Source organism: Ensifer sp. M14 (genome assembly GCF_003355565.1).
In the GTDB taxonomy this organism is placed as follows: Bacteria; Pseudomonadota; Alphaproteobacteria; order Rhizobiales; family Rhizobiaceae; genus Ensifer.
Window position 1 is genome coordinate 1 of record NZ_QJNR01000018.1, and the last position, 43,540, is coordinate 43,540.

Below are 43,540 nucleotides of genomic sequence, written 5' to 3' on the forward strand. Positions count from 1 at the left end.
GAGCGCTAAGCGCTAACTGAAACGGATTCCTTCCCAGTCGATACATTATGCGATCTCTTGAGCCCAAAACGAGAACATCTGTCCGGTCGTCGAAACGGCCGCTGGGCTCAACAACAAAGCTACTGCGGTCGAATGTTCTTTGATCGCGATGACGCGATGGCACAAGCCTCGCACCCGCCCTTCCCCCGAGCTGATCCATCTCGACGCAGCAGCTCAGATGTGGTCTAAACAGACAGGTGCAACGCAACGTTGCACACTGGGGGCGGACATCATGAATACCGATCACTGCATGAAGGTGTACCTGTCGCGGAGAGCCGCTATTACAGTAGCAGCGCTGGCGATCCTCTTGGCGGTTGCACCGAGAGCGAATGCCGATGAAGCGGCCCCGCGGTCGCCTGGGCAAAGTCTCGGTATCGTTTCGGTGCCGAACCTCCGCGACGTCGGCGGATACGCCACGGGTGACGGTCGCGTTGTGCGGATGGGATTGTTGTACCGCTCCGACCAATTGAATCCGATCAGCCCCGATGATCTGAAGAAGATCGTGGCGCTCGGCCTAAATACCGATTTCGACCTCCGTACGGCCGACGAGCGCAGTGCTCGCCCCGACAAATTGCCGGCAGGGATCACCAATGTCTGGCTCAATGTTCTCGCTGATGCAGACCAATCGAGCTTGGCACGGTTGGAAAAGCTTCTGCTCGACCCAAAGCAGGCAAATGCCGCCCTCGGTGGCGGAAAAGCGGAGGCGATGTTTGAACAGGCTTATAGAGACTTCGTCTCGTTGCCGAGCGCGAAGACGGCCTATCGCCGGCTCTTCCTTTCCCTTGGTGAGAGCGACAACCCGTCGCTCTTCCATTGCACCACGGGCAAGGATCGAACGGGTTGGGCAGCTGCTGCTCTTTTGTCGCTGCTCGGCGTTCCGCGGGACAAAGTGATGGAGGATTTCCTCCGCAGTAACGACTACATCCTCCCTGCCTACAAGAAGACCATCGACGCATTCGTGGCTGCGGGCGGCGATGAAGAGATCATGACCGCACTTCTTGGCGTAAAATCGGACTACCTTCAGGCGTCTTTCGACGAAGTTCAGTCGAAATATGGCTCGATCGATCTCTATTTTTCCGAAGGACTCGGCATCGACGCCAAAGGACAGACAGCGCTCCGGAATTTCTACCTCGCGAAGCAGTGACTGGCACAAGCATCTGCACGTCGGTTTCTAACGCGGCACGACGTAGCGTCGTCGCTTTCCTGCACGGAGGCTTCGGTGCGCCAAGAGCCTCCGCGTTTTTCCTGATCTAGATAAGCAATGAGACTTTTCCGCTCACGGCTTCATAGCGGGTCCCACGACCTTCATTTTCCCTCCCGTGATTGCCCCCGGCAGTGATGGGAGGAGTGTCGTTCGGCATTGGCGTCGATTGCGGCGTCGAGATTGGGACCAGCGTGCGTTTACTGCCGGCCAGATTGGGTGGCGCATAGGGCACCGATCTGGCCAGGCACCCTTTCATGAGCAGGCCATCGAGGTTGTAAGGCGCTTGGCTCGCCGTGGCGGGAATCATCTGGGTTGCGAACGGTGCATATTGATCTGAGACGTGGCTGTAAGCCTTCGGGCCTGGGGTGTTGCTCTACATCGCGTTGACTAGGTACATGGCCGTAAGCATCCGGCTGTACCTGGGACAACTCCACCTTTGGCGAAGGCACCCTGCTCGAACGCATTCATAATCGAAGTTGGAACGAGTGAGGCAAACGCAATTCGCGGCATTTTGGAACCTCGTTAAAATGGGTTCGCGGCGCGGCGGTCCTCCTCTCTAGCGAGAGGTTGGAGTACCAAATACGGCTCGAAAAGCACATGCGGGACTGGTTACCCCAGTTTCGCCGTCGCAAGACCTTGATCCAAGAGCCAGCTTCTTAAGATCGCAACCTCTGGTCGCGCAAGATTAGCGTCGGGTGTCATGATGACATAGGGCTGCCTAATCGGCAGCGATATCCCGAAGGCATCGACCAGCCGCCCGGTGCATAGTTCGGTCTCGACCAGGAAATCTGGAACCAGAGCGAAGCCGGCGCCCGACAGACAGGCATCGATCGCAAGGTGCACCAGATTGAACGACAATGTTGACCGCAGTTCGAGATGCCCAAACCCAGTTGCAGCAAACCATGCTTCCCACCCTTCATCGTGCCAGCCCGGTTCGGCATAATCCACCTTGATCAGGGGCCGGGACAACAAGTCAGCAGGTGTCGACGCAGGCGGGAGGGTGGCCGCCAAGTCGGGCGAACCGACGACAATCAGGCTGCCATTGATCAGCGTATCCTGTCGGACGCCCGGAATCGTTCCACGGCCATGATAGATTGCAAGATCCGGATCCGGTTCCCTAGCGCTCCACCGGTGCGGCAGAGCCATGACAGCCACGGAGATGTCGGGATGGGCCTTGCGAAACTTGCCAATGCGGGGTGCAAGCCACTTCGTTGCGAGTGAAAACTGGCAACGAACGGTGACGGTGCTGAGCCCGCCGGGCACTCGTGCCGCAGCGCCGACGGCGGTGAGTTGATCGAAGATCGCACCGAGGCGCGTTGCAAAGACCCGGCCGGTCTCCGTCAATCCCACGCCATTGGCGCGCCGTTCAAACAGCGGTCCACCGACCCACTCTTCGAGCTGTTTCATGTGATGACTGACTGCACCCGGGGTCACGCTCAGCTCACCAGCCGCCCTGGCGAAGCTCAGATGGCGCGCCGCAGCTTCGAAAGCGCGCAGTGCGGGCAGCGGTGGTAAATGACGGGCCATGTCGAGACTCAATCCAGCTAAGGGTAACCGAGAGAACTTTTGGTTTGCTTGCATATTCGTCCGCGTGACATCGTGCTGTCAACGCAATGAATGAGCAGGATTATGTCTAGGGATCAATCTATAGCCACCGCCGTCGCCTATCTGGCCAACGGGCGCTTTCTGGCCGATTTGACACGCCGCGTCGCAATCGCGACCGAAAGCCAGAATCCCGCACGGCGCCCGGAATGCGTGCGTTATTTAAACGAGTTCAGGCTGGATCTCACAAGCCTCGGCTTTACTGGCGACATTCTGGACAACCCGGATCCCATGGGCGGCCCGCTGCTGATCGCGCGGCGCGACGAAGCAGGACATCTGCCGACACTGCTCGTCTACGGACATGCAGACGTGGTGGCTGGCATGGAAGGCGCATGGTCGAATGGCCGTGATCCCTGGCGCGTGAGTGTCGAGGGCGACCGCCTCTACGGTCGCGGTACCGCCGACAACAAGGGCCAGCACACAATCGTGATGCTGGCTCTGGAAGCGGTTCTGGCGACGCGCGGATCCCTCGGCTTTAACGTCGTGGTGCTTATCGAAACCTCTGAGGAGACCGGTTCGGCCGGACTTCACCAGATTTGTTCGGAACATCGTTCGAAGCTCAAGGCCGATTGGCTGATCTCATCGGACGGACCTCGCCTGGCCCGCGACCGCGCGACACTTGATGGTGGCACCCGTGGAACTGTTGATTTCGATCTGATCTGCGATCTCAGGGCTGGCGCACATCATTCCGGCAATTGGGGCGGCCTGATTGCCAACCCGGCCGTGATCCTCGCCAACGCCATCTCCAGCCTGGTGTCGGCGACCGGTCAAATCAATGTTCGAGGAATTCTTCCGACTGAAGTTCCTCCAGGCGTCATGGCCGCACTCGGTCGAATAGAGCTTCAAGCCGAGAGCGGCGGCCCGGAGCTTGACGGCTGGTGGGGCGAGCCGGGATTGACGCCATCGCAACGCGTCTTCGGCTGGACGGCGCTCGAAGTCTTGGCGATGACGGCAGGCACGCCGGCTCTACCGATCAATGCCATTCCGCCCCGCGCATCTGCACGACTGCAGATCCGTTACACCGTCGATACCGATCCGGCGGGCTTCATGCAGACAATTCGCGCCTACCTCGACGAAAACGGCTTTGGCAATGTCGCCGTCGTCCCAAAGGCAACGGAACTGGAATGGGGCGCCACACGCCTCGATCCCGAGCATCCCTTGATGCGCTGGGCGGCCGCGTCCGTTCGAAGGACGACGGCGGTGGAACCGACAATTTTGCCGAATGCCGGAGGCTCTCTACCGAACGATTGCTTCGCAGATCTGTTAGGAATTCCAACGGTCTGGGTGCCGCACTCCTATTCGGGATGCTGTCAGCATGCGCCGGACGAACATCTGCTGACGCCACTTGTCGCAGAGGGTCTTGCAATCATGGCAGGCCTGTTCTGGGACCTCGGCACGGACGACCGACCCGAACGCTTTTGAACCTACCAACACAAATACAATGAGGGGGACAATCATGAAAGCAAAATGGACGGAACTGGTCGCAGCATTGACGCTTGCAGCATTATGCGCGACGCCAGTCTTGGCTGAGGACTTACCTGAAGTGCGCATCGGAACGGATGGCGGCTATCTTCCCTGGACCTCGATGACGCCTGCGGGAGAACTGACCGGTTTCGATATTGAACTGGCAAGGCTCGTGTGTCAGCGAATGCAGCGCAGCTGCCGCTTCACCGCCCAACCCTGGGAAGGACAGATTCCCGCTCTTGAGCAGGGCAAATATGACATCCTCGTCGGTGGGATATCGATCACCCCAGAGCGGCAGAAACGCCTTGCCTTCACGCAGAGCTACGGCAACCTACCGATCAATTTTGCGGCCGCCAAGAATTCCGGCCTGAACGGGAAAAGCTCCTGGACAGAGCTCAAGAATGCGCTGGTAGGCAAGACGGTCGGCGTCCAATCCGGCACGCAAAGTCAAAAGTTCATGGACAATGAACTGAAGGGCGAAGTTAACGTCCGCCTCTACGACAATCAGGACAGCCTCAATCTCGACCTATTGGCTGGAAGGATTGACGCCGCACTTGCGGGGCGTTCCCCGTGGATAGCTCTCACGGGTTCGTCACAAGGCGAAACGATCGAGATCCTGTCACCCAATCTTGATTTCGAGCAGTTCGACTATCTCGGCGTCGGTGTCGGCGGACTGATGCGCAAGGATACCACGGAGCTTCGCAAAGCATGGGACGTGGCCCTTTGCCAACTGAAGAAAGACGGCGAAGTCACACGGATTTCGCAGCAATGGTTTGGTTTCGATATCTCGACCAAGGCCGACCCGAAAATCTGCGGGGAATGATTTTTGATGGCTGCTGACCCGTCCATTCTTCAAATGCTGGCCTGGGGCGATCAGGGCTGGTCCAGGCCGCTCCTTTTCGGGCTCGGCGTCACCGTAACCTGCGCGAGCCTCGGCTACGTTCTCGGTGTCGCCCTTGGGTTTGCGATTGCACTGGCGAAGCTCGGAAGCAATCGCTGGATCGCGGGCGCAGCCAACCTCTATACGACGGTGATGCGAGGAGTGCCGCCCTTGCTCGTCATTTTCCTTCTCTTTTTCGGAACCAACGGGGCGCTGATGTGGGTCGCGCGCGGTTTCGGTTACACCGGCTACATCGAGATAGACGCGTTTTCGGTCGGCGTGATGGCCGTCACCCTCGTCTCGGCATCCTATAGCTCCGAAGTGTTCCGCGGCGCGCACGGCACAATTCCAGCCGGGCAGTTCGAGGCTTTCGCCGCGCTCGGCCTCCGTCCGTTTCTGGGACTCTATTTGGTCATCATGCCGCAAATGTTCCGGCAGGCCCTGCCGGGCCTGGGCAATGTCTGGATCATGGCCATCAAGGAAACGACACTGCTTTCCGTGATCTCTGTGGCCGAGCTTATGCGGGTCGTCGGCCTCGCCGGGCGCACGACCGGACAACCCTTCGTCTTTTACGGCGCCGCGGCTGTCATCTATTTCGTGCTTGTCGCCGTATCCTCGCGGGTGTTCGTCGCCGTCGAGAACAGAATGCGCTGGGGCTGATCATGGATTTCGAAACGACACTACACGTTGCTAGCGAACTGGCTGGCGCAATCTGGGTCACATTGGCACTGGCGGCAGCAACCCTCCCACTTGGTTTCGTCCTGGCGGGTATTGCCACTTGGGCGCGTGCTTCGCGTCATGGGTCTCTTCGGGCTATCGCATCAGCCTATGTTCAAGCGTTCCGCTCCACGCCGCTGCTGGTTCAGATCTTCGTACTTTACTATGGCCTCAGCCAGTTCGCATGGCTGCGCGAAAGTCCAGCATGGATCCTGTTGAGGGAGCCTTTCGCCTGTGCTGTGATCGCCATGAGCCTTTGCTCGGGCGCATATACGGCCGAGGTGATGCGCGGCGGTCTGGCCGCCGTGCCCAAAGGCGCGATCGAGGCAGCCCGCGCGCTGGGACTGTCGTCGATCAAGGTCTTTTTTCTCGTCACCGCTCCGATAGCTGTGAGACGCGCTTTGCCGGCCTACAGCAACGAGATCGTCGTGTCGCTCAAGGCGACGTCGCTCGCCAGCACCATCACGGTGATGGAACTGACCGGTGTAGCAAAGGATCTGATGAGCAAGACCTTCGCCGTCATCCAGGTATTCTGCATGGTAGCCGCCATATATTTGGTCATCAATTCGGCACTGATCCTCGGATTGCGTTTGTTGGAAATCTACCTTGCTCCACCACACGAGCGGCCGCTTAGGCATCAGCGCGGGAGAAATCGAAAGGCTGAAGCAAGATCAGCGGATGCATGAGTTGAAGCCAAGCGAATTCAAAACTTGACGCTTTTGAACGGGATTGAACCGTCGGCCCCCCAATTGAGCCTCTGCGCCCTGGCACGGCACTGCATCTGCCAGGCGCTGGTGACATCACAGTCGTGGCGTGGCATTAGGACTGCTAAGACCCAACGTAAGCGCGTAGACCGTCATTCGCCGCTGCGCGTGGAGCCCACCCGAGACAGAGGGAACAGTTTTGAGTTTAGAAGGTCAGCTCCACGACCAAAAATCGATGCGGTCCGTGACCGGGAAAACCGCTGATTGGAGCGAACTGGCGAAGGACTGCGTGGCATTTGCCAATGCGGCGGGCGGTACACTAAGTATCGGAGTTGAGGATGGCGAGAAATTGCCGCCACCCGAACAACGAATTCCCCCGGACCTCCCCGATCTGCTGCGACGCAAGCTCGCGGAAAGGACCGTCAACGTGACAGTGTTGCCGAATGTCGCAACCGCAGCAAACGGCGGCCAATACATCAAACTCACTGTTCCGCGGTCAACTGCTGTCGCCTCCACTACGGATGGCCGTTACTATCTTCGCGTGGCGGACCAAAGCAAACCGGTAACCGGCGATGACGTATTGCGCTTGGCATCCGAACGCGCGGCGTTGCCATGGGAAACCCAGACATCTCTGGGTGTGCCGAGATCCGACGCCGAGCCCTCGAAGCTCCAGGCCGTCGTAGCGGCGCTACGCGCCTCGGACCGGGTCAAATCCTCGGTGAAGGAGAAAACCCCTGACGAATTGCTGGATCATTACCAAATGGCGCAGGGGCCCCTTCTCACCAATCTCGGCACACTTTGTGTGGGACAACAGTTTCGACGAGCGCAGTTGACAACTGCCCCAGTGGTTCAGTTCATCAAATACGACGAACATGGGCAAAAGGTTAACAAGCTGGTCTGGGATGACCACCTTCTGAATCCCATGGAGGTTATTGAGGCGATTTGGCAGGAGGTACCTGATTTCAAAGAGTCCTACGAACTGCCCGACGGACTCTTTCGACAGAATGTGCCGGCCTTTGACGAAGTGGTGGTGCGCGAACTGTTGGTCAACGCCCTAGTTCACCGGCCCTATACGCAACGAGGCGACATATTCCTGAACTTGCACCCGGATCGACTGGAGGTCGTGAATCCGGGGCTGCTTCCTCTCGGCGTCACCCCACAGAACGTGCTGCATACCACCGTGCGCCGCAACGAGCATTTAGCTCGACTTTTCCACGATCTCAGGCTGATGGAGCGGGAAGGCAGCGGTTACGATAAGATTTATGAGGTGCTGCTGTCTCATGGTCGCCCGGCGCCCGAACTGGTCGAGGGTCACGATCGAGTGCAAGTCACCATACGCCGGCGTATCCTGAAGCCGGAGATTATCGACTTTATCGCTAAAGCAGACGACACCTTTCAACTCACACAACGCGAGCGCATTGCCCTCGGCCTGCTTGCCCAACATGATGCACTGACGGCTCGCGAGCTTGCCGCACAACTTGAGCTTCCTTCGATCGAGGCGCTGCAGCCTTGGATCAAGCGCTTGTTAGAATGGCAATTGGTGCAAAGCGCTGGGCGGACCCAAGCGACGCGCTATTTTGTAGATCCAGCTCTGTTGCGCCGCCATGATTTCATCGGCGGAACGACCCTGAAACGCATCGAACCGCACAGGTTGCTCGCCCTTATCATTGAAGACGTCGGGCGGTATCCGGGGTCAAAGATTGGAGACATTCACAAACGGGTTGGCCTAGAGATCCCGCGGTCCCGGATTCGAAGAAGTGTCGAACAGTTGGTTAGGGACGGCAGCTTGAAACCGAAGGGTGTTCGGAGTGGTACACGCTACAGCCTCCCTTAGTTTGGCGCAAACAGAAGCCTATCCGGCAATCATGAGCCAAAATCTTGCGCCAAATCGACAGAAGAATCACCATAACGATTTGAAAAACCGATGCATTTTGTTTGGCTCGCTCAACCTCTTGAACCAAGAGCTGAGCCAAACGTGGCAAAGCCGCAGCCTTCCGAGTTAACTCCGTTAGCGATCATACCGTCAGAAAAGTTGCGAGAGCTGGACGAGTGAAGTAGCGGCTTGGAACCTTAGAGACGCAAATGTTCCTCATTCCCGACGATACATTATGCGATCTTCTGTAACCCGCTGGGAAACATTCCGTGACTCACCAAGATGGCGGGAGTTCGCCACTCCCAGCCTGATCAATCCAGACGGGCATCGGTGATGGCTGCCTACCGGCGCCGCCCTGGATTTGTCGCGTGATGTCACATTTCCGACAGAGTTTGTCGCGCAGAAAATCGCCCTCTTTACGAGATCAAGTTGATCTTCGAGGACGCTGCGCGGAAATCACCTGTTTCCCGTCACCATCAAATCCCCTTAGCGAGTATTGTTGCAGAGTTTCCACGGGCTCCAGACAGTCGCGGTTCAAGCGGCCGCTCCGCCGTCACTTCGGGAACAAGAACGTTACAGCCGCTCTGAAACCCCATCCTTGCGGCCCGTTTTCAGGTGCCAGTGCCCAGTACCGCGCACCCGCTGTGAAGCTCACGGGCTGCTCACCGAATTTCATCAGTTTTGACACCTGAAAATTGACCGGAACCGACCACTCGTCCTGCATCCAGTCGTATGAGCTTTCAGTGTTCAGCGAAAAAGTCCATGCATCGGGTGTCGTATAGGAAACGAATGGCTGCAGAAACGTCGAACTGACATCCTGCCGGTCGCTTTGGCCGGCGAAAGACCAGATATGGTTGGCCAGTATCCCGTATGTCCAGGGTCCTTCCTGTTTCAAGGCGACAGCCGTGGGGCCAGCTCCCCATTTTCCACTCCCAAGTAGCTCATCGGTCGCTGTTGGAATCAGGAAGACCGGCCCAGCGCCCCAGATGATCCCGCCTGGGCCAGGTTGCTTGGGGGAAACGAAAAGGCTCTGGGTGATATCGCCGAGACCGAACTGGTGCCCGGATTGCCCCGCTATGTCATTTTGCGAGATCACCGGCAAGATTGTGCGCGAGATGATGTTCCAGTCTTCGTTTAGCGAGATTGGGATGACCGGTTGGATGTTGAGGACTTCGCGGTTGCCATTTTCCGGGCCGTAACCGCGATCATAGTTGACCTGAAAGGGCACGCTGATGAGCGAAGCAATCGGATTGCTGAGCTTCTTGGCGAGGTCAGCACCGGACTCTTGAGCAACGGCTGACCCGACGGTGGCCATCAAAGAAACAGTCAAACAAATAATTCTGTAGTGCGGCTTCATATTGTGACCTCAGCCCCTGGATTCGAAGGTTTTCCGTGCTGCTTTGCCTCAAGACGCAGTGGTGCAGCTCGCCTAACGGCGCAGTCAGCGGACCACCATCTGTCCGCTCGTTGTCTATAAACGTCCGCTGACCGTCGCGAACGGCACATGAGCATCCTAAAACCGTACGGCCAGACCGAGGATCGGCCCCTGCTGAACGGTGTCGAACACGAACCCGTCGTCGCTGTAGTCCACACCGAGGGCGCGGTAACCGGCAACCGCCGAAATCGTGTCGCTGAACCGGTAGCCGATCGTCGCCGCGACGTCCCAGTCGAGATCGGCGCCACCTGCACCAATGAAACCCCACCCTGTCAGGTAGATTTCGGGAGTGAGCGAATAGGTGCCACGAAAGCCGGCCAAACCATCCACCCAAGTTGCATCATCGCTTCTTGAACGCCCGTCGAGAATGCCACCGCTGAAGGAGAGCTCGCTCTCGACGGACCACACGCGCAGGCCGCCGACGATTTCGAGCCGGGCAGTGCTGTTCTCGAAAACGGAGTACCCTGCACCGAGCATCCCGGCAAAAGTCTCGGATCTGAGCTCGACGTCTGTGGCAAGGATGCCTCTTGGCGTGCCAGCCTGCCCCGAAATCTTGGTATACATGACATCGCCGAAGATGCTGTAGGGTCCATTACGGGCCTCGCCCATCGCCATGGCGCCGAAATCGAGGTGATCGAAGATGTCGCTGAAACTGGCATCGACGTCTACGGCAGGCAAGCCGAATTGCCCGAGTTCCCCCGACAAACCTGCTGCCCAGAAATAGGGCGCAAAAGAAAAGGTCCAGCCACCCGCCGTGGTCGTCTGCTGAACCTCCGGCGTCATCGGCGAATAGATGTCCGCAGCCATCGCTGCATTACCAACGAGACATGTTCCGATCGCCGCCAGAGCGCGAAGTACGTATAATTTCATGCTATCTCCCATTGGTGGTCGCCGATGCGGCCAAGCTCGATTTGCGCTGCGATTCAGACCTCGATGGAGAGCCCATCTGACCAGTTTGGTTCTCGCGAAGGTCTGTCTGGCTAGTGGCCACAATGCTTGCTCCCAGCCCGATTATTCTTTTCGCAAATGCTGTTGGTCGTGTTCCTTCTACCGGATGGCCCGACGAGCATTTCGACATGGCGAGAGTAGTTCTGCCTTGTATTCTGATCGACGATGGCGGCCGGAGCGGAAACAACCAGGCCGGCGGCGGTTCCAACCGTTTGCGCGGCTCCCGCGGTCGCTGCCACGATGTGATCGCCAAGTCCCAGGCGGTTGTCGGTCAAGGTCTGTCCGCTCGACAGGCGGGTGCCGATCAGTTGGACGATCTCCGGCGACTCTGCAAACTTGGTGTGGTGGAGATTGTCGCCCGCTTTGATCCTGGTGAGATCGATGACCGAGATCTCGTTCGCTGCCAGTTCCTCCTTGTAGGGAGACTGCTCCGGATCAATGGCGCCCAATCGGGAGACATTGCCCCAGACACGCTGAGAAACCGCAAGAGCGCGATCATCGCGGGAAACGAAGAGGGTAAAGCGCGGGCGTTGTTTGCCCATATCGGCAATCTGCGAGCTGAAAACGTTGACGTCGACATCCGGCGCCGCCAACATGACATTCTTGAACTTGCTCGGAAGCCCGTCGTTGCGGATGGCCATCTGGCGCAAGGATTCAAGCGCAAGCCAATTGCCCATCGAATGCGCGAGGATCGAGACCTCCTTCACCTCCGGATCGCGCGCCAGATACTGGAACAGGTTTTCCACGGCATTGCGCGTATAGTTCGTGCTTTCGCGGTCGTAGCCATAGGCCAGAAGGCTGCCGCGAGACGGCCACGTTGCGAGCACCGGCACACTCCGGGCACCTGAATCGTGGACGATCTGCGCGAAGCGGAAGACTGCATCCTCAAAATGATTGTTGAACCCGTGGATGAAGACAAGGACGCTACCATCCGGGCTCTTACGCACCTTGGTGTTCAACCAGCTTTCAGCCGTCGCGCGGTCGATTTCCTCAGCTTTCAGCGTTGCGAAGTCCGTCTTCGGGTTGGGCGGAAGTTTGCGTGGCCAGGCGACTTCGCCCGCCTCACGGGCAGCGTCAGGCGGGATCGACACCGTAATGTCCGCAAAGGTCGGACTAGGCGCGCGCTCGCCGCTAAACATTTCGCCTCGCTTTGTGGCTCGACCCCGCGTCGTCGCGATCAACATCTCAACCTGGCTCGCCGACGAGACGGCTGCGACTGGCACGAGGACGCCTGTCGGCCTGCTCGCACAAGCAGAGAGCAGAGTGACGCTTAGGCCAACGACCAAGGATAAATACGGTCTTGATTTCGCGCCACCGTTGGCGTCCAGGGGTAGGTAGCGCTTCAACTATTCACTCCTGTTCGACAAGAACTGCACTTCAGCTGTTGGAACAACGACAGGGCTTTCAACTGGAGGGCTAAAAGATCTAATCGTGGTTGTTTATACTTCGGGATCGAACAAGGGGGGAAGCGTCTATCTACATTTCGTTCGTTACTCGACTACAGCGTTACAATAGGCCTCAGATCGCCGCTTGCCATTTCATGCCAAAACTACTTCAGAAGCCGCCAATTTCCACCTTGGTGGACAGCCGACCGGGTTCGTCAAATCCAGTCGCCGTGTTGCGCCGCCGGTGGAAATGCCGGCCGGCGGCAACTGTCCTCGGTCATGATGACCACAAGAAGCAGAGGCGCCAACCAGACATCAGCACAGTCGGGGGAGAACTATTCGGCCACAATGATGCCGGGCGGCTGCCACGTCCCTTCGCCGACCGGCAATATAGAAGGCGCTTCCGTCTTCGGCCAGTACAGGCGCATCACGAGATAGATTGTGCCATTCGGCGCAGGCAGCCAATTGGATTCCTTGTCCGCGCCAGGGCTGTCTTTCTGAATATGGAGGGTGAGCGAACCATCCTCGTTCTTCTTCATGCCTGGCAACATCGGTGAGTTGATGAGGTAGCGATTGATCGGATTCTCGATCAGGAGCTGGCTCTTGCCGTCGTACATCGTCACCGACCAGAAAGAGTTCACCGGCGGGAGTTGTCCGGCGGGAAAAGTGATCGTGTAGTTATGCTTGCTGGCGTCGAGTGTTTCACCTTTCGCATCTGTGCGGGTGAAGGGGTACATGGCTTCCACGGCGTCGTTCCCATAGAGCCCTGCCTTGGCCGCGGCGGCACGCTTCAGCCAATCTCCCTTGTAAAAGTTGCGATCGCCAAAGAACGAACCGACGCTCCAGCCGTTGATCACCTTGTTTCCGCTGGCCGCGAACTTCGTGACTTTGTCATCACCACGTTTCATACCAAGGCCGATTTCTAGTTTGTGAGCGATCGGAAGCTCCTTGAAATCGAATGATTTACCCGGGCCCACACCGATACGTGCGAGCTTGGCGCGAATGGCCTTGTCCTCTTGCGTGGGCGGCACGAATTCGAGGGCGGCATCGAGATAGTCGAAGAAGTTGTCTTTGATGCCCTGCGTTGTGGCCGGCAAGAAGTCGATCTTCTGGGCGGCGGGCGGTGTGGGTTGCTTTAAGAAGGCCGAGAGCGGCTGCACGTTGTAGCCGGCCTGCACCTTTTCCACGTTCGGCACATCTTCAACGTTGATCAGCTGGGTTCGAAAGTTGGCGAACACGAACGGCGTGGTTGACGAGAAGACTTGTTTGATGCCGGCAGGCTCCTCGCCTTTCCAGTCAGGTCCAACAACCAGATAGGAACCCGGAACGTTTCCCGTAGCGCGGCTACCGATATAGCCGAAGTTATAGGTGTTACCGTCTATCAACTGCACCGAATAATAGCGCTCTTTCTCCACCGCCGGCACGGTGATCACCATCGGCTCGGCACGCAAATCCAGCCACAAAATGGAGTACGGCGTGTCGCTGTTCGGCGTAATGATTGCCGTGTCCGCCGGGGTGGCGACATGGTGCATGTTGTCGATCTTATTGAATGGCGCCTTGAACTGGCTGGACTTCGGATCCACGGCGAACTCGTGCATGACCGCATAATTCATCACGAGCGGCAGGCCATAGATGAAGCCCTCCTCGGCGATGTCTTTTGCCTCGACAATGCCCGGGTAGCTTTGCGCCATCACGAAGCTTGGCCTCGCAATCACGGCGCTAGCGGCGATCACCGCGGTGGATCGAAGTAGATCTCTCTTCGTCAACATCTGCCGTACACCTTTATTATTCGATGAGCTATCGAAACGACGCGAGCTGTGGGGCAGCTCCGAAACCCTAGACACGATTGTCCGGTTCAGTCTTGTTGGCGAGCGATTAGCAGGAGCTGCTTTAGACTGCAGTCAAGATCGCCTCGAAGTCCGTTCCCGCATTCCGGCAGGTGGTAGTACAGAAATGCCCGTCGGTAGCCGCGCCTGGCCACGCCCGCATAGGAGAGTGGCGTCAACGGCATGCCGATGATATCGATGAACACAGAGACCTCGGAGCCCTTCTCCGGCATTTCGCCACCAACCACCTTGACCGTGTAGGTCAAGTTATTGTCGTTCAGTTCCGGATTCTCCAGGACGACGACAACCTGTTGGAGCTTGTCCCCTTCGAGGATCGACAGGTCGGCATTCGGCGGATCGGAAAGGAAGTTGTCCTTGCCCTTGCTCCAGAACGGCAGGAAAGCGGCCGTGTCCATGTTCCCGGCGATGCAGGCACTGTCGTCGCCGCGACAGTTGTGGCTGCCAGCAGTAGGTTCCGTCTGGTTGTCATAGTCGCACCCCTCCTAAAGGTCGCAAGACGTTCGAGTCTCTACTTGTGCTACCCACACGTTTTACGGCACTAAACAGTATTCGCAATACGAAACCACTCATTTTGCGCCACGGTTGTCTTATTTCTGTGTTGCAGACATGGCTGAGATCCCGGTCATCTCCAACCGCATCCTGTCTGGCATGCCGGCCTTCATACGCCGTGAAATGGGGCAAAAGGCGCTGCTGCAGGCCAATCGTGCTGAGGCGGAGAACTGCTTCATCCCGCACGCGGCGGTAATCGGCTTCGTCGAGGCGGCCGCGCGTACAGCCGGTGGGGCCAACTTCGGAATTCTGATCACGCCGATGATGAACATCGCCAACTATGGCAGCTTCGGACGCTACGTGCTGGGCGCCGACATTTTGGGGCAGGCCATCGAGCGTAGCATCGCTGGCCTTCGTTTTCACAGTACGGTTGATAGGATGTCAGTCGCAGTGGTTGGCGACGAGGTACGGTACAGCTATGTGTTCGCTTTGGCCGGCCACTCTGGATATGCCAGTATTGTCTGTGCCGCCGCGGGTGTCCTGCTCAGCCTCTTCAAGGCTTATCTGCCCCCTGACTGACGACCGCTGACGGCGTCTTGCAGTGAAATCGCCTGAGCTCATGGCCGAGCTGAAATTGCAACACAACGACGCGGCCGCGATCCTGAAAACCAACGTCGAACCCGAGCTCCTCTTCGTGCAGCAGATTCGGCAGGAACGGTGTCGGAGTAAGGCCGATGCCTTCGAGCAGCGAGAGTGCCCCCACTCGAAGGCCTTCTCCATCAGGAGCACCACGAACACCGCAAGGCCGTATACGGTAGTGCGGACCGCGACATGAGTCAGGCCTGATCGACCGCGAAGCCACTTCGCGAGGGGGATGTTTTCGAGGATCGGTACGCCTTGGCGGCGACAAGTGTGCCGACCAGCCCAACGACAATCCGGCGAAACCGATGTTATACCCAATCAGCACAAATGCCTTGAGCAGCGCCAACACGCCGAACCACGCCGCAAAGAACAGGGTTGTCAACTCTACACTCCGGATCTCCTTCTTCAAACTTGCGGCGACACTCATAACCCGCCTGTACCAAACTGCGGCCAACAAAAAGGGGCGGCTCCGCGTATCCCGGTAGGCGGCGGGCCTTTAGGTTCCCCCCTGCGCCGTTGGCTCGCCGTCCCACCAGTGACGTCAAAGTCTCTTGAAGATTTCGTCCTTACAGACCAGACCGCCCATCACGCAGCCGCTCACCTTGATGTCACTGCCTGCGATCTCGGCCTTGCCGGTATACTCCTTGCCGCCGTTGGTGAAGTCGATCAGCTTGCCGGAGTACTTTCCGTTGCCAGTGGACGCGAAAGCGGCGAACTGCTTGCCGTTGAACGCGCCGCTCGTGTAGGTCATGCAGAAGCTAGCTCCGCAAGCTGCCACCTTTGCCGTTGCGCCTGTCTTCGGGGTTCTAAAATCGCCTTCGATCGGGTCGGCATGGGCCGCTCCGGTCGTCAGCAGCATGACGGCGGTCGCCATCATCATCCTGCGAATAACAATCTTCATGACGCCTCTCCTTGTCTCCGGCCAGCAGTGGCCATTGGTTCATTCACTAGGTAACCTCATCCCGCAAGTGCGAACATCGACTGAGTACGACACTCTTCGGAAGAAGCTTGCCGGCTTCACGTGGTCCGGTGGAAGCCATGGGAATCCTCGGCGCGTCATGCGAGCCTAGCGGTCCACAGTGCCTGCGCTTTCTTTGGCGCAAGCGCAGGCTGATCGTTTGTCACTCGGCAGGGTGGCCAGCCGTCCCTGACGACTAGTTCTAGCCGCCGCGCATTAAATTAGTCGTCTCCCGCACGGAGGCTGCGTTACGGCGCCGTGAAGACACCCAGGTTGACAAGCTGGACGCGTCTGTTGCTGGCCGCATCGCCTTTCGAGCCGTCGATTGGGAAATACTCGCCGACACCAACGGCGTAGAGCCGATCAGGGTCGACTGCGAATGTCGTCGAGAGAATCTCCCCTATGGCTGAGGCCCGTTTCTCGCTGAGTTCCAGATTATGTTTGTCGCTGCCTGTTGAACTCGAGTGGCCGACAATCAGGAACTTGTAGGCCCAGAGATTTGGATGATGAAGCGCATCGGCAATCGAGCCGAGCGTCCTGTAGGACTCCGGCTTGATCATGACCGAGTCGTTCTCGAAGTCGATCTCGACAACCATTTGCGGAAGCTTGGCGATCTTGCCCCAGTTCGGAAGTGATGCCATCGCCACTCCGCCACCGTCTATAGCTTCCTGGCGGAGAATGGCGAGGTCGATGAACGGAGCCGCGCGAACGAGCTTGCCAAGCCCTGAGACGATCCGTTGTTCGGAGACCTCCTGAGCGACCGCGAAATCCGGTGCCATCGATGCAGCGAGTGAAAGTGCGAGGAGTAGGGAACGAAACCTGGTCATTTGATTATCTCCAGCCGGCATCGGTGATCGCCTGATTGCACGCGTTACCCACGTGCTTTTCGGCCTTGATGAGGCACGCCAGGCGGTAGCCGTCGCCCTTCACGCTCGAGCAGCGCTGTGCGATATCGTGTTTGCAGACATTCGCGTATGCCGCCTGGGCCTGCTCCCGCTGGCTGATGGAGGTGAGCACAGTCGAGATCGATCCGATGCAGACCGGTGAGATTTTGGCTGCGTTTTTCTGGAGGCAATCGGCAATCCGTCCGTTGCCGAGATTGAGGCCGTGGCAGAACTTTTTGATGTCGGCGCCGCAGTCCTGCGCCAATTTCGTGACGGCGTCGGCGTAGCTCAGTGTTTCTGCGCGCGTCGCACCCGCTAACGCGAACCCGATTAACAGTGTGGCTATTATGGTACTTCTTGTTTTCAAGGCTTCGTCTCCTTCAGTTCTGAGTGGCTCGGTTTTTTTGGACAGGAGCCCGCAGAATCTTGTTCCCGCGATCTGATACCCGGTCTAAGTGCTCACGAAGCCAGCCGTGCCGGCAATGAGAAAGAGGGGGAGGTTTGGATGATGGGTACAAGATCTGAAACGACGGGTGGCGGCTTTTGGGGAAAAGTTATCGACGCTTGCGCGATCCACCGGCCCCTTTTCGGGATAGTGTCCATTGGACCCCATCGAGAAGGTTCCGCCTTCGATGAGGATCATGCCGGCGCGCGCGCCCTGCAACGGTGGTTCCGTGAGTCGATTTCAAAGTCACGCTCGCCCCTTGACCCCCATGACGACAACGCGTTCACAACGCTTGGTTACAGCGTTACAGTAAGCGCAAGTGCGTCGCTTGCCATTTAATGCCAAGGGCACTTGACCGCCCACAAAATTCAGAGTTTCCAGCGGGGGCAGCGGCCTCTATTCAAGTTAACCGAGATGTCGGTTATGCTGGTGCCCAGTCGCTTGATCAGTCTTGCACCGTGGTTACCTGCTCGGATCGAATCTGCCGCAGCATGTTTCGTCCCGCGATAACCATTTCAAACAGGAATGCAACGAGGGATCCAATGAGACAGACTATGGCGCCTCCAAAGAACCAGAAGAGATTTTCATGGCGTATGCCTATGGCCAGAGACCCAGCAAGTAGATTTAGGATTGCGCCTCCCGTGCAAATGCCGGCCACTACTCCAAGCACGGCCGCAACCTCCAGTGCAAGTGCCCTTCGCCGCAGATAGGCGAGCTGCATGCGAAACAACTTGCCCTGCTTACCCTTATCCGCGACCTCGTTCAGCCGGTCCGATACTCGCCCAAGGCGAATGGTGTAGATGCTGACAAAGCCTGCTGTACCAGCCAACAAAAAGACCGGCGCAAGAGAGGTCTGGATGACAGAGGCAAGGTCGCTGACGATAGGCGGTGTGTCCATAGTTCCTCTCAAGAAGCTCGCCCATCTGGTCCCGGCGGAGCAGTGGTGCCTTGAAGCTGCCGCGTGGTGAGAGCGGCAGCAGCTGAACCTTTGTCATCGCCGCTAACCTGGACGACAGGCTGGGCGAAATCGATGCCGTTGTCGCCAAAGGCATGCATTAGCATCGTATATGCCTTCCGGCGGATCGTGGTTTGATCGCCTGGCTTGCAGGTGAAGCCCAGGCCGAGTTCGATGCCGTACTCGCCAATTTGCTCCACGCCCTTGAGCTTGAGCGGCTCGATGAACGACGCGCCGAGTTCCGGATCGGCCTGCAATTGCCCGCCAATAGTCTTGATGAGCTTGCGGACCTTATCAAGATCAGTTTTGAAGGGGACACGGATGCGGAACTTATCAACCGTCCAGTCACGGCTCGAATTCTTGATTGCGCCGAGCGAACCGAAGGGCACCGTGAATATCGGTCCGCGATGGTGCCGCAGCCGTACAGATCGTAAACTGAAAGACTCGACTGTGCCTGTGTAACTTCCCGCCTCAATATATTCCCCGACGCGGAACGCATCGTCCAAGAGATAGAAAATACCGCTGACGACGTCCTTGACGAGCGTCTGTGAGCCGAACCCGATAGCGACGCCGACCACGCCCGCTCCGGCAATGAGCGGGCCGATCTGAACACCCATCTGCGATAGAACCGTTAGCGCGGCCACACTAAGAAGCCCTGCGGCCAGGGCGTTGCGGAATACAGGCAGCAAGGTGCGAAGCCGGCCTTGGCGGGCGATCAGATTCGGTGGGAGTGCTCCTCCATCGCCAACGCGGCCGAGTTGACGGGCAATGTAAGCATTCCCCAACTGCCAAACGAGGTCGATGACCAGCAAAATAACGACGCTGTTGAAGGCGCCGGTTATGATTGTCTTGGCGAGCGCCAGCTGGCCGGTAATGGGCTGGAAATTGTGACGCCAAACGAATGCGATCCAATCCACTGCGACGATGATGATGATCGCTCGCGCGCCTCGAACAAGCAGCACCGTCTTCGGGTCTGTCGCACCACCGTCATTCCAGCGTGAAGCCGCAAACGCGTGGGTCAACTTGTCAGCGATTGACAGGACACGGGGCACAACGACAACCATAATGCCGAGCCAAAATAGCGCCAGGAAACCACCGCACCAGAGCAGCCAGAGCGTTACGGCGCCGGCAATGCCAATTGTCCGAGGCACGCGTCGGCCCAAAAGCTGTGCATCATCGCTGGAACGGTTGCGGCCGATAGTTTCGATCGCGATCAGAAGAAGCAGGCCCGAAAATCCAATGGCAATCAAGGAACAGACGTCCTCGGCAACGGCGAGCCGCTCGCATACGGCCGAGAATGCCATTGCCGCTGTTAACACCGCGACGAACAGTCGGACACGGGGGTATGCCTTAGCCATCGGCACGGAAACGGTCATCGCGAGCCGGTACAGCGCCAGCAGGCTTCGGTAGGCGACCGTCGCGACGAGCGAATAGAGCACGACCACACGCATGAGCGGCGGCCAGGCGACGACAAGAAAGACGACGGCAACCGTCGCCGTGAAAATCAAGAGTGGCGCAAACTCTGTCTGCATCTGCGACAAGAGTTGATTGGGCAAGGTCACGGCTGGCACTGAACGACGAAGGAACCATTCCGTGCCAAAGCCAATGCCCGCGATGATGCCGATCATCAGGATCCCGGGGGCAAATCCACTATCGTGCGCCTCTTGCCGAACCGAGGAGGCTGCGCGGTAGAGTTCGCTGCCTACACGTGGCACGGCAGACAGTAGGACGTTGAGGCGGGTACGGGAGCGGACCTCTAAGTCGTCGATGACCCGCGCCACCTCGGTGGCCCCTTTTCCGGGAACTGCTGCTTGCCTTTGCGCCAACCATGTCTTCACGTCCGCATCTTCGAGAAGACGCAGCAGCTCGGCCACCTTTGACGGTTCTGTCGCGCTCGTTGCCGGCGCCTGCGCGTGCAGCGGAGAAACGGTCGACAGGCAGATGAGCAGGCTCAATAGCAGAAGGCGAATGATGAACATGTAACCCCGACGCGGCCAACGAGCGCCGGCCGCTCTCTCAAGCACGGCAGTAAATTGTCCCAGCTGATGCCGATCCGACAGAACCAGTCGGACCGGCGCTGCAGGCGCGAGCGCCTGTGTCGCGATGATCAGTTCATCGCGGGTATTTTATTGTCACTCGGCCAGTTCGATTTCACCCGGCTTCCAGGTCTTATCGAACCACGGCTCCAGCGGCCCATAGAGGCGCAGGAGGACGTTCCACCCCTTGCCGGGAACGGTCTGCACCCAATTGGCCTCGTGACCTGCCGGTGCTGTCGGGCTGAACCAGACATCCACCGAGGAGTCTGCGTTGACGACAAGGTCTTTCTTGTCGCTGCCTATGCTCGGGAACTGCTTGTCGGTCTGCAGCATGGATCGGGTCTGGTTGTCATAGACGACGAATGACCAGAAGTTCTTGGCAGGGATGTTCGGCGGCAGGTGAACCTTGTAGGTCTTGCTACCGTCGAGAGGTTTTTTCTCGCTGTCAGTTGTTGCCCCAGCGTATTGCGAACCGACGCCGACACGCTTTATCGCCATCGCCGGTGAGATTCCCGTCGCATAGTAGTGAAACAGCACCCGGGCATCCAGATAGCGAACGCCGGGCTGTCGAAGGAATTCGTAGCTACCGCCGACAAAGCCGGTGAACCAGGCGCTGTTCGGATAATAATAGGCCTCCTTCATCCGCGTATCGAAGGTGATTGTGCGCGCCGTTGCGTTGCCGACCGCCACGGCTTCGGTGAGGATCTTCTTCATTCGCTCGTCAGGCGCGAAGGGCTTGCCCTTCTCAATGCCGATGGCGGCAAGTTGCCCCAGCACTTCCGGGTGGTAGGCCTCGTTCGGCTCGTACTGAACGATGTCGTTTACTTCCTCGTAGAAGTGGAAGTTGTTCGCGTGGATGGTGTTGAATTTCTTGCCGGTGCCGTTGATGAACTTCATCGGCGGCGGATTGCCGGCCTCCGACAGAGGATACACCTTGGCGAACTTCTTGGTGTTCTCGACTGCGGTCTTCGTGCTGCCATCTTCGAGAAAGCCCCGCCAGAAAAACAGGTTGCCGTAGGTTGAGCTGCGAAGCACGAAATAGCCGTCTGGGATCTCGCCCTTGTAGCCGGGTGGCAGCAGAAGGTACTTGCCACCCTTGCCCTGGTCCGGACCGGCATTTCCGACGTCTCCGACATATTCGAACCAGTGGGTATCGATCATGCCCAGGATATTAGGTGGTGTTTCGATCACCAGTGGCCCGGCTTTGGTGTCGAGCCACATCAAATTGTAGATGCTCTCGGTATTACCGGTCAGGAACAGCGAGTGCGAGTCCATCAGGTCTTCGAAAATGAGGATGGTCTGGTTGTTGTCCACTCCCTGGCTGGCAAGACCAACCCTCAGCGCTTCGACCGACGCACCCGGCATGGCATTGAGAAAGGCATCGACGCCGCGCATGAAGTCGAGGTTGTCGTAGAGTTTCTCGGAGGTGGCTTTGTCTGGGAAGCCATCGACGAAATTCAACGTTCCAAGCCGGGTTTCAACTTTGTCCGGGGTGATGATGGAATCCGGTATCGGCGTCGTCATCTCCATTTTCGGCGCCGTCTGCCCGTAGGCGACCCCGGCAAGAAGTACCAGTACAGAGGCCCCTCCGAGCAGGGCTTTCATCGAGTAACTCATCATGTGGTTCCTTAATCAGGGGCAAATTCTACAGACGGACGATCGTTCGACTACGGTAGCGCCCAACATCGAGGGCGATGCACGAACAGTGGGAAAATGGTCCGAAGAAAAAAATTGAACTGCGATGCAATATGGGTTCAGTCGATGTAGACGACGACGTAACGCCCATCATAGGGCTGGTAGTAGACCCCGCCGCAGCGCCAGATCACAACGCCATTGACGCTGGTCCTCACACAGCCGGCGGGTAGCGCGGCGACGTAGACCGCGGAGCGGCGGATTACACGGCGGGTGGTGCGGCGCGCAACACCGGCAACGCTGCCCGGGGTCGCGGGCCGCCCAACGACCGCCTGCGCCTCCGACACGAACGAGCCGAACGGCATCGGTACAAGATAGTCGGCGGCGAGCAGGGCGAGGCCGGCGACTGTGGCGCAAAGGATCTTTCCGTACATCTTGCGGATTCTCATTCCCCTACCTCCAGCGAGATGTCGCCGGTGACGTCGGCATGTACGTGTTCGAGTTTCTTGGCGTTTGCTGGCGGTGTGAACTTAAATTGAGCGGCACCGATGCCAGCTGACTTCCAGTTGCTCAACCGCAGCGAGTATTCTGGCGCTCCGGTTACCCATTTAGTCGTGATGACATATTTGAGTGGCAACGGATTGCTGCCCTTGCTGACCCAGATCTGCCAGTCGACAATATCTGTTCTGAAGGCGAGGTGATCGCATTCGACCCCACCAACGAACGCCGATCCGACAAGGGTTCCCTTGGTCACACCATCAGTGAGAACGGCATAGGGGTCGATTGCCAACAGGTCGGCCCCCGGTGCATCGAGTCCGGTGGCGGCGCGAAGTTCGTCTGCTGCCGCTTCAACACTTGGCCCCGGGCTTTGCAGCTGCGCGTAGACGTTTACGCGTTTGCTGTGGAGCGATATCGTGCTGCCGTCGAACACTACCTCCGCGTCGGCGAATGGGCCTTGGCGCGTCAACAGAAAACCCTTGGCGCGATCGAGCGCAATAGTACCCGATGCGCTGTACTGGATCTTCTGCCCCTCCAGGTCGACGATTTCCTGGTCTGCGTCATAGGTGACGCTAAGAGACGGCATCGATTTGAGATTGTCGCTCATCGCAGCGAGAATCTTGGCAGCCTCGGGCTCTATCGCATCCTGGGCCGAAGCGGACCACGCCGCCGCGCAGACGGTGGCCGCTATCATCAATATGTACGGGCGCCGAGCTGCCCCAGGCCATTTCAGTTTGAATTTGCTCATCCGCTCACCTTCATACCTAGCTCCTCCGACGCGGCTCGCAGACGATCGGCCGTTCCGGCCTCGCCGCCTGCACAACTTCTTCGCGAAAGTCTTCCCAATCGACCTCATACTGCTATAGTGCACATGTTCCGTCTTGCCTTTTCATGCCAATTTAGCGTTGTGAGTGTTGAATACCGCACCTTCGATCAGGATCCGGACGTTCTTGGCCATCGCGCCCTATTTGGCGAAGCACGATGTCTCGACGATTGAGTTCTGCAAACGCCTCGGCATTTCACCAAACGTGTTCCAGAATGCCGATGGCTGGCTTCCACGCGCCCAGTGCTTTCGCTTGGGCAACGAGCTGGCGGCTGTCGCGGGGGACCCCTTCGCTGGCGCGCATATCGGCTCCTCCACCGACCTCCGTGAGTTCGGCGGGTGGGGACAGTCCGTTCTGGCAGCAAGGGACGTGGCACACGCCTGCGCGCTCGCGTCCGACAATGTGTCCTCGATCCACCGCGGTTCAGATGTCCGCTTCCTGGTGGAGGGCAAAACCGCTCGCATCGTCTTCCGCTTCACAGACCGCTGCGAATTCGATCCCAGGCAGTTCATCTTCGGCAGTCTCGCCGTTCTGCGAAAAGTGCCGCTTTTGGCGGGCGAAGCGTCCGGCATCAAGGTTCGACTGACCGCGACAAAAACACGAGGGGCCGAGGCACTCGAAGAGTGCTGGGGGCCCAATATCGAATTGGGCTGCGAGCACGACATGATCGAAATCGATCGCGAGTTACTCGATCTGCCGCTCAAAACACAGGAAACTGGACCCTCAAAGGCGACGACCGCCCTGACCTCGACCGTAGAGGTGGCACGGCTGCTGAGCGACAGGCTCTCCGACGAGCATGAGCATAGCTTGAAAGCCATGGCAGCAAGAGTTGGCGTGTCCGTCCGTACCCTGCAGAGGCGCCTGAAACACTGCGGCATTGAGTTCGAGGAACTGCTTGACGAGACTCGTCGAAGCGAGGCGCTTCGACTGATCCGCGAAGGCGGTCACAGCATGACCGAGATCGCCTATCGGGTGGGTTACAGCGATCCCGCGCATTTCACGCGCGCGTTTAGACGCTGGACAGGAATGGCGCCATCTCACTTCCCAAGCGACGATGGTGGATGATCTTTTCCCGGCGAGAAAGTCGTGCGCGGACGCTGGAAAAAGGGTTCTCCCGGGTCGTCGCCGCCTGGAGGAAATTCGGCGTCAACGCGCACGCCTTCTTCATGGCGCCCAGCCAAGAAAGCCGGAAAGTATGGAATTATTTCAGAAGACGCTAATTCCCGTAAGACCACTGCGCGAAAGATGACGAAAGTGTCAGCAAAATATCTAACTCTTCGGTCGGATGGCGCGGTCTCGGTGACTGAGTTGAGCCAGGAAATCACCGCGGCGCTCACAACGCTCCGGGACGACCCCTCGCTTTACTTCGATCTCGGCGAAGCTCACCTGCTCATTCCGCTCGACCAGCTCGTTAACGCGCGTACGCGTGAAAGAGGCATCGTCAATGCAAACCGGCATATGCAGATAGCGTCGAAAGGCAATCAGGGGAAACGGAAACCCCTTACCGTTCGCGCCTTGGGGGACGAACTCTGGGCTCGTGGTGGACGGCAATTCGACTTTGATCAACGCTCGTCGCTCAAATTGGCGGGCGGTACCGTGCACACTGGATGACCAGACGCCTTTGGGATCAACATGTCCCCTCGCCTTTGTCCGCCGTCGAAGGGCACGGTCGTGCCAAGCGGGCGTTCGGTCGGTGAATTCATCGAGCGTCGCGCAGGCCCGGCTGCGATCACTCCCGCCCCCATTCCCGACGATACATTATGCGATCATTTTGGCCCAGAACGTGAACATCACAGCAACAAGCCCTACACGGCGCGTGGGAGCACGAGTCTTAGCGACATTCACGCTTAAGTCTGTGAGCAGCAACATCGCGCCAATCGCGGTCATCAGCGTTGCAGTGCGCGCTGGCTGATTTCGGGTCTGGATCCGGAACGTCGGTACTAGCGTTCCAATAATCACAATCGTCCGCCGTGGGGACAGCCGCGTTTGCTCAAGGCTCCATCAACCGAAAGGTCGCACTCTGTATGACACGCATTACTCAGCGCTCAGGAGTACGATCATCGGATTCGCAATCAACGCCTCCTTGCAGCTACGCCACCTTCCTATTGGAAAGTGCCCCAACCAATTGCGACACGAGCGCATATATCTGAGGATCAATCTCCTTGGAATCGAGGGAGGCAAAGGTGGATGTCCTATCGATGTTCCAATGTTGGAAAGCCTCCTTCACTTCGGTAGGGGACAGTTTCTCGCCGTAGGCGCTGAGGAAGAATTTGCCGAACTGGATCGCGTGGATCCGGTCAGAGGACTTCAGCGACTCACTCATATACGACTTACCGAGGGCATGAGCGTAGCGGGCCAGGGCCGTCAGCACACCGACAATGACGAGATTTAGAAGACCGATGATCAGGACGCCAGTGTACGTAGTAGTGTTCGAAGGCATCGTCAGAGCTGTGTAGCTGGAGGCTCCAGCAAATCCGAGCACAAGAAGCAAGAAAACGATGCCAGCCCCGTGCCAGAGTTGCGCGGCCCGTCGGTTCTTGGCCTCGTGCTCTTGCTGCCGAACCACCGCCTCGTTCACGAAAACCGCAAGATCTTTCTCCACTTCGACCTTGCGGGCCGCGAATATCTCACTGCGTTTCTTATCGCCTTCGATGATTGCAAGGATATCTGCGATGTACGCAGACGGTTCTCGTTCTCCTGCTTTGACCGCCTTGCTGTACTTAAGTTGTGGCGGCACTCTCCCGTCCCCAATAAGAACAGGGATGATCAACATTCTACGCGAGCGACCATAAACTCTTGCGACTTCGATCTCATTTGCAGTCCACTCCGGTATCTCGCCAGAGATCACCAACACAAAAACCTCAGCTGCCTCCAGGCCGTCAGTGATTTGTTGTGTAACGTCATCGTCGGGAAGCATGTCGAGGTCTACAAAGACGTGCTGACCAGCTCGCCTTAGCTCATTAACCAGCTTCTTAACCAGCAGGCCTTGGTCCCCGGTGTGGGAAATGAAGATTTTTGTCAATAAACTGCACCTCTGCGTACTAGGGCGCGACTCTCCTTTGTTCGCGCTTGACATCAACTAACGCTACGCCGCAATCATCGAGCGCAAAACGCCGGTGCGCTGCCATCCACTGTCTTCTTTTATCGGTAACGGCTCGTACTGCGTTTTTGCCTGCTGAGGTGCTACTTGGGCGAAAAGCCAGTTTACGGTGACGAGACAGTGACGGAAGCTCGAACGCCCAGTATTTTTCGGATCCTCAGCCTGGACGGGGGCGGAGCCAAGGGCTTTTATTCGCTTGGCGCCTTGAAGGAAATCGAGGCGTTAGCCGGGTGTAAGCTGAGCGAAAAGTTTGACCTCATATACGGTACATCCACGGGATCGATAATCGCCGCCTTGCTTGCGCTCGGCAATTCGGTCGACGAGATCGAGGTACTCTATCGCAAGCACGTCGTCACAATCATGAAGCAGTGGTTGCCCAGGAAGCGGACAGCAGCACTGGAAGGCCTTGCCGCTGATGTGTTTCAGCAGCTGAAATTCGACGCCTTTAAGACGAATGTTGGTATCGTTGGTACGCGTTGGAATGAAGAGCGGCCGATGATTTTCAAGACGAGCGCGGCGCAGGCTTTTCTTGGAAAATCTACCTTTGAGCCTGGCCATGGCTGCACAATAGCCGACGCAGTGGTCGGTTCCTGCTCCGCGTACCCATTCTTTAAAAAGAAATTTGTTGTAACAGGCCGCGGAGAAAGGGTTGAAGTTCGCGACGGAGGGTTTGTAGCCAACAATCCGGCTCTTTACGCGATTATCGATGCCACGGAAGCGCTTAGCGTACCTCGCGACAACATCCGGCTCGTCACCATCGGGGTCGGTGAGTACCCAGCGCCGAAGCTTCCCGCGTGGAGCATTCGCAAATGGGTCAGCAAGCTCCCAACCGTCGTTTTTCTGCAAAAGACCATGGAGATAAGCTCCCAATCGATGGAGGAGTTGCGAAAGGTGACGTTCCGCGATGTTGCAACGCTGCGGATACATGCCCGCTACACTCAGCCCGAGATGGCGACCGATATGCTCGAAGTGAATATGGAAAGGCTTTCCCTTCTTTGGCAACGTGGCCGAGACAGTGCGCGGGAAAACGAAGTCGAATTGCAGAGGTTCTTGTCTTGAGGAGGGGCGCCGTTAGTGATTTCAGAAAGTCAGCTCGAAACCTGGTCGCAGCTCGGGAAAGCCGCGCAGTTCACCGATACCTACAATTCGATCCGCAACAACCTGTTTCATCCTTCGGCACCCTACCCCGTCGATCGAATCGATGTGCATCTGCAAGGCTCTTATGGCAACGACACGAATGTCTGGGGAGACAGCGATGTCGACGTCGTCTTGTGTCACGCCGGAGCGTTCTATTATGACGTCACGAATATGGGTGCGCAGGACCAGGTTTTTTTGAAAGCCGCTTTCAGCGCAGATGCTGCATATCGATACGAGGATTTTAGAGGAGACGCTCAACGGTACATCTCCGGCCTTTACTGCGACGTCGATCTGAGCGGTAAAGCGATTTACATACCAGGCAATAACGGCCGAAGGAACGCAGACATTTTGGTCTGTCAGCAGTTCCGACGTTACTATTCATTAAAAAATGGCATGCACGATTACCAACCGGGTATAGCGTTTATCAGAAACGGTGCCCGCATCGAAAACTTCCCAAAACAGCATTCCGAGAATTGCACGTTAAAACACCAAGCGACAAACCAGAATTTCAAGCGGATGGTCCGTATATTCAAGAATATGCGGAATTCGATGATCACGAAGGATCTTCTGGGTCACAAGGTGGCGCCGTCCTATTTCATTGAAGGCATGCTCTACAACGTTCCTAACGATAAGTTTGTCGGATCCTACCAAGACATGTGGATCAAGTGCTTCAACTGGATTGTCACGGCCGATTCTTCGGAGCTGACGACGGCTAGTGGCCTCCATTGGCTCGTTAGAGACGGGTCACCGGTGTGCTGGCCGTCCGCCAACTTCCGGGCTTTTACAGCAGCGCTCAAATATCATTGGGAAAGCTCGTAAGTTCTGTCTGCGGTCTCACCTCAGCAGATATCTCCCGAGGTCGTGACCGACGGTAACCGCTCCGTTGTAAGTGTGGAAGGCATCGCCAACTGTTGAGCCTAATCTCATGGAATTCGCCCGCGAAAGGCTTCAAGGCCGGGAGATGTGGCGAGGGCAAGGAGTGCCCGCAGAGCTGGGCCGAAGCATGCGACGATGGCTGGACGGACCTTGCGGTTGCACGTACAAACAGGGTGTCGACTCCCACCCCAGTTCAAGGTCCCTCATGCTAAGTAACCGCGTGCGTATTTTTTCGGAGCTGGTCAGTGTTGACGCCTGGCATCTTCCATTCACCGAAAAGCGCCTTGCGGTCAGCCTCCACGCGGACGTGAGTTTCGCCACGGCCCGCATGGGAGGCGAGGACGACTCGCCCGTACGATTTACCGTCGACCTGAAACGAGCGGAACTGAGGGTGATCATTCCCGAGACCGAACAACTCGTAATCGATCGCGCCTCTATTGCCCGTATGGAAGAAACCACCACAGGAACACAAAAAAGCAAGTCGACGCGAAAAGCGAAGGGTGCCGTCAAGGGCGGTGTCTCACTGTCGGTCGACGCATCAAAACTTATGGGCGGAGTCTCCGGTGGAGCATCGGGAAGCGTGGAGCGGGAGACCGTCGAGGAGGTCAGCCTCAGTCGGAAATTAACCGGGATTATTACCTCTCACTCGATTGATGGCGAGGGTAGCAACCGCTGGAGCTTCGTCCCTGGCACAGAGCGTGTGCTCAGTGGAAAGCCATGGGATGCCGTCAAAAATCCGCTTATGAAGATCAAAGATAGGCGCGAGAGCGCCAATAAGCTCATTACGCCCACGGTGAGACTCGAGCTTTTCTGCCGCCGGGAAGACCTAGATATTAAAAACATCGTTCTCAAAGACAGCGGTATCTTCCGATCGGCCATGTCGAGAGCAGGTTTTCCCAACAGAATGGATGCCGCCGAAGCCTACATCCGAAACAAGCTCGTCGAAGAAGGCCTCCCCTCGCCCAACATGTCCGAGGATTATGCTGTTATCAGCCTTGCTCAGATCCTGGCTTCTGACGAGGGCTGATGATGGCTCATTGGCTTGCCGATATCACCAAGCTCTTTACGGCAAAAAGCCACAACCTCGCAGATCTCGCTCGAGTCGTTGGATATGATCCTGAGACCTTCTACCAAGGCACGCTTCCTGAAGGTGAAATCAGACGACGCGTACTAAATACGCCCCTTGTTGTACGGGAACTGCAGTTTGAGGAATTCTCGGGCAATCTCGGCCTCGCCATCGTCGGCTTAACGTCGGCCGGTAACATGAGACATAGCGCGTCTCTTCCTGCGATTGTGTTCGAAAATGAACTCGACCTGCAGGAGGCCTATTTTCAAGGAAAACTGGATCGGGACTTCGCAGCTGTGCTGCGGTTGTCAGACTATGGGCAGGCGAAGCGAGAAAAAGTATCTTTATTGGTGCCGGTCCTGGAGCTTCTGCAAGCCGAAGGCTTCGGCGTCGCGGTCTTGGTTGATGCCATAGTGACCGAAGTTGCGACAACGGTCCCAACCGCCTTCAATTTCGCTGAAAACGCATCAATGGGTGGCAGAATTGGCACCATAAAGGATGGCGACGAGATTATGTTCGATTGGAGCAGCAGGCGCCTCAATGTCCTCGTCACCCCCATCGAGTTGGAGAAACGGCAGCTCGAACCTGTAGCAGATAGAGCCTCGCCCTACGCTTTTCGGTTTGGCCAATCAACGAGCGAAACGAAATATGCTTCAGTCAAACAGACGATCGTTCGACAGGCGCAATATTTGTCGACGTTAGGTGTTCGATTTCCCGAGATCCGTCGAAATCGAAACAAGATCTCCACCAGCTACATGAACATTTTCCACAACATCTGCTTCATCCTGAATAGAGCTCTGGAATCGGACAGTTTCGCGCCGATTCACGGCGACTTCGATCTGGCCCAAGTGCTCTTTGAAATTCAGGCTCAAGTGTTCGAATTCTCGAAGGCAGGACTTTCGCTTCGAATGTACGATTCTGCGTTACATGGGGCGGAAACTTGCATAAAAATAGCGAAAATACTTGGAGACGCCGACTTTTCTGCGAGCGATGGGCGGGTATTTACAGCAAGGACGCTCCAGCTTTTGGGACTGATACATGCAGGCCGGGAAGACAGCCGAAACTCGATCTACGCTTTCAAGGGTGCCATCCGCGAGTTGCGGGAGAGTAACTATGAGCGCGACTACGGCAACCAGGACCTTCTGGCGGAAATCAAACGAAACCTCGCAAAGCAACTGATCGCCGAACGTCGATATGAAGACGCATACGTAGAGCTTGGCGAAGCGGAGGAGGCTCTACGGTACTTGAGGGAGGTCACGAACCATCCACCTAGAGACATTGTCCGTTCCTTGCTACGAATTCATGAAGATCAGGTCCTCCTAGACCGCATCCAAGGTCGACCAGACGAGGCGCTGTTTCACGCGAACGCGGCCGTGGCACTCTGCGAAAGTGGAACAAGGAGGGAGCCAGTTGACCGATGGAGCTTGGATGCTCTCGCCAGGGCCTATCGGTTGTCTGCGGAAGCGCATGAACTTGCGCAAGAAGTGTCCAGCAGCCTGAAGGACCTCATTGCATCACTCTCTGTTGAGGCCTCAGCGCTGTCGGTAATGAGCCCTTCCCAGAGACGGCTCGACCGATTTCAATCGTCCGTCAGACGCCTCCTGAACTCAGCCACACGGTACAAAGATTTTGATCATCGAACCCGCGAAATAGTTGAAGCGATTGAAAACAACCTTGGCCGCGTGTCATACGAGGACGACTTTCCAGGATTGATGGATGGCTTGCTCAACTTGGAAGCTGAAGAGAAGAGTGTTCTTCCCGAGTCAGTGATGCATCTTCGAAGGAGAACGCCACTCGAAGATCTCATTTGGAAAGAAGAACAGCGCCGCTTGGGTTCAACAGACATAGATACATCCGCCTGACTAACCTGAAGGAAATGCCTCGGCGGCAAGTTGCTTTTCAGCGCAGCATCATTTCCGATGCTTTGCATCCAATATTTTGGATCGAGGTCTCGCCGAGAAAACTTCGTCTCATTCTACGAGGCTAAAAGTAAGCGGTGTTGCGACACCACGTCAGCCCCTCACTGTCCTGTCGGAGAGCAGCATCGCACCGGACGTTGACAATCACCTCTAAGATGCCATATCGATTTCTCACGGTAATGGATTCTGCCGGGCATCAAGCCGAACCGCTTCTCAGATGAAGCTGATGACTCCTACTCAACGCGAGCCACGCGAAGGAGTAGAGTCGTGCCTGGAAGCCAAAGTCCCTTTCATTTTTCCCTGATCGCCGGATTTGATGGAGCGTCGTTCGCATGACGCTCGCATCGATTTTCGGTCTCCGTTTCCAGCAAATCCGCAGTCTAACCAAATGGATTGTCATCGTTACCCCGATGGCGATGACCGTCGGGTCGCTGGTCGCCCTGTTCCTCTGGAGCCTCGACCGGGCGACAGAGTTGCGTTTCGAGTTTCCCTGGCTGATTTATCTGATGCCGGTCGCGGGCTTCGCCATGGTCTGGGCCTATGGCAAGTTCGGCAAGTCAGCCGAGGGCGGCAACAACCTCATCGTCGATCAAATCCATGAGCCGGGCGGCGGTGTACCGCTGCGCATGGCTCCGTTCATTCTGGTCACCACGGTGCTCACGCATCTGGTCGGTGGTTCGGCAGGCCGCGAAGGCACCGCCGTACAGCTCGGCGGCAGCCTGGCGAGCGCCTTTGGCAGGCTGTTCAAGCTTACGCCTTCGGACATCCGCATTCTGCTGATGGCAGGCATCGCCGCTGGATTTGGGGCGGTTTTCGGGACGCCGATTGCCGGCGCTGTCTTTGCGCTGGAGGTGCTAACCATCGGGCGCATGCAATATGAGGCGTTGCTTCCCGCACTCTTGGCCGCCGTCGTCGGCGACTGGACCTGCCATGCCTGGAGCATCGGCCATCTCCAGTATTCGATTGTCTACCTCTCGGGCGAAGGGGTCGGATTTCATCTCGATGCTCTGCTGATGATGAAGGTGGTGATCGCCGGGGTCGCCTTCGGTCTTGCCGCTCACTTCTTCGCCGAACTCTCGCACCTCGCGTCGTCAGCCTACAAGGCGATCCTGCCCTATGCGCCGCTGCGGCCGGTGTTGGCGAGCGCCATCCTCATCGGCCTCGTCTATGTTCTGGGGACCCGTGAGTATCTCGGCCTCGGTGTCTGGTCTCCGAACCCTGAGGACGCAACCATCCTCGGCTTCTTTCGGCCCGACCATGTCGATTACTGGAGCTGGGCCTGGAAGGGCCTCTTCACCATCGTAACGCTGAGCGCGGGCTTCAAGGGCGGTGAGGTCACACCGCTCTTCTTCATCGGTGCTGCTCTTGGCAGTGCGGTCGCTGGCGTGCTCGGCGCGCCACCGGACCTGTTCGCAGCACTCGGTTTCGTTGCCGTCTTCGCAGGCGCGACCAATACGCCGCTCGCCTGCATGATCATGGGCATCGAACTCTTCGGAGCGACTCATTCCGTCTACATCGCGGTTGCCTGCTTCGTTGCCTATCTCTGCAGCGGCCATTCCAGCATCTATCTCTCGCAACGCGTCGGCGTGCCGAAGACGGCCGCCGCCCGCGACATTCCCCCTGATATCTCCGTCCGCCACATGCGCGAGATGAGCGCCCAGGCCAGAGGCGACCTCCTGGCGCAGGTGCGTTTGCGCTCGCTCCGGACAACAGAAAACCTTGCAGAAAGGCCCATCGTCATGACCAGCCACAAGCTTTCTTCCCGCGAGATCGGGATGGTTCGCATTTACATGAAGCCGCGTGAGAAGGCGGTCGGCACGGGAGGCTGGTTCGGCGGTGGCAAGCCGCTCTACCGGGAGCTGGTCATGCAGGCGAAGGCGACTGGCATCATGAAGGCCGTCGCCCATCACACCCACTTCGGCTACTCCAACAGCGGCAAGCTGCAGGACGAAGGTTTCGAGATACCGAACCCTGATCTTACCATGTGCGTCGAACTCATCGGCGACCGGGAACTGCTCGAAGAGTTCTGCCGAACACACGGTTCGCTCCTGAAGAACAAGGTGATCATCTACAAGCACATCGAGCACTGGGACGTGCTGGATCATGCTCTGACGACCGAAGACGCCTTGACGGATACGAAGCGGTGAGGAGCTGATCATGAAGACATTGTTCACGAGCTGGCCATTCTGGGCGCTTCTCTCGGCAGGTTTTGCGGCACTCACCGCGATCTTCGCCAAGATCGGCGTCGAGAACGTCAACTCCGATTTCGCCACCTTCTTTCGCACCATCGTCATCCTGATGGCCGCAGGCCTGATGCTCTATATTACGGGCAACTGGCAGGAACCGTCTTCGGTCTCGGCGCGAAGCTGGTTCTTTCTCGTCCTGTCGGGGCTCGCCACAGGCGCATCATGGATTTGCTATTTCCGGGCGCTGAAGCTGGGGGATGCTGCCCGCGTTGCACCCATCGACAAGCTTTCCGTCGTCTTCGTCTCGGTATTCGCCGTGCTGTTTCTCGGCGAGCGCCTGTCGCTGCCGAACTGGCTCGGCGTCGCCATGATAGCAGCAGGGGCCGTGCTCGTTGCCTACCGTGCGTGACGTCAACATCAGGGGGAAAGGGTCAGACGATGCGGGAGGAGCATCTATGGCGGGAGTGGTATGCTTGGTTTCCGGTCATGCCAATCGACGACAGGATATTCTGGCTCGAAGCCATCTGGCGACGCCGCAATCCCCGGACAGGACTATGGGAATACAAATCATTCCGCTCCAAGCAGGAGAAGGACGAGGAGGCAGCACGGCAGGAGATTTAGATCATCACAACCGCACAAGGCCGAGCAGGCAAAACTGTATCGAACTGACCGGAGCTAAGAACTATGGACAATAGAATTCGGCGGATTGTTCTGATCGTCGCCATCGCAAACCTCGCATACTTCGGGATAGAATTTTCCGTCGCGCTCAGGATCGGGTCGGCATCCCTGCTGGCGGACAGCGCGGACTTCTTCGAGGACGCATCCGTCAATCTCCTCATCTTCGTCGCGATGGCATGGTCGCCAAGGAACCGCGCCCGCGCCGGAATGGCGATGTCTCTCATTCTGCTTGCCCCTGCCATCGCATTCCTCTGGACCGCTTGGCAGAAGTTCGAGGTGCCTATTGCACCCGAGCCGCTCGCGCTTGGACTGACAGGGCTAGGTGCGCTTGTCGTCAACCTCTGCTGCGCCTTCCTCCTTGCCGCCTATCGTGACGGAAGCGGGTCGCTGACGAAGGCGGCGTTTCTGTCCGCGCGCAACGACGCCATCGCCAACGTTGCGATCATTGCGGCCGGGGCCGTAACGCTCCTCCTGTGGCGTTCGCCATGGCCGGACCTCATCGTGGGCCTCGGGATCGCCTGGATGAACCTCGACGCAGCCAAGGAGGTTTGGCGCGCGGCGCGCCAGGAGCACGATGCAGTGGCCTGATACTGCTGCAACCGAGCTTGCCGAATCCAGACATCCCGCATTTAGCTGGTTATAGTTACGATATTTACGAGAACCTGACACCATGACTGATCCCGCGACGAAGAAGACCCTATCCACCAATCGACCGGCCGCATTTTTCAGCGGAGCGGCCATCGGTACTCTCGGTGGACTGATCGGTCTTGGCGGGGCTGAGTTCCGCCTGCCTCTGCTCATCGGCCCGTTCGGCTTTGCCGCGTTGGAAGCCGTGATCCTCAACAAGGCCATGAGCCTGGTCGTCGTCGCTTTCGCACTGCCATTTCGGGCGGCGACTGTCCCTTTTGATCAGATCGTGGTGAACTGGCCGATCATCGTCAACCTTCTGGCCGGGAGCCTGGCTGGTGCCTGGCTCGGCGCGGGTTGGGCAACCCGACTGAAGTCCGAGACGCTCTACAAGGTGATTGCAGTTCTGTTGCTCATGATCGCCGCCGTGCTGATGTTCGGTCACGACATCGTAGCAGGTTCGGCCCTTGTCGCCGGGACTGCGCAGATCGTAGCAGGCGTGGTTGCGGGCCTGATAATTGGGATTGTCGCATCCCTGCTGGGTGTCGCTGGTGGCGAACTCCTGATACCGACCCTCATTCTTCTGTTCGGAGCGGACATCAAGCTTGCTGGAAGTCTTTCTCTGGCGGTGAGCCTGCCAACCATGATCGTTGGCTTTACCCGCTACAGCCGCGACCAGAGTTTTGCCGTTATCAGAAGCAACCGTATGTTCTTGGCTGTTATGGCCGCAGGGTCGGTCCTTGGCGCATTCATCGGCGGACAGCTCCTGGGGATTGTCCCGAGTGGCGTGCTGCTGCCAGGCCTCGCGCTGATCCTCGTGATCTCTGCGATCAAGGTGTGGCGGCACGCATGACTATAAGTTCCTGCCTGCGACGGCGTGATCTTCAGCGGTCTCGCGACTGGAATTTGGAAGGCAGTAACTCCTCGATCAGGCTCTGCTTGTGGCCGCCGACAATAGCGATGAGCGTGGCGGTTAAATGTAAGCTACGATTCAGCGCCACCTTCACGGCCAACTAAGTTTTCGAGGAAGCGGTGTTCGACCCAAACTTCGGTGCCAAACGAATGTAAGCCAACTGGCTCAGAAGCTCGATCAGTGTCTGCGTGACGATTATTGCCGGAAGGATCGGCACAGCGCCGGGGACAGCGAATGCCAGCGGCAGAACGACCAGAGAGTTGCGCGTGGCGGCACTGAATGCGACGGCACGACCCGCTGGAGCATCAAGCCGGAACAGCTTGCTCATCCCCCACCCCGCCAAGGGCGCAACAACCGCGTATGCAACGTATATAGGCAGGACTCGGAATGTGACATCGAGCGCGGAGCCGAGTTGCGGTACGACGGCAGCCACGACGACGAAGAGTACGAGCGCGGTCGCGGGAACCGGGAGCAGTCCCAGAACCGTCGACGCACGTGCCCCGGCCACACTTCGGTCGGACCAAAACTGTACGAGGACGGCGAGGACAAGCGGGACTGCGATCAACCAGACGAAGGCGTGGACAAATGGTCCGGCATTGATGAGAGACCCGGCCTCGGGACCAAGAAAAACACTCAGATAGACGGGCAACAGTAGCATCTGGACGATCAGGAGCGCGGGTGTTGCTGCCAGCAGAAGGCGCGCGTCGGCGCGGCCAAGGTGCGAGAACGTAACGACATAGTCGATACATGGGGCGAGAAGGACCAGCAATACGCCAAGCCGCACCATCGGATCGGGTGGAAGAAACTGGACGAGAACTCCCACCAATACAGGCATGACGACAAAGTTCGTCAGTAGCAGGACGCCAAGGAAGCGGAAGCGCGCCAGGGCCACCCGCAGTTCGGCAAGCGGAACCTGAAGGAAGGTCACAAACAACATGAACGCCAGCGTCGGATTGATGCCGCTCTCAAGTGCGGTTGTTCCGGAGATCAAGAGGGCCGCCAGAGCGCCGAGGACAACTGCGCCAAAGTAAATCTGGACCTGATGATTTTCGAGGGTGTCACGGAGGGTCAATGGTAGGCTTTCACTTTTCAATTCACGACAGACAACGCTAGCTTCGTTCGAGAACGATGGCCATCCTTGTCATTTGGCGTTTTTTTTCGTCGGACACTTCTGGTGCGCCTATGGCACGTGGCAGATGCCGCATGATCTGGCAGGCATGGACAAGGGGCCAGATAGGATCGTCCGATTTCCGGAATCACCCGAGGGCTTCGTTCATGCGCCGCAAGTCGCTGGGGTGGTGTTTGTCGACCTGCGCCGTACATGTCTTGAAGTCGCCACTGTCGACCGTGCAAGCGGTGGGGACATCGCTCCTGTCGTCGGTGGAGCATGTTCCGCAACCGCAATGGCCGGAAGAAGGCAATGCCGACTTGCTTTGGTTCGCGACAACCTTCCGACGCTGAAGAAGGGAGAGGGTCGCCAACGTCATTGCCACCAGGAATGCCAGTGGCCCCCAAAAGGCTGTGGCACCGACGACGGCTCCCGCTCCAGCAAGTGTGAGAAGTGGAGCAGCGCAACATGCTGCGCAGGCGACGAGGCCGACTCCCGCGAGTTTCGTCGTATTGTTCATTCCGTGATCTCCTTGCATGACGTTTGATCGAAGCCTACTCCTTCAAGTAACTTGAAGGGCAAGGAGCAAAGCCGCCATGAACGTTCACATCCCCGTGTTCTCCATCGGAGCCCTTGCCAAAGCCTCGGGCGTGACCGCGCCGACAATCCGGTTCTACGAGGAGATAGGTCTGATCCCGAGAGCAAGGCGGTCCGCTTCCGGGCAGCGCTACTTCGATGAGGCAGACCTCTCGCGGCTGATATTCGTCAAACAGTGCCGGGATTTTGGGTTCGGAATAGACCAGGTGCGTCTGCTGCTCGACCTTGCGATCAGCAGCGAGCGAGACTGTGTGGAGACGCGCGATATCGCGAAGAGTCATCTTGACGACGGTAGGAAGAAGCTGGGAGAGCTGCGGTCGCTGGAGACGCGGCTCGCGGCGTTTGTAGAGCGCTGCAACGATGCCTGCTTGGGTGGCCCAGGAAGCGACTGCGTCATATTCAAAGACTTGGCCGCCCCCGAGCCGGGTCCCTGCTGCGGTGGCGCTTAGGCAACTCCTGCACTTGAAGCCGCCGCACTGGCTTCAGTGTTTCTGTAGATTAAAATTCCACGGCAACAGTTCGCTCACCAGAGCCTGCTTGTGACCGTTTACGATGGCGGTGAGAGTGTTGGTCAGATAGACCTGCGGATCGACGGCATTGAGCTTGCAGGTCTCGACCAGCGAGGCGATGATCGCCCAGTTCTCCGCTCCAGCGTCATGTCCTGCAAAGAGTGCGTTCTTCCGATTGAGCGCAATTGGCTTGATGGTCCGCTCGACACTGTTGTTGTCGATCTCGATGCGCCCGTCGGTCAGGAAGAGCTTCAGACCATCCCAGTATTTGACGATGTAGGCCAATGCCTCGCCGAGCGGTGACTTCGTTGCGACGCGGGTGCGGTGATGAGCGAGCCAGGGCTGCATATCGGCGACCATTTGCGCTGACCGCTCCTGTCGACCTGCAAGGCGAGCCTCAGAATCAAGGCCGCGCAGTTCGGCCTCGATACGATACAGCTCACCGATCCGCTTGACGCCGTCCTCGGCAATCGGTGCTGACCCGTTGCGGGTGATCTCCACCAGTTTGCGCCGGGCATGCGCCCAACAATAAGCAAGCTGAATGTCGGGACCAACGCGCTCAGGTGCGATTAGCCTGTTGTATCCGGCATAGCCATCGACCTGCAGGATGCCGGAGAAGCCCTGCAATATCCGTTCGGCATGAATGCCCCCACGACCAGGCGCATAGGTGAAGGCCACGCCCGGTGGAGCGTCGCCGCCCCATGGGCGATCATCCCGCGCCAGCGCCCAGAAGTATCCGGTCTTCGTCTTGCGGGAGCCGGGATCAAGCACCGGGGCACGGGTCTCGTCCATGAACAGCTTGGTCGAGCGCTTCAGATCGGCGATCAACGCATCGAAGACGGGCCGCAGTTCGTAGGCTGCCCGACCGACCCAGTCAGCCAGCGTGGATCGGTCGAGGTCAATGCCCTGGCGGCTCATGATCTGGGCCTGGCGGTAAAGCGGAAGGTGATCGGCATACTTGGAGACCAGCACATGGGCGACGGTCGCTTCTGTCGGCAGCCCAGCCTGGATCAGCCGTGCTGGTGCCGGAGCCTGAACGACACCGTCAGTGCAGGCACGGCAGGCATATTTGGGCCGCCGGGTGACAATGACGCGGAACTGCGCCGGGACCACGTCCAGCCGCTCGGAGACATCCTCGCCAATGCAATGCAGACACCCGCCGCAGGCGCAGATCAGGCTTTCCGGCTCAATGACCTCTTCGATACGGGGAAGATGCTTTGGAAGGGAGCCGCGATTGATGGCGCGTGGCTTGGCAATCCTGTTTCCAGCAGTAGTGTCCGCCTCATCCTCGGCATGGATCGCGGCCATGGCTGTCTCCAGGTCTTCGAGCGCCAAGTCGAATTGGTGAGGATCGATCTTCTCGGATTTGCGTCCGAAGGCTGCCTGCTTGAATGCTGCGACGAGCTTTTCAAGCCGTTCGATCCGCTCATCCTTGCGGGCGATATGCTCGTCCTTACTGGCTATCGCGAAGTCCTTGGCCGCCTCGCTTAGCCGCGCGGCGATCAGCATCGCCTTCAGGGCGGCAACATCATCGGGAAGGTCGGCGGCATCACGCATGGCCGGAAACTACCAAATCCCGAGCCGATTTGCCCTCGGAATTCGTCGTGCTGAGTCATCGTGCCGCAGCTATTCGATGGTCTCCGGCGCTCTCGTTTTGACGGCATGAACCCGCCGCCAATCGAGACCCGCAAACAGGGCTTCGAACTGGGCGTGAGTGAGCGTCATCAAGCCATCCTTGATGCCTGGCCAAGTGAAGCTGTGCTCTTCAAGCCGTTTGTAGGCCAGCACGATCCCGCTGCCATCCCAGTAGATCAGCTTCAGCCGGTCTGCCTTGCGTGACCGGAACACGAAGACAGTTCCGGTGAACGGGTCCTTGTGCAGCTCGTTCTTCACCAGCGCCGCCAAACCATCATGGCCCTTGCGGAAGTCGACTGGTTTGGTCGCCACCATGATCCGCACACGGTTCGATGGAAAGATCATGTCGCTGCCGCCAGGTCGCGAGCGATGGCAGCGATCCTGGCAGCAGACGCACCTTCCTCAAGACGGATCGTCACCGGACCGAGAATAATCTCGGCGCGCGTGGCAGCCTTGAATGTCAGCGGCTCAGGCGACGGCGGCTCGACAACCATGGCCGCGAACTCTACCGCGTCCTCCGGAGCTGGCAGGATCAGCTTGCCCTGCCGTGCCATCGTCCGCCAGGTGGAAAGGCTGTTGGCTCGCAATCCATAGCGCTGCGCAACTTCATTGACTGTCGTGCCGGGCCTCAAGCTCTCCGACACGATCCGCGCCTTGACCTCATCAGGCCAATGTCGGTGAACCTCACGTCGGGTCTTGCCGGTTGTGAGAAACTCCAACGTAGACTCCATGGAGAACTCCTGTTCTTCATCCATGGAAACCTCGATCACAGATCAGGCGGAAGAGGGCAATGTGGGGACGGAACACCGGTTACGGCTAAAAAGATCATCCAGATCCAGAAGCGCCGGCAATGAGACCCGAGACGTCTTCGATTTCATGCCGGCACAGCACGCCGCATCGCGCATCCATGCTGCGATTGCCGTCATAACGTCGGGCATAACCTCAACGTAGACAAATCGCCCCCTCTTACGGTTCACGCTGTACGCTGTACTAGCCTGGGCCGCAGGCTTATTGGGCGGGAACTTCTCGCCCGACATGAGCAGGATATTCGGTACCGTCAATTGTTCGGAAAGTCACTCCGCTAGCCTATTTTGCATCACTCTAACCGCGCCGGCCGCGCGACCAATGCCTATTCGAGCGCTGGACAGAATTGCGCTCGGCGCTCTTCTGAACGATCTGTTTCTCGTCCGTGAACGACTTTTGCAGTGTGAAGGTGAACATGTCCTCCTCCTTCATGCCGAGGGAATAAAGCTCCCGCTCCCTGGCCTCCTCTTCAGCAAGATACTCGATGAACTTTTCCACACGATCCAGCCTTATCTTGACACGGTCGAGACGTTCACCCTTTGAGAAGAGATCGAACTCCTGACGGGCAGCATCGACGAGATAGTTGCTGACCTGCTCGCTGAAGAAGCCGCAGTCGATGCATACGAGATCGAGGTAAGAGAAAAAATACGCTAGCTCCCTAACCATATAGAGGCCGTAAGTCGTGATTTTTACACTATCAACTTGATCCGAATATTGATCGAGCCGATTGTTGGATTCTACAAAGCCGTGCTTCAAGAGCACGTCCAGGTTAGCGGTGAAATCATCCCCCATGTTGAAAGTGTTTACAAAGTAAGCCTTCAACTCCGCTACCGATACGTAGGATGGCGTGGTTCGCTCGATGCTCTTGGCAAGCTTCCTCATAATACGGAGCGCAGTGAAGTGCGAACCATGCCTAGAATTCCTGATTTGGTACGCGTTGGGTATGTCGGATAGAGCCTCGTCGTAAAAGTATCGGTTGGGGATCATCACTGGTTTTATGATCTGATGGATCTTGAAGTTCCAGTTCCCAGAACTCAGCATCTCGTCGACGTTGGTATAGCCGGAGAGGAGAAAGCTTCGGAACAGATCTAGGGACAATCGCGTGTCCCCGTGAGCGCAAGCCGTCAGGAACGCGTTGAGCGGTGATCTCTCGCTGTTGAAGTCGTTGAAGATGATTGAAAGATATTTCATCGAGTCAGCGATGATCTTCTGGTTTACATCTTCCAGCCCGATCCTGTGGCGCCGCTGGGGATCGTTGAGCATGGAGTTCACATATGATAGCCGCTTCTTGAACACAGTCGACGGTTTCGGCGAGCTGATATGGAATCCTGAGTTCTGAAATGCGTCGAGAAGCCCGTGGATCTTCGAGTTGTAGAAGCGTTCTTCGCGCATCGAAATAAGGGTCACACAGCTCAAGAGGTTGCTGATCTCCTGAGCCGACGTGAAACAGAAATCTTGTAAGTCCGGGGAATACTGATCAGTATTGTCGACGACTACGATTACCCCCTTGTCTTTCGATGCCCAGTAAGAAGCGAGCCTGGCGGCGCAGTATGGTTTGTCCTGCTTCCATTCAGCAGCAAGAGCGTTGAGCCGCGAATTGTAGATCTCTGACTTCTTGTCGAAACCTTCCAAGTCCTGCTTTCGGGCGATCTCAAAGCGGTCCGCGAACAGCTCTTTGAGAAGATTGTCGCGGGCAGACTGAAGCAACCCGTCGACATCGAGAGATTCGACGAGTTTCGACCAGATCGTTTCGCGGATTACGCCCTGATCCTCGGGCACCTTAAGAAGATCGACGATGGCGATGACTGAATGCTCGCGGAGCCATCTGGGAGGATTATGCCTAAGCACCCGCTTGACGAAAGTGGACTTACCGGCGCCCTTTCCGCCGAAAAGGACAAGAACCTCGCCTCGCCTGCCGCGCTTGATGTTCTTGGTCAACCGGCCGCCGAGCTGCCCCCCTCGGCCGGTGTTCTCAAGTTGATTGACCCCGTAACCCTTGAAGTATGGGCTAAGCGAATCCTCTATCAGAACATTGATGCCTTCGGACATCTGGGAATAGTCGCTCTGTGAGACGTAGCAACGCTCCATGAATTCTGTATCGTCATCGCCTATCACCCCAAAGTAATGACTTACGATCGGGCGCAACGTCCCTGCCAACCGGTTTGAGTTGATCTTGTGGCCGTAGGACGGAATTTTCTCCTTGGGGAAGTAGATGTGACGATCTTTGGGAGGAGAACTTGAAAGCGCCTCGTTTAGCGACGCATGGTCGAAGATCGCACCGAACGAGAACATCTTCTGGCTCTTTGTGAAGTCCTTGTCGAAGAACGACAGGTTCCGGACGACAAAGGCTTGAAGGTTTTCGAACCTCTTTCCCTTCTCAAACGTCTTGAAGAAGATCCACTCGTGACCGTTAGTGATGCAGGCGTATTCGCAGCCCGTTTCGAAGCAATAGCCCTTAACCTGATTTATGGCCGAACGAATATTTTCGTTCGACATCAATTTCGACATCGACATGTAGCAGTGGGTTTCGCTGTCGACGTAGGGGAACGGGAGATCGAAGTAAGTGCCTGCCTTCTTCGCCTCGATGAATAGAAGGTCGTCACCGTTGGCCTTGTTCAGGACATAGTCGGCAAACCCCGGCGCAATGTATTCTTCTACCGCCACGCGGTTGCGCGGCCATGACAGGCAGTCGTGAATGATCCCATCGATGATCTTGTGCCGGGTTTCTGCTTCGTTACAGTCTCTCGACTTGTTCTGCTCAATGATTGATCGTACCGAGGCAAGCTTATCAGTTTCCGCCATGCACGCCGCACTTTCCAACCGCGAATCAGCCCTCACGAAGTAATACCAACCGTCATTGATCAGAACCCTTGCGCCCATTGCCGTCGGCCAATTGACATGATTTTCCATGGCCGCTCCTGTAG

At 57.5% G+C, this 43,540-nt stretch carries 40 protein-coding genes, 1 pseudogene and 1 riboswitch; of the genes and pseudogenes, 19 read left to right on the forward strand and 22 right to left on the reverse strand.

The window, feature by feature from the left end:
• Positions 1 to 148 precede the first annotated feature (148 nt).
• Positions 149 to 1,183: a tyrosine-protein phosphatase gene (locus BLJAPNOD_RS32470; RefSeq protein WP_244611209.1), complete on the forward strand. Its 1,035-nt coding sequence runs from the start codon at positions 149 to 151 to the stop codon at positions 1,181 to 1,183.
• Positions 1,184 to 1,496: 313 nt separating this feature from the next.
• On the opposite strand, the pseudogene BLJAPNOD_RS32475 reads toward BLJAPNOD_RS32470, so the two are convergent.
• Both BLJAPNOD_RS32475 and BLJAPNOD_RS32480 read right to left on the reverse strand, forming a co-directional pair.
• Positions 1,497 to 1,643 (reverse strand): annotated as a pseudogene (locus tag BLJAPNOD_RS32475) (Tn3 family transposase); the annotation flags it as partial.
• Positions 1,644 to 1,852: 209 nt separating this feature from the next.
• Positions 1,853 to 2,824 (reverse strand): LysR substrate-binding domain-containing protein, encoded by a 972-nt coding sequence (locus tag BLJAPNOD_RS32480; RefSeq protein ID WP_081789074.1) that lies wholly within the window; start codon positions 2,822 to 2,824, stop codon positions 1,853 to 1,855.
• Positions 2,825 to 2,872: 48 nt separating this feature from the next.
• Between BLJAPNOD_RS32480 and BLJAPNOD_RS32485 the strand changes: the two genes are divergently transcribed.
• The 5 genes from BLJAPNOD_RS32485 (at position 2,873) to BLJAPNOD_RS32505 (ending at position 8,444) form a co-directional block, all read left to right on the forward strand.
• Positions 2,873 to 4,267, forward strand: a complete 1,395-nt coding sequence (locus BLJAPNOD_RS32485) for a M20 family metallopeptidase (RefSeq protein WP_025430965.1) — start codon at positions 2,873 to 2,875, stop codon at positions 4,265 to 4,267.
• Between the two features lie 34 nt (positions 4,268 to 4,301).
• Positions 4,302 to 5,132, forward strand: coding sequence for a transporter substrate-binding domain-containing protein (locus BLJAPNOD_RS32490; protein WP_158407886.1), 831 nt, complete (start codon positions 4,302 to 4,304; stop codon positions 5,130 to 5,132).
• Positions 5,133 to 5,138: 6 nt separating this feature from the next.
• Positions 5,139 to 5,849: an ABC transporter permease subunit gene (locus tag BLJAPNOD_RS32495; RefSeq protein ID WP_199566088.1), complete on the forward strand. Its 711-nt coding sequence runs from the start codon at positions 5,139 to 5,141 to the stop codon at positions 5,847 to 5,849.
• A gap of 2 nt (positions 5,850 to 5,851) precedes the next feature.
• A complete protein-coding gene (locus tag BLJAPNOD_RS32500) occupies positions 5,852 to 6,592 on the forward strand; it encodes an ABC transporter permease subunit (RefSeq protein ID WP_115422861.1) in 741 nt (246 codons plus the stop codon).
• Between the two features lie 217 nt (positions 6,593 to 6,809).
• Positions 6,810 to 8,444, forward strand: a complete 1,635-nt coding sequence (locus BLJAPNOD_RS32505) for an ATP-binding protein (RefSeq protein WP_115422862.1) — start codon at positions 6,810 to 6,812, stop codon at positions 8,442 to 8,444.
• Positions 8,445 to 9,036: 592 nt separating this feature from the next.
• Here BLJAPNOD_RS32505 and BLJAPNOD_RS32510 read toward each other — a convergent pair.
• From BLJAPNOD_RS32510 to BLJAPNOD_RS32530, 5 genes are all read right to left on the reverse strand, one after another.
• Positions 9,037 to 9,798, reverse strand: a complete 762-nt coding sequence (locus BLJAPNOD_RS32510; protein WP_115423172.1) for a transporter — start codon at positions 9,796 to 9,798, stop codon at positions 9,037 to 9,039.
• Between the two features lie 198 nt (positions 9,799 to 9,996).
• Positions 9,997 to 10,788 (reverse strand): hypothetical protein, encoded by a 792-nt coding sequence (locus tag BLJAPNOD_RS32515; protein WP_115422863.1) that lies wholly within the window; start codon positions 10,786 to 10,788, stop codon positions 9,997 to 9,999.
• Between the two features lie 110 nt (positions 10,789 to 10,898).
• Complete coding sequence (locus BLJAPNOD_RS32520) at positions 10,899 to 12,152, reverse strand: alpha/beta hydrolase (RefSeq protein ID WP_237244035.1); 1,254 nt, start codon at positions 12,150 to 12,152, stop codon at positions 10,899 to 10,901.
• 434 nt (positions 12,153 to 12,586) lie between these two features.
• Complete coding sequence (locus BLJAPNOD_RS32525) at positions 12,587 to 14,020, reverse strand: DUF1254 domain-containing protein (protein ID WP_115422864.1); 1,434 nt, start codon at positions 14,018 to 14,020, stop codon at positions 12,587 to 12,589.
• Positions 14,021 to 14,106: 86 nt separating this feature from the next.
• Positions 14,107 to 14,493 carry a hypothetical protein gene (locus BLJAPNOD_RS32530; protein ID WP_115422865.1) on the reverse strand — a complete coding sequence of 129 codons (387 nt, stop codon included), beginning with the start codon at positions 14,491 to 14,493 and terminating at the stop codon, positions 14,107 to 14,109.
• Between the two features lie 211 nt (positions 14,494 to 14,704).
• Between BLJAPNOD_RS32530 and BLJAPNOD_RS32535 the strand changes: the two genes are divergently transcribed.
• Positions 14,705 to 15,166 (forward strand): AraC family transcriptional regulator ligand-binding domain-containing protein, encoded by a 462-nt coding sequence (locus tag BLJAPNOD_RS32535; protein ID WP_115422866.1) that lies wholly within the window; start codon positions 14,705 to 14,707, stop codon positions 15,164 to 15,166.
• On the opposite strand, the gene BLJAPNOD_RS35280 is transcribed toward BLJAPNOD_RS32535, so the two are convergent.
• From BLJAPNOD_RS35280 to BLJAPNOD_RS32585, 9 genes are all read right to left on the reverse strand, one after another.
• Positions 15,141 to 15,611 (reverse strand): hypothetical protein, encoded by a 471-nt coding sequence (locus BLJAPNOD_RS35280; protein ID WP_147294626.1) that lies wholly within the window; start codon positions 15,609 to 15,611, stop codon positions 15,141 to 15,143. The genes BLJAPNOD_RS32535 and BLJAPNOD_RS35280 overlap by 26 nt on opposite strands.
• A gap of 159 nt (positions 15,612 to 15,770) precedes the next feature.
• Positions 15,771 to 16,130 (reverse strand): DUF2147 domain-containing protein, encoded by a 360-nt coding sequence (locus tag BLJAPNOD_RS32550; RefSeq protein ID WP_115422869.1) that lies wholly within the window; start codon positions 16,128 to 16,130, stop codon positions 15,771 to 15,773.
• Positions 16,131 to 16,435: 305 nt separating this feature from the next.
• Positions 16,436 to 16,966 carry an OmpA family protein gene (locus BLJAPNOD_RS32555; RefSeq protein WP_237244047.1) on the reverse strand — a complete coding sequence of 177 codons (531 nt, stop codon included), beginning with the start codon at positions 16,964 to 16,966 and terminating at the stop codon, positions 16,436 to 16,438.
• Between the two features lie 52 nt (positions 16,967 to 17,018).
• A complete protein-coding gene (locus BLJAPNOD_RS32560; protein WP_237244046.1) occupies positions 17,019 to 17,420 on the reverse strand; it encodes a cysteine rich repeat-containing protein in 402 nt (133 codons plus the stop codon).
• A 541-nt stretch (positions 17,421 to 17,961) separates the two neighbouring features.
• Positions 17,962 to 18,414, reverse strand: coding sequence for a DUF2721 domain-containing protein (locus BLJAPNOD_RS32565; protein WP_115422872.1), 453 nt, complete (start codon positions 18,412 to 18,414; stop codon positions 17,962 to 17,964).
• 8 nt (positions 18,415 to 18,422) lie between these two features.
• Positions 18,423 to 20,450 (reverse strand): mechanosensitive ion channel family protein, encoded by a 2,028-nt coding sequence (locus tag BLJAPNOD_RS32570; protein ID WP_115422873.1) that lies wholly within the window; start codon positions 20,448 to 20,450, stop codon positions 18,423 to 18,425.
• A 153-nt stretch (positions 20,451 to 20,603) separates the two neighbouring features.
• Positions 20,604 to 22,124, reverse strand: a complete 1,521-nt coding sequence (locus tag BLJAPNOD_RS32575) for a DUF1254 domain-containing protein (protein ID WP_115422874.1) — start codon at positions 22,122 to 22,124, stop codon at positions 20,604 to 20,606.
• Between the two features lie 137 nt (positions 22,125 to 22,261).
• Positions 22,262 to 22,588 (reverse strand): hypothetical protein, encoded by a 327-nt coding sequence (locus BLJAPNOD_RS32580; RefSeq protein WP_115422875.1) that lies wholly within the window; start codon positions 22,586 to 22,588, stop codon positions 22,262 to 22,264.
• A complete protein-coding gene (locus tag BLJAPNOD_RS32585; RefSeq protein WP_173238069.1) occupies positions 22,585 to 23,385 on the reverse strand; it encodes a DUF2092 domain-containing protein in 801 nt (266 codons plus the stop codon). The genes BLJAPNOD_RS32580 and BLJAPNOD_RS32585 overlap by 4 nt, the downstream gene beginning before the upstream one ends.
• Before the next feature lie 202 nt (positions 23,386 to 23,587).
• On the opposite strand from BLJAPNOD_RS32585, the gene BLJAPNOD_RS32590 reads away from it, so the two are divergent.
• Together BLJAPNOD_RS32590 and BLJAPNOD_RS32595 are read left to right on the forward strand one after the other, a co-directional pair.
• Positions 23,588 to 24,526, forward strand: coding sequence for an AraC family transcriptional regulator (locus BLJAPNOD_RS32590; RefSeq protein WP_244611191.1), 939 nt, complete (start codon positions 23,588 to 23,590; stop codon positions 24,524 to 24,526).
• Positions 24,527 to 24,769: 243 nt separating this feature from the next.
• Positions 24,770 to 25,072: a hypothetical protein gene (locus BLJAPNOD_RS32595; protein WP_147294627.1), complete on the forward strand. Its 303-nt coding sequence runs from the start codon at positions 24,770 to 24,772 to the stop codon at positions 25,070 to 25,072.
• Between the two features lie 478 nt (positions 25,073 to 25,550).
• Here the strand turns inward: BLJAPNOD_RS32595 and BLJAPNOD_RS32605 are convergent, their stop codons facing one another.
• Entirely contained in the window at positions 25,551 to 26,483 is a 933-nt protein-coding gene (locus tag BLJAPNOD_RS32605) for a toll/interleukin-1 receptor domain-containing protein (RefSeq protein ID WP_158556208.1), read from the reverse strand.
• 165 nt (positions 26,484 to 26,648) lie between these two features.
• On the opposite strand from BLJAPNOD_RS32605, the gene BLJAPNOD_RS32610 reads away from it, so the two are divergent.
• The 9 genes from BLJAPNOD_RS32610 (at position 26,649) to BLJAPNOD_RS32650 (ending at position 35,903) form a co-directional block, all read left to right on the forward strand.
• A complete protein-coding gene (locus tag BLJAPNOD_RS32610) occupies positions 26,649 to 27,620 on the forward strand; it encodes a patatin-like phospholipase family protein (RefSeq protein ID WP_237244034.1) in 972 nt (323 codons plus the stop codon).
• Between the two features lie 15 nt (positions 27,621 to 27,635).
• Positions 27,636 to 28,517 carry a nucleotidyltransferase gene (locus BLJAPNOD_RS32615; protein ID WP_115422880.1) on the forward strand — a complete coding sequence of 294 codons (882 nt, stop codon included), beginning with the start codon at positions 27,636 to 27,638 and terminating at the stop codon, positions 28,515 to 28,517.
• A gap of 262 nt (positions 28,518 to 28,779) precedes the next feature.
• Entirely contained in the window at positions 28,780 to 29,601 is an 822-nt protein-coding gene (locus BLJAPNOD_RS32620) for a hypothetical protein (RefSeq protein WP_147294628.1), read from the forward strand.
• A gap of 2 nt (positions 29,602 to 29,603) precedes the next feature.
• Positions 29,604 to 31,502, forward strand: a complete 1,899-nt coding sequence (locus BLJAPNOD_RS32625; RefSeq protein WP_158556209.1) for a dihydroxy-acid dehydratase — start codon at positions 29,604 to 29,606, stop codon at positions 31,500 to 31,502.
• A gap of 223 nt (positions 31,503 to 31,725) precedes the next feature.
• A riboswitch (Fluoride riboswitch) is annotated at positions 31,726 to 31,802 on the forward strand.
• An 89-nt stretch (positions 31,803 to 31,891) separates the two neighbouring features.
• Positions 31,892 to 33,706 carry a voltage-gated chloride channel family protein gene (locus tag BLJAPNOD_RS32630; RefSeq protein ID WP_115422883.1) on the forward strand — a complete coding sequence of 605 codons (1,815 nt, stop codon included), beginning with the start codon at positions 31,892 to 31,894 and terminating at the stop codon, positions 33,704 to 33,706.
• Between the two features lie 10 nt (positions 33,707 to 33,716).
• Positions 33,717 to 34,154, forward strand: coding sequence for an EamA family transporter (locus tag BLJAPNOD_RS32635; RefSeq protein WP_115422884.1), 438 nt, complete (start codon positions 33,717 to 33,719; stop codon positions 34,152 to 34,154).
• Between the two features lie 29 nt (positions 34,155 to 34,183).
• Positions 34,184 to 34,366, forward strand: coding sequence for a hypothetical protein (locus tag BLJAPNOD_RS36310; protein WP_115422885.1), 183 nt, complete (start codon positions 34,184 to 34,186; stop codon positions 34,364 to 34,366).
• Positions 34,367 to 34,429: 63 nt separating this feature from the next.
• Complete coding sequence (locus BLJAPNOD_RS32645) at positions 34,430 to 35,011, forward strand: cation transporter (protein ID WP_115422886.1); 582 nt, start codon at positions 34,430 to 34,432, stop codon at positions 35,009 to 35,011.
• Positions 35,012 to 35,093: 82 nt separating this feature from the next.
• Positions 35,094 to 35,903: a sulfite exporter TauE/SafE family protein gene (locus BLJAPNOD_RS32650; RefSeq protein ID WP_115422887.1), complete on the forward strand. Its 810-nt coding sequence runs from the start codon at positions 35,094 to 35,096 to the stop codon at positions 35,901 to 35,903.
• A 160-nt stretch (positions 35,904 to 36,063) separates the two neighbouring features.
• On the opposite strand, the gene BLJAPNOD_RS32655 is transcribed toward BLJAPNOD_RS32650, so the two are convergent.
• Positions 36,064 to 37,056 (reverse strand): arsenic resistance protein, encoded by a 993-nt coding sequence (locus tag BLJAPNOD_RS32655; RefSeq protein ID WP_244611192.1) that lies wholly within the window; start codon positions 37,054 to 37,056, stop codon positions 36,064 to 36,066.
• A 611-nt stretch (positions 37,057 to 37,667) separates the two neighbouring features.
• On the opposite strand from BLJAPNOD_RS32655, the gene BLJAPNOD_RS32665 reads away from it, so the two are divergent.
• The gene (locus BLJAPNOD_RS32665) at positions 37,668 to 38,117 is read left to right on the forward strand and encodes a helix-turn-helix domain-containing protein (RefSeq protein ID WP_173238062.1); all 450 of its coding nucleotides are present in this window, start codon (positions 37,668 to 37,670) and stop codon (positions 38,115 to 38,117) included.
• 33 nt (positions 38,118 to 38,150) lie between these two features.
• On the opposite strand, the gene BLJAPNOD_RS32670 is transcribed toward BLJAPNOD_RS32665, so the two are convergent.
• From BLJAPNOD_RS32670 to BLJAPNOD_RS32690, 4 genes are all read right to left on the reverse strand, one after another.
• Complete coding sequence (locus BLJAPNOD_RS32670) at positions 38,151 to 39,734, reverse strand: IS66 family transposase (RefSeq protein ID WP_115422890.1); 1,584 nt, start codon at positions 39,732 to 39,734, stop codon at positions 38,151 to 38,153.
• A gap of 69 nt (positions 39,735 to 39,803) precedes the next feature.
• Positions 39,804 to 40,157, reverse strand: a complete 354-nt coding sequence (gene tnpB, locus BLJAPNOD_RS32675) for an IS66 family insertion sequence element accessory protein TnpB (protein WP_115422891.1) — start codon at positions 40,155 to 40,157, stop codon at positions 39,804 to 39,806.
• Positions 40,154 to 40,543: a transposase gene (locus BLJAPNOD_RS32680; RefSeq protein ID WP_199566089.1), complete on the reverse strand. Its 390-nt coding sequence runs from the start codon at positions 40,541 to 40,543 to the stop codon at positions 40,154 to 40,156. Before BLJAPNOD_RS32680 ends, tnpB begins: the two co-directional genes overlap by 4 nt.
• A 370-nt stretch (positions 40,544 to 40,913) precedes the next feature.
• Entirely contained in the window at positions 40,914 to 43,526 is a 2,613-nt protein-coding gene (locus BLJAPNOD_RS32690) for a hypothetical protein (protein ID WP_147294629.1), read from the reverse strand.
• Positions 43,527 to 43,540 lie beyond the last annotated feature (14 nt).

Excerpts from the sequence above, each read along its gene's own strand:
- BLJAPNOD_RS32470 (WP_244611209.1), top strand. The coding sequence starts at position 149 with ATGACGCGATGGCACAAGCCTCGCACCCGCCCTTCCCCCGAGCTGATC.
- BLJAPNOD_RS32480 (WP_081789074.1), bottom strand. The coding sequence starts at position 2,824 with ATGCAAGCAAACCAAAAGTTCTCTCGGTTACCCTTAGCTGGATTGAGT.
- BLJAPNOD_RS32485 (WP_025430965.1), top strand. The coding sequence starts at position 2,873 with ATGTCTAGGGATCAATCTATAGCCACCGCCGTCGCCTATCTGGCCAAC.
- BLJAPNOD_RS32490 (WP_158407886.1), top strand. The coding sequence starts at position 4,302 with ATGAAAGCAAAATGGACGGAACTGGTCGCAGCATTGACGCTTGCAGCA.
- BLJAPNOD_RS32495 (WP_199566088.1), top strand. The coding sequence starts at position 5,139 with ATGGCTGCTGACCCGTCCATTCTTCAAATGCTGGCCTGGGGCGATCAG.
- BLJAPNOD_RS32500 (WP_115422861.1), top strand. The coding sequence starts at position 5,852 with ATGGATTTCGAAACGACACTACACGTTGCTAGCGAACTGGCTGGCGCA.
- BLJAPNOD_RS32510 (WP_115423172.1), bottom strand. The coding sequence starts at position 9,798 with ATGGCCACCGTCGGGTCAGCCGTTGCTCAAGAGTCCGGTGCTGACCTC.
- BLJAPNOD_RS32515 (WP_115422863.1), bottom strand. The coding sequence starts at position 10,788 with ATGAAATTATACGTACTTCGCGCTCTGGCGGCGATCGGAACATGTCTC.
- BLJAPNOD_RS32525 (WP_115422864.1), bottom strand. The coding sequence starts at position 14,020 with ATGTTGACGAAGAGAGATCTACTTCGATCCACCGCGGTGATCGCCGCT.
- BLJAPNOD_RS32530 (WP_115422865.1), bottom strand. The coding sequence starts at position 14,493 with ATGGACACGGCCGCTTTCCTGCCGTTCTGGAGCAAGGGCAAGGACAAC.
- BLJAPNOD_RS32535 (WP_115422866.1), top strand. The coding sequence starts at position 14,705 with ATGGCTGAGATCCCGGTCATCTCCAACCGCATCCTGTCTGGCATGCCG.
- BLJAPNOD_RS32550 (WP_115422869.1), bottom strand. The coding sequence starts at position 16,130 with ATGAAGATTGTTATTCGCAGGATGATGATGGCGACCGCCGTCATGCTG.
- BLJAPNOD_RS32555 (WP_237244047.1), bottom strand. The coding sequence starts at position 16,966 with ATGGCACCGGATTTCGCGGTCGCTCAGGAGGTCTCCGAACAACGGATC.
- BLJAPNOD_RS32565 (WP_115422872.1), bottom strand. The coding sequence starts at position 18,414 with ATGGACACACCGCCTATCGTCAGCGACCTTGCCTCTGTCATCCAGACC.
- BLJAPNOD_RS32570 (WP_115422873.1), bottom strand. The coding sequence starts at position 20,450 with ATGTTCATCATTCGCCTTCTGCTATTGAGCCTGCTCATCTGCCTGTCG.
- BLJAPNOD_RS32575 (WP_115422874.1), bottom strand. The coding sequence starts at position 22,124 with ATGAGTTACTCGATGAAAGCCCTGCTCGGAGGGGCCTCTGTACTGGTA.
- BLJAPNOD_RS32580 (WP_115422875.1), bottom strand. The coding sequence starts at position 22,588 with ATGAGAATCCGCAAGATGTACGGAAAGATCCTTTGCGCCACAGTCGCC.
- BLJAPNOD_RS32585 (WP_173238069.1), bottom strand. The coding sequence starts at position 23,385 with ATGAGCAAATTCAAACTGAAATGGCCTGGGGCAGCTCGGCGCCCGTAC.
- BLJAPNOD_RS32620 (WP_147294628.1), top strand. The coding sequence starts at position 28,780 with ATGCTAAGTAACCGCGTGCGTATTTTTTCGGAGCTGGTCAGTGTTGAC.
- BLJAPNOD_RS32625 (WP_158556209.1), top strand. The coding sequence starts at position 29,604 with ATGGCTCATTGGCTTGCCGATATCACCAAGCTCTTTACGGCAAAAAGC.
- BLJAPNOD_RS32630 (WP_115422883.1), top strand. The coding sequence starts at position 31,892 with ATGACGCTCGCATCGATTTTCGGTCTCCGTTTCCAGCAAATCCGCAGT.
- BLJAPNOD_RS32635 (WP_115422884.1), top strand. The coding sequence starts at position 33,717 with ATGAAGACATTGTTCACGAGCTGGCCATTCTGGGCGCTTCTCTCGGCA.
- BLJAPNOD_RS36310 (WP_115422885.1), top strand. The coding sequence starts at position 34,184 with ATGCGGGAGGAGCATCTATGGCGGGAGTGGTATGCTTGGTTTCCGGTC.
- BLJAPNOD_RS32645 (WP_115422886.1), top strand. The coding sequence starts at position 34,430 with ATGGACAATAGAATTCGGCGGATTGTTCTGATCGTCGCCATCGCAAAC.
- BLJAPNOD_RS32650 (WP_115422887.1), top strand. The coding sequence starts at position 35,094 with ATGACTGATCCCGCGACGAAGAAGACCCTATCCACCAATCGACCGGCC.
- BLJAPNOD_RS32665 (WP_173238062.1), top strand. The coding sequence starts at position 37,668 with ATGAACGTTCACATCCCCGTGTTCTCCATCGGAGCCCTTGCCAAAGCC.
- BLJAPNOD_RS32670 (WP_115422890.1), bottom strand. The coding sequence starts at position 39,734 with ATGCGTGATGCCGCCGACCTTCCCGATGATGTTGCCGCCCTGAAGGCG.
- tnpB (WP_115422891.1), bottom strand. The coding sequence starts at position 40,157 with ATGATCTTTCCATCGAACCGTGTGCGGATCATGGTGGCGACCAAACCA.
- BLJAPNOD_RS32680 (WP_199566089.1), bottom strand. The coding sequence starts at position 40,543 with ATGGAGTCTACGTTGGAGTTTCTCACAACCGGCAAGACCCGACGTGAG.
- BLJAPNOD_RS32690 (WP_147294629.1), bottom strand. The coding sequence starts at position 43,526 with ATGGAAAATCATGTCAATTGGCCGACGGCAATGGGCGCAAGGGTTCTG.